The following is a 56,097-nucleotide window of genomic DNA, read 5'->3' as shown; positions in this document are numbered from 1 at the left end:
GTCGTCCAGACGCTGCCCGTCGTCGCGGACCTCCATCGCGCCTTCCCGGGCGTGAAGGTCGACTGGGCCGTGGACGAATCTTGCGCGGAGGTCGTGCGTTGGCATCCGGGCGTGAGCGAGGTGCTCTGCGCGCCGCTGCGGCGGTTCAAGAAGCTGCGCAACGGCGGCGACCTGAAGGCGATCTCCGCGTCGATCGGCGCGCTGCGCACGCATCGCTACGATGCCGTCATCGATTTGCACGGCGTCTACAAGAGCGCGATCATCTCTGCACTCGCGCGCGCCGCACGCCGCGTCGGTTATCAGACGCAGGATCTCGGCGAGACGGGCGCCCGTTTCGCGTACTCGCATCGCTTCGGCCCGCGACCGGACTGCGACGCCTGGCACGGGATGCGCGTGAGCGCCGGCGAGGCGCTGGGCTATGTGCCCGAAGGCATCGCCGCGTACGGGATCGTCCCGCCGCAGGTTGCGAGCCTGCCGCCGGCCGTGACCGACGGCGCGCCGTTCATGCTGCTGTTCCACGCAACGTCCAATCCGGACAAGAAATGGCCGACCGATGACTGGGCCGCGCTGGCCATCCGGATGATGGCGCGCGGCGTGCGCGTGCTGTTGCCCTGGGGATCGCCGGCCGAACACGACGATGCGCAGGACATAGCCGCGCGCGCGCCAGGCGCGATCGTGCTGCCCGCGATGTCGGTGCGCGAACTCGGCGCGGCCATCGGCCGGGCGGCGCTCGTCGTGGGCGTGGACACCGGGTTCGTGCACATGGCGCATGCGCTGCAGCGGCCGACCGTGATGATTTTCGTCGCGACCTCGCGCCACCATTGCGGCATCGGCGGCGCACCGAATGCACTGTCGATCGGCGAGCCCGGCGTGCCACCCTCGGTGGCGCAGGCGCTCGACGCGATCGATGCGGTCGGGCCGGCCTATGGCGCGCAGCGCGCGCGGCTGACGGCCTAGCGCGTGGACAGGCCCGCTATCGACTTGAACGGGCTCCGCCGCGAAGGCGCGGCCGGCAGGTTCAGGCGAGCAGCGCTTCGACGGTGACTACCGCGGCGATGGCGGCCAGGTTGGCGAGCAGCGCCTCGAACAGCAGGCCGCGCCACGTTTTCGGCCGGAAGCGTGCCGCGAGCAGCAGGGCGCTACCCAGCGCGAGCGCCAGGATCATGACGAGGTCGGCGTTGCCGAGGTGGATATTCATCGCGGCGGCTCCTTCGGGGAGGGATCCGGGGGCACGCGAGCGCGCCCCCGGATCGAGTATAGGCAGCGCCGGCCGCCGCACAACCCGGGGCGCCCCGGAGGCTCAGAGGAGCGATGCGTCGCGGGTCTCGCGCATCAGCAGCACGCCGATCAGGCTGATCGCCGCCGCGACCGACACGTATCCGCCGACCCACGACAGGCCGCCGCGCGCGGCGAGCAACTGTGCGATGTACGGTGCGATCGATGCGCCGAGGATCCCTCCGAGGTTGTACGCGACGCCTGCGCCCGTATAACGGACGTTGGTCGGGAACAACTCGGGCAGCAGCGCGCCCATCGGCGCGAACGTCACGCCCATCAGGAACAGCTCGAGCGTCAGGAACAGCGCGACGAGCGGCATCGATCCGCTGCCGAGCAGCGGCTCCATCGCGAAGCCGGAGAGCAGTGCGGCGATCGCGCCGACGACCAGCACCGGCTTGCGGCCGAAGCGATCCGACGCCCACGCCGACAGCGGCGTCGCGAGCCCCATGAACACGACGGCGAAGCACAGCAGGCCGAGGAAGCTCTGGCGCGGAATATGCAGCGTCGACACGCCGTACGACAGCGAGAACACCGTCGAGATGTAGAACAGCGTGTAGCAGACCACCATCGCGAGCGCGCCGAGCAACGTGGGCTGCCAGTGTTGCGAGACGAGCGTCGCGACCGGCACGCGCACACGTTCGTTGCGCTCGAGTGCGGCCTGGAACGCCGGTGTCTCGGTGATCTTCAATCGCACGTACAGGCCGAGCGCGACGAGCACGGCGCTGACGAGGAACGGGATGCGCCAGCCCCAGCTTCGGAACTGCTCGTCGGACAGCGACAGCGCGAGCGCGAAGAACAGCCCGTTCGACATCAGGAAGCCGACCGACGGGCCAAGCTGCGGGAACATCCCGAACCAGCCGCGCTTGCCTTGTGGCGCATGCTCGGTCGCGAGCAGCGCCGCGCCGCCCCATTCGCCGCCGAGGCCGATGCCCTGGCCGAAGCGCAACACGCAGAGCAGCACGGGCGCGAGTGCGCCGATCGTGTCGTAGCCGGGCACGAAGCCGATCGCGGTGGTGGATACGCCCATGACGAGCAGCGACGCGACGAGCGTCGACTTGCGGCCGATGCGGTCGCCGAAGTGGCCGAACAGGAACGAGCCGATCGGCCGCGCGATGAACGCGATGCCGAACGTGACGAAGGCGGACAGCGCCTGTGCGGTCGCGGAGCCGTGCGGGAAGAACACGGGGCCGATGACGAGTGCCGCGGCGGTTGCGTACACATAGAAGTCGTAGAACTCGATCGCGGTGCCGATGAAGCTCGCGAGCACGATGCGTCGGTGGCTGACGGCGCCGGCCGAACCGGTTGCGTGTGCAACGGCCGGGGGAGATGCGGACATGGATGTCTCCGTTTTGTCGTTGGGGCATTCGACCGGGCGTGCGCTCCGGCGGGCAGGTGGACGCCTGCCGAAAGAGAGCAGCCGGCGGATGATGCGGTGGCGGCGTCGACGCATCATGGCACGAACGTCGCTCGCCGGTCGACGAGGCAGCGGACAGGTCGCCGCGGCCCGCTGTCGGCGTGGTCGATTCGCATGCCGGGTGCGGCGCGCGAACGCGCGCGCGGGCGGGTAGCCGCGCGATTGCGGAAAATTATAGCCAGCGCCGCGACATAGCGACAATCGCGGGCGGGCGCGGGCTCAGTCGATCGATTGCGCCTGCGCGGATGCGGTGCTTTGCAGCTGGAAACGGCCGTCGTCGTTGAACAGCCAGCCTTCCATCATTTCGAGCCGGCCATTGCCGTCCAGCAGTTTCGACGGTGGCGGCGGCAGCGGCGCGGAGCGGCGCAGCGACGCGAGCGCGAGTCCTTCCGCTTCGCTGTCGCCGTTGCTGCGATAGACGGAAGCGTTGACGAGGCGGCCGCTGCCATCGACGGTGAATGCGACGACGACGAGCGAGCGCAGCATCGCCTGCGGCGTGCCGTGCGAGACGCCGGACGGGTTGTGCTCGGCGACGCACCGCGCGACTTCCACGCGGTACTGATCGCGATTCGCACTGCGGATGGCGGACGGGATCGTCAGCACCGAGCGCAGCGACGGCGGCGGCGTGATGGTGCAGGCGGCAAGCAACGAGGCGGCGATCAGCGCGGCAACACGCAGCCGGCTCGCGCCCGGGTGGGGAACAGGGGACATGGGGAAGTGCCGGAGGGTGACTATAAAAAAATGATAGGCGTCCGGGCGCGACCTGTTATCGGGAGAAACGCATAGTGCGCGATGCGCGACGTGGCGATTCGCGGATGATGGCGATCGGCGGCCCGCTCGACACGTGTCGCGAAGTGACGTGACATGTGACGGCGCGGCGCGACATGCATACGCGCGCCGTACGCGACGGCGGTCGAGGTGATCCGACCGGCCCGCTCAGTAGCCGTGCGTCACGAGCGACAGAACGGACAGGTCCGGATGCGTGCCGTCGATGATCGTCTTGCCGATGTGCACGGCTTCCCGAACCGCTTCGTCGACGCTCGCGAAGCTTTCCTCCCCGTCGGCGTGGAAGGGCACCGCATGATCGGGCAGCGCGGGATTCACGCCGGGATGGCACACATATCCGGTATAGGTGTAACGCGATTCGCTGCCGGGCGCGAGACCCGGCACCACATGGATCTCGAAGCCTTCGTAATCGACGTGATCCGGCGCTGTCGACAGTTCGGTCATGGCGGTCTCCGTGTGCCGCGCGCAAGGATGGTGCGCGCGGCATCGAGTCGCGGCGGCGGTCGTGTCGCCGTGCTGATCGAATTCTAGGCGATGGCGAGCCCGCTCGTGAGGCTCGCGCGCGCCCTGAGTGTGCCCGGCGGGCGTACCGTATCGAGCGTTACCGCGTGCAGCGCGCATCCTTGCGCTGCACCACGAGGATCACGGGATATTTCTCGCCATGCTCGAGCTCCACCGGCGCGACCACCGTCAGCGTGGCCGGGTCGGAATCGTCGTAGACGCTGACCTGCTCGTTGCGGATGTAGGTCACGCCGGTGCAGTTCGATGCGCGCCCGTCATCCGACACCTTGCACTGGATCTCGTTTTCCTTCAGGTAGTTGTACGGCGTCGGGCTCGCGAGATATTCGCGCAGGCTGCGCGGCGAGCCGCCGACGCCCTTCACGTACGCGATCGCGCACGAAGGCGTTTGCGCGTCGGTGCCGGAGGCGGAATCGGCGGCCGCCGCGTGCGTGCCGACGGCGGCCAGCAGGGCGATGAGCGACGAGGCGATGAAGGGCTTCATGACGTGGTTTCCCGTTTCGCGAATCGGAGCGCCGGATTGTAACGGCATCGCGCGAGATGCGTCGGCCCGTTGGGCGGGCACCGTGCGTGGCGCGCGGCGGACAAACAAAAACCCCGTCATTCGATGAATGGACGGGGTTTGGCGAACTTCCTGGCGGAAGCGGTGAGATTCGAACTCACGGACAGTTTCCCGTCGCCGGTTTTCAAGACCGGTGCCTTAAACCGCTCGGCCACGCTTCCACACGAGGCGGCATTGTAACCGAAATGCCGCCTCGTTCGGCTTCAATCGTCGCGCAGGAACAATTCCTGCAAGTCGTTGAGGAACCGTTGGCCAAGCGGCGTCGGCGCGATCTGCGCAAAATCGCGCGTGATCAGTCCGCGCCGCTCCGCTTCCCTGAGTGCCGGCTCGATCGTGCTGATCGGCAAACCCGTGCGTTCGACAAAGCTGTGCACGGGGAAGCCTTCGACGAGCCGCAGCGTGTTCAGCATGAACTCGAACGGCAGGTCGCGCGCACCGACTTCACGCTCTTCCTGCACCGGCGTGCCGGCCATCGCCTGTTCGATGAAGGTGGCCGGATGCTTGTAGCGTGCCTGGCGCAGGATCCGGTTCGGGAACGACAGCTTCGTGTGCGCACCCGCGCCGATCCCGAGATAGTCGCCGAAGCGCCAGTAGTTCAGGTTGTGCTTGCACTGATGATTCGGCTTCGCGTACGCGGACACTTCGTAGCGGCCGTAACCGGCCTCGGCCGTGCGCGCGTGGATCCATTCCTGCATGTCGGCCGACGCGTCGTCGTCGGGCACTGCGGGCGGAAACTTCGCGAACAGCGTGTTCGGTTCGAGCGTCAGGTGATACAGCGACAGATGTGGCGGTGCGAACGACAGCGCCGTCTCGATGTCGGCCCGGCATTCGTCGAGTGTCTGGTTCGGCAGCGCGAACATCAGGTCGAGGTTGAAGTTGTCGAACGTCTTCGCGGCGATCTCGACGGCCGCGCGTGCCTGCGCGGTGTCGTGAATGCGGCCGAGCGCTTTCAGATGGCCTTCGTTGAAGCTCTGGATGCCGACCGACAGGCGATTCACGCCGCTCGCACGAAACTGCGCGAACTTCGCGGCCTCGAACGTGCCCGGGTTCGCTTCGAGCGTGATCTCGGCGTCGGCATCGAGCGGCAGCAGTGCGCGCACGTCGGACAGCAGCCGGTCGAGACCGGCCGCGGACAGCAGGCTCGGCGTGCCGCCGCCGATGAACACCGTATGCACCTGCCGCCCCCAGACGAGCGGAAGCGCCTGTTCGAGATCGGCGCGCAGCGCGTCGAGGTACTCGGTTTCCGGAAACCGCTCGCCTTTCCACTCGTGCGAGTTGAAATCGCAGTACGGGCACTTGCGCACGCACCACGGAAAATGCACGTACAGCGCGAGAGGCGGCAGCGACGTGAGCTTTACCTGCCCGGGCGACGTGAAGGTCGCGACGACGCGCGCGCCGGTTTCCGCCGCCTGGCTCATGCGGCCTCCGGTTGCGAATGCGTGACGAGGACGATCATGCCGGTTCCTCCGCGAGCCGCGCGAGCAACGCCTTCAATGCGAGCGCGCGATGGCTGTGCGTGTTCTTCATGGCCGGCTCGAGTTCGGCCGCCGTCGCGCCGAGCGACGGCAGGTAAAAATACGGGTCGTAGCCGAATCCGTGCTCGCCGCGCGGCGTGTCGACGATCTCGCCTTCCCAGCGGCCTTCGGCAAACAGCGGCTCGGGATCGTCCGCATGGCGCACCAGCGCGAGCACGCAGCAATAGTATGCGCGCCGGTCGTGGACGCCGCGCAGCTGCTCGACGAGGTACGCGTTGTTCGCCGCGTCGCCCTTGGCGCCGCCCGCGCGCTGGGCGTAGCGCGCCGAATAGACGCCCGGCGCGCCGCGCAGCGCGCGCACGCACAGGCCCGAATCGTCGGCGATCGCCGGCAGCCCGGTGAGCCGCGACGCATGGCGCGCTTTTGTCAGCGCGTTCTCGATGAACGTGCCGAACGGCTCTTCCGCCTCCGGCACGGCCAGCTCGCCCTGCGGCACGATCTCAATGCCGACCGTCGAGAACAGCGCGGTGAACTCGCGCAGCTTGCCCGCGTTGTTCGACGCGAGCACGATGCGCGACAGCGGCGCGACGGTGCGATCGTCAGACATGGCCGGCGCCCAGCACGTCTTTCTGCAGCTGCACGAGCTGGCCGATTCCGCTTTGCGCGAGGTCGAGCAGCGCGTTCATCTCGTCGCGCGAGAACGGCACGCCCTCGGCGGTGCCCTGGACTTCGACGAAGCCGCCGGCACCCGTCATCACGACGTTCATGTCGGTGTCGCAGCGCGAGTCTTCCGCGTAGTCGAGGTCGAGCACCGGCGCGCCTTCGTACACGCCGACCGAGATCGCGGCGACGTGATCGGTGATCGGCGAGCGCGCGAGCTTGCCGGCCGCGATCAGCTTCGACACGGCGTCGTGCGCGGCGACGAACGCGCCGGTGATGCTGGCCGTGCGCGTGCCGCCGTCGGCCTGGATCACGTCGCAGTCGATGTGAATCGTGCGCGGGCCGAGCGCCTCGAGATCGAACACCGCGCGCAGCGCGCGGCCGATCAGGCGCTGAATTTCCTGCGTGCGGCCCGTCTGCTTGCCGCGCGCGGCTTCACGGTCGCTGCGCGTGTGCGTCGCGCGCGGCAGCATCCCGTATTCCGCGGTCAGCCAGCCCTGGCCGCGATCACGCAGGAATTCGGGCACGCGTTCGGCGACGCTCGCGGTGCAGATCACCTTGGTATCGCCGAATTCGACGAGTACCGAGCCTTCGGCATGTTTCGTGTAATGGCGCGTGAGGGCGACCTTGCGCAGTTCGTCGGCGCGGCGGCCGCTCGGGCGGGACAGGGAAGACGTCATGGGGAATCGTGGACGGAAGAGGAAACCCCGATTTTAGCGCCGAACGGCAGCCTTGCCCGGCGGGGTGGCGCGCAAAAATGGGATAATGCGCGCTTCCCGCCCCGCGCCTTGCAATGCGCCGGGCGCCTCGACATTTTCCCGCCCGCCAAGGGCACCCAGACGGCGAGACGAACCATGATCTACAGCATGACGGGCTATGCGAGCGCGACGCGCGAACTCGCCACGGCCACCGGCAACGGCGGCACCAGCGTGTCGGTCGAACTGCGCACCGTGAACTCGCGCTTCCTCGACCTGAATTTCCGCATGCCGGACGACGTGCGCGCGTGCGAGCCCGCGCTGCGCGAAATGCTGATGAACAAGCTCTCGCGCGGCAAGGTCGACGTGCGCATCAACCTGCAGCGCGGCGAGCAGAGCATCGGCGCCGGCGCGCTGAACCAGACGGCCCTCGGCCAGCTCGCGGAGCTCGAGCGCTCGGTGCTCGATTCGTTTCCGGGCGTCGGCCGCCTGCGCGCGGGCGAGATTCTGCGCTGGCCGGGCGTGCTCGCCGAGAGCGGCGTGTCGGCCGACGCGATCCGCGATGCGGTGCTCGCGTGCGGCAAGGAAGCGATCGGCGAGCTCGTCGTCGTGCGTTCGCGCGAAGGCGCGCAACTGGCGACGATGCTGCTGTCGAACGTCACCGAAATGGAGGCGATCGTCGCGCGCATCACGCCGCTCGTGCCGGAGCTGATCGCGAAGCATCAGCAGAAGATCGTCGAGCGGCTGCAGGAAGCGCTCGGCCTCGCGGCGCCCGAAGGCAGCGCGCCGATCGTCACGCGCGAGGAAGCCGCGGAACGCATTCGTCAGGAAGTGACGATGTACGGCATCCGGATCGACATCGCGGAAGAGCTGTCGCGACTCACCGCGCACCTGAACGAAACGCGTCACGTGATCGAGAAGGGCGGCCGCGTCGGCAAGCGTCTCGACTTCATGATGCAGGAACTGAATCGAGAAGCAAACACGCTCGGCTCGAAGGCGGCGGCGAAGGAACTGGCCGACGCATCGATGGCGCTCAAGCTGTTGATCGAGCAGATGCGCGAGCAAGTGCAAAACCTGGAGTAACGCAACATGACCCATCCCACTCACGACGGCCACGCGTCGCATGCGCTGCACGGCGGCGTGTATCCCGGCAACCTGTTCATGGTCATCGCGCCGTCGGGCGCCGGCAAGTCGACGCTCGTGAACGCGCTGCTGTCGAAGGATCGCGACATCTGCCTGTCGATTTCGTACACGACGCGCAAGCCGCGCCCGGGCGAGCAGGACGGCCAGCACTACCACTTCACGACCGTCGAGGATTTCCGCGCGCGCCACGCCGCGCACGAATTCCTCGAAAGCGCGGAAGTGCACGGCAACTATTACGGCACGTCGCGCGTCTGGATCGAAGAGCAGATGATGAGCGGCCACGACGTGCTGCTCGAGATCGACTGGCAGGGCGCGCAGCAGGTGAAGAAGCAGTTCCGCAACGCGGTCGGCATCTTCATTCTGCCGCCGTCGCTCGATGCGCTCGAGGAGCGTCTGAAGAAGCGCGGCCAGGACGAGCCGAACGTGATCACGCGACGCCTGCTCGCCGCGGGCAGCGAGATGGCGCACGCGTCCGAAGCGGAATACGTCGTGATCAACGAGAATTTCGATCGTGCGCTGGCCGAGCTCGAATGCATCGTCGCGGCGACGCGTCTGCGCTTTGCTTCGCAGTACGCGCGACATGCCGAGCTGTTCATCGAGCTCGGCATCCATTTGCCCCACGCGGAATGACGCGGGGGTAGAGGGACATAAGGTAGAATAGGGACTATATTCAGAAGGAATTACCAACATGGCTCGCATTACCGTCGAAGACTGCCTGAAGCAAATCCCCAACCGCTTCGAACTGGCGCTCGCCGCCACTTACCGCGCGCGGCAGCTCGCGCAAGGCCATACGCCGAAGATCGAGAGCCGCGACAAGCCGACCGTCGTCGCGCTGCGCGAGATCGCTGCCGGCCAGGTCGGCGTCGAGATGCTGAAGAAGGTGCCGGTGTAACGCGCATCCGGCCCGTTCCAGCCATGTAGTCCACGCGCGCAACGACTCGACCACCTGGAGGCGAATATGAGCACCACCCCATCGTCCGCCTCCGCGGATTCGACCACCGAAGCCACGGCCCAGTCGCCTGCGCGCCAGTACATCGACGCGGTCCTCGAACAGTCCTTCCGGCATCTGTTCGGGCCGACCGCCACACCGGAGCAGCCGCGCAAGCACGGCGTCGTTTCGATCGCGAATCTGACGGCCGCGCTTGCCGAGTATCTCCCTCCGGAAGAAATCAAAGAGGTCAAGGCGGCGTTCCACTTCAGCGACGAAGCCCACCTCGGTCAATATCGCCAGAGCGGCGAACCCTACATCACCCATCCCGTCGCCGTCGCCGAAATCTGCGCCGGCTGGAAGCTCGACGCGCAAGCCGTGATGGCCGCGCTCCTGCACGACGTGATGGAAGACCAGGGCGTGACCAAGAGCGAGCTGGCCGAACGGTTCGGCCCGAAGGTCGCCGAACTGGTCGACGGCCTGTCGAAGCTCGACAAGATGGAGTTCCGCAGCCGCGAGGAAGCGCAGGCCGAGAACTTCCGCAAGATGCTGCTCGCGATGGCGCGCGACGTGCGGGTCATCCTCGTGAAGCTCGCCGACCGTCTGCACAACATGCGCACGCTGGGCGCGGTGCCGATGGAAAAGCGCCGCCGCGTCGCACGCGAGACGCTCGACATCTACGCGCCGATCGCGCACCGCCTCGGGTTGAACAACACGTATCGCGAGCTGCAGGACATGAGCTTCGCGAACTTCAACCCGCATCGCTACGCGACGCTCGAGAAGGCCGTGAAGGCCGCGCGCGGCAACCGCCGCGAGGTGATCAGCAAGATCCTCGAGGCGGCTCAGCGTGTGATGGCCGACGCGAAGCTCGACGTCGAGATCACCGGCCGCGAAAAGACGATCTACAGCATCTATCGCAAGATGCGCGACAAGCAGCTGTCGTTTTCGCAGGTGCTCGACGTGTACGGCTTTCGCGTCGTCGTCGACAATCCGCTCGACTGCTACACGTGCATCGGCGCGTTGCACTCGCTGTACAAGCCCGTGCCCGGCAAGTTCAAGGACTACATCGCGATCCCGAAGATCAACGGCTATCAGTCGCTGCACACGACGCTCGTCGGCCCGTTCGGCGCGCCGATCGAGTTCCAGGTGCGCACGCGCAAGATGCACGAGATCGCCGAGGCCGGCGTGGCCGCGCACTGGCTGTACAAGAATGGCGGCGCGGATCTGAACGACGTGCAGAAGCGCGCGCACCAGTGGCTGAAGTCGCTGCTCGACATCCAGAGCGAAGCAGGCGATTCGAGCGAATTCCTCGAACACGTGAAGATCGACCTGTTCCCGGATGCGGTCTACGTGTTCACGCCGAAGTCCAAGATCATGGCGCTGCCGCGCGGCGCGACGGCGCTCGATTTCGCGTATTCGATCCACAGCGATCTCGGCAACCAGTGCGTGGCCGTGAAGATCAACAACGAGTTGCTGCCGCTGCGTACCGAGCTGAAGAGCGGCGACATCGTCGAGGTGATCACCGCGCCGTATTCGAAGCCGAACCCCGCTTGGCTCGGTTTCGTGCGCACCGGCAAGGCGCGTTCGGCGATCCGTCACTACCTGAAGACGATGCGCCTGAACGAGTCGGTGCAGCTCGGCGAGCGGCTCGTCGACCAGAGCCTCAAGGGTTACGGCCTCGCGCTCGCCGACGTCGGCCCGGAGGTGTGGGAAAAGCTGGTCCAGTGGACGGGCAACAAGAGCCGCCAGGAAATCTTCGCGGACATCGGCCTCGGCCGCCGCGTCGCCGCGGTGATGGCCAAGCGCATCGAGGTGCTGATGAGCGGCCGCGACGCGGACGACGATCTGCCGAAGTCCGAGCGGCATCCCGCGCACAATGCGCCGCCGGTCGTGATTACCGGCACCGAAGGGATGTCCGTGCAACTGTCGGCGTGCTGCCGGCCGATTCCGGGCGATGCGATCATGGGCTATATCGGCATCGGCCTCGGGATGGCGATTCATACGACCGATTGCCGGGTCGCGCAGCGCATCCATCGGCGCGATCCGGGGCGCTGGATCGACGTCGAGTGGGCGCCGCAGCCCGGTCGCCTGTTCGACGTCGCGGTGAAGGCGCTCGTGAAGAACACGAAGGGCATTTTCGCGCGCGTCGCCGCGGACATCACATCGGCCGACGCGAACATCGTTCACATCGCGATGGACGAGGATTTGACGCACGAATCGACGGTGCTGCGGTTCGTGATCCAGGTCAGCGATCGCGTGCATCTCGCGAACGTGATGCGGCGCGTGCGGACCAATCCGGACGTAATGCGGATCATGCGCGAGCGCTCGACCGACGACAGCGTCCATGCGCGTCACGACGGCGGCATGCGAATCGAGCGCGAGCGACAGGATTACTGACGCCGCACGGGGCGGTTTGCGGCGCGATGCGACGGCGGCCATGGGCCGCCGTTTTCATTTGTGTCGCGGGGCGGGCGGTGTCGTGCAGCGGCGAGCCGATTCGAGCCGAACGAACGCTGGCCGAAGAGAGGGAAGGGCGCGAAAAGAAAAAAGGGCCTTCCCGGAGGAAGGCCCTTCTGAGGTGGCGCGGCTGGCAGGATTCGAACCCACGACCCCTTGGTTCGTAGCCAAGTACTCTATCCAACTGAGCTACAGCCGCACGCAAAGCGGTACTACTTCAACTGTCGGAACCTTCTGCGATGGGAAGGCCCCCAAAAAGGTGGCGCGGCTGGCAGGATTCGAACCCACGACCCCTTGGTTCGTAGCCAAGTACTCTATCCAACTGAGCTACAGCCGCACGCAGAAGCGGAAGTATAGCAGGGTTGTATAAAAAGGGAAGCCTTATTCGCAAAAAATGTCACCCGATCTTGGGTGGCCCGCGTTCGTGTACCCTTGATGCATCAGTCATCCATGTATTGAATCTGCATCATGAACAAGGCGTTTGTCAAAGAGTCGGACAGCGACGACGACGATCTCGACCCGGGTCAACCCGCGATTCCGGCGGGCACGAAGAACTACATCACCCCGGCCGGTCACAAGCGGCTCAGGGACGAACTCCTGAACCTGATCGACGTCGAGCGTCCCGAGGTCGTGCGGTTGGTATCGTGGGCCGCGTCGAACGGCGACCGGTCCGAGAACGGCGATTACATCTACGGCAAGCGGCGGCTGCGGGAGATCGACCGCCGGATCCGCTTCCTGACGAAGCGGCTCGATCTCGCCGAAGTCGTCGACGCGAGCCGGCAGGAGAATGTCGACCAGGTGTTCTTCGGCGCGACCGTCGATTACGCGACGCCGGACGGCGAGGATCACACGGTCACGATCGTCGGGATCGACGAGGTCGATCTCGATCGCGGTTGCGTCAGCTGGATCTCGCCGATCGCGCGGGCGCTCATCAAGGCGAGGATCGGCGACACCGTCACGCTGATGACGCCGGCCGGTCCCCAGCCGATCGACGTGCTCGACGTTCGTTATCCGGCACCGGGCAGCGCGTGAGCAGCAAGCGTTGTCGAGCCGAATACGACGAGCGCCCCGTAGGGCGCTTCGTCATGATGGTCCCGGCCCGGCGGGGGCCGGCCGCATCGCTCAGAATCGGTGGCGCATGCCGGCCGTGACGGCGATCTGCTTGTTCGTCGACGACGCGGTGCCGAGCCCGTTGATGTTCGCGCCGAGCGCCAGGCCGTCCGCGTTGACTCGCTGGTACTCGCCCTGCAGATACACGTCGGTGCGCTTGGACAGCGCATAGTCGGCCTGCAGGTTGAACTGGTGCCAGCTCGGCGTCTGGCCGTCGAGTCGGCCGTCGGTGTACGTGTAGGAGCCGGCGAGCGAGAATGCCGGCGTCAGCGCGTAGCGGCCGTTCACTTCGTAATTGTTGAAGCGCGTGCCGCCGGCGAGCGGGATGCCGCCCGTCACACCGGACTGCCCGGCGCTGATCCGGGCCGAATCGGTCAGGCGCGTCTGCGTGAACACGAAGCCGGCCGTCGCGGGCCCGAACGCGTAATTGAGGCCCGCGCCCCAGGTGCGCTGCCGGCTGGCGGCGAACGTCCAGTCGCCGGCCACCGCGCCCGGATCGCTTGCCGCGAGCGACAGTGCGTTGATGTTGTTGTTCAGCTGCATGTACGCGGCCGCGACGTTGAAACCCATGAAGCTGTACGACGCGCCCACGCTGTATGCGCGGTTGTTCGAGAAATCGCTGGAATTCGAGAAGCCGTACAGCGCGCCGAACTTCAGGCCGCCATAGTTGGCACTCTGATACTTGACCGAGTTGTTGATCCGAAACGAATTGTTCAGGTTATCGTTGTCGAACGGGTGCGCGAACTGCGTACCGCCGTATTGGGTGCCGGTCAGCGACAGCGGGCCGAGGAAATCGACGACGCTGTCGTATTGGCGGCCGAGCGTGAGCGAGCCGTAGCTCTCGTGCGCAAGCCCGACGAAGGCCTGACGACCGAATTCGCGGCCGTTCTGCTTGAGCGTGCCGTTGTTGATCCCGAAACCGTTTTCCAGCGTGAAGATCGCTTTCAGTCCGCCGCCGAGATCCTCGGTACCGCGCAGGCCCCAGCGGCTGCCGTTGATCGAGCCGCTCGTCTCCTGCCACGCGCTGTGACCACCCTGGTTGTTCGTATAGGTAATGCCGGCATCGATCAGGCCGTACAGCGTGACGCTGCTTTGCGCATGGGCGGCAGTGGCACACACGCCGGTCAATGCGGCGACGATCAGGGGCTTTTTCATGATCTGTCTCCAAACAGGATGGTATCGATCGAACCTGCTGCGGGCATCGGCGGCATCGCGGGTTGGCGACGCCGTGCGCGTAGAGCGCGGCACCCTCGTCGGAAATCCATTTGCAGTGTACGGATTCGCGCGGGGGCAGAAGAAAATTGCTTCTGGCAATACAGTATTTTGAATCTCGCAAGAATGGCTGGGTGGGCGGAGAGGCCCGGCCATCAAGGCTTTGCCGCAACGCAGCAGATCAAGAGGGTGCTCAGGACTGCGTAACGGATGTCAGCGACGTTGCGCGATCGCGACAGGCAGTCAGCGGCGGCCGAGAGCGGCCGTAGCGCCATTATTGACACATCGGCAATAGAGGTTTGTGTGGAGCATGGATAATGAAAGGATGTTCTCTCGCTATACTGCGATCTCTGCTTTCCGAAGCAGACTTTTTCGTTGACGGAAAAGATCTCCAAACCTTTGTCGGCGCGACTTCCCAGTCGCGCTTTTTTTTGCCTGCGTTCCTGCCGGATTCCCTATTGCGCGTACGAGCGTCGCTTGCGCTTGCCCGTTGGCGGCGTGTCGCGGGCATCGGCCTGCGGTGGCGTGTACGTCCAGTCTTCCATCACGTAGTGGCGAGCGTCCAGCGGTGACGCCAGCAGGTTCTGCCAATGATCGCCGTGCCAGGTCGGGTCGAACTCGGTGTCGCACGGCTTTTCACGGGACTCGGCCAGCGCGCGGGACTTGCGGCGTACGCGTGCGAGCCGACTCGCGAAGCGTTTGATTCCGTCCAGCCACATGACCTTCTCCTTCCATTGCATTGCCCCAGCATCGCAACGTCCGACGCTCTTAGCAATCCGGAAAAAACCCGAGGATTTTACCGCTCCGATTTGTCCCCGGTAGGTTTTTCATCATTTCGATTATGCGTGATTGACATCCCGGTAATATTGACAGGTTTTTGATGCGGATCAATTAATGAAAGGCGATGGTGTACCGATTCCAGCGGTATTGACGTTTTTTTGATAAAGAAACCGCCAAAAATTTCCTTGACGCACCCGGATTGTCCAATTTATAAAGTCAGCACTCCGTCCCCGGGCGGAGCGCTGGGGGGAGTATCGGCGCGCCGTTGCGGGATGTCGGGAGGCGGCTATAAACAGTAGCTTTTTTGATCTAAACGAGTGGGGAACGAAGGTATGGATACCGGTATCGTAAAATGGTTTAACGATGCTAAAGGTTTCGGTTTTATTACGTCCGACAATGGCGGCGAAGATTTGTTTGCGCACTTTTCCGAAATCCGGATGGAAGGTTTCAAAACGCTGAAGGAGAACCAGCGCGTTTCCTTCGACGTGAAAATCGGGCCGAAAGGCAAGCAGGCAGCGAATATCCAGGCGGTTTGACGCGCCACGCATTGCCGATCACGTCCGGCCCCCGCAGCGCGGGGGCTTTTTGTTTTTCCGGGGCACGAAAACCCGTGACCGGCGAATCGAATCCGTTTCGGACTGTCGCGAACACGCGTGCCGGTGCATACTCACGGAAGCATCGCTTTTCCGTCCTTTCATGTCCGACTTCAGTCCATCCGATCCCGCCTGCGAACAGCCGCTCGTCTTCGTCGACCTCGAAACCACCGGCGGCTCGTCCGCCGAGCACCGCATTACCGAAATCGGCGTGGTCGAAATCAGTCCGCTCGGCGTATCGACATGGACGACGCTGGTCAATCCGGGGCAATCGATTCCGCCATTCATCCAGCAACTGACGGGCATTTCCGATGAGATGGTGCGCGACGCGCCGTCGTTCGCGTCGCTCGCGCCCGGGTTGTTCGAGCGGCTCGACGGCAAGCTGTTCGTCGCGCACAACGCGAGCTTCGACCGCGGCTTCCTGCGTGCCGAATTCGAGCGCGCCGGCTTCGCATTCAATCCGGACGTACTCTGCACGGTGCGGCTGTCGCGCGCGCTGTTTCCGCGGGAGGCGCGACACGGACTCGATGCGCTGATCGAACGCCACGGTCTCGTCCCCGCCGCCCGCCATCGCGCGCTCGCGGATGCCGATCTCCTCTGGCAGTTCTGGCGGCAATTGCACGAGATCGTGCCGCTCGATCGTCTGCGCGACCAGATTGCACGCACCACGCGCCACTTCCGCCTCGCGGGCGGCATGACCGAAGCGTGGCTCGATACGGCGCCGGCCGGATGCGGCGTGTACGCGCTGTTCGGGGAGGGCGACGAAGCGCTGTACGTCGGCCGCAGCGTGCGCGTGCGGCAGCGCTTGCGCGCGCTGCTGACGGGCGAGCGGCGCTCGTCGAAGGAAATGCGCATCGCGCAGCAGGTGCGGCGCGTCGAATGGCGGGAGACCGGCAACGAACTCGGCGCAATGCTTGCGGAAGCGCAGTGGATCGCTCGCCTGCGTCCGTCATACAACCGGCGTCCGGCCGCCGAAAGCGCCCGTGCCGGCCATGCACCCTGGCCGTTCGGCGGCCCGGTCACGTTCGAGGCGAGTGGCGAGCGCCGGCTGTTTCACGTGATCGACGGCTGGCGCTATCTGGGCGTGGCCGAGTCGCTCGATGCGGCGGCCCAGCTTGCGGCTGACGGCGCGGACGGCGCGTTCGAGCCGCATACGCATCGCTTGCTGCAGACGCATCTCGCGCGCGGCCTGCAACTGGTTCCGCTAGCGGCACTCACGCCCGCCGACTGAGCATCCCGGCCGCAGCGTGCAATGGCCGTGCGCCGTCAGCCGATCGCGCTGGCGCCGCCGGCCGAGCAGACGTGCGACAGCGCGACGCCGAGCGCCTGCGTCTGGCTCGGGTCGTAGCGGGTGAGCGTCTTCCAGTTTGCGATGCTGCGTGCAAGCCGCGCCTGGCAGTCGGGCGCGTCGCGCAGCGGGGCGACTTGTGCGAGGCCGGCCAGCATTTTCTGCGTGAGCCGGTCGAGCGCCGGGCGCGTGCTGGTCGCGAGATCGGGCGGTGCGCCTTCCGGCGGCCGCGTCGCGCGCCACGCGGCAAAGAGCGCGTTCTGCACGTCCTTGCTGGCGGCGATCTGATCCTCGAAGAACGTACGCGCGAATGCCGGATCCACGCCGGACTCTCCGGCGCGTTTCTCGACGGACGCAAGCAATGCCGCTTCGCGCGGCCGGTCTTCGATTGCCTTGTGGTTCGCCCATTTCCATCTGGCGACGGGTTCGGCAAGCGCGAGCCGCTGCGATGCGAGCGCGACGAGGTTGGTGAGTGCGGTATCGTCGCCGTCCGCGCGCGCGACGTGCGGCGACGAAAGAAGGGCGACACCGAGCGCGGCGACAGCGGCGCTGGCACGAATGGCTTGTTTCATCGGAACGATCGGGAGAACCGGGCGGGCCGGAAGTGGAAAACCAGAAGAATAGACGAAGACAGTCGCGCGGCGGAACGACGCGACAGAAGAATCAGCGGACGCGCCGATCCGGCACCGTCAGGCCGTTGCAGCCCGGGTGCGAAGCGATCTGCGCCGAAAACGCAGCGATGAACCGCACGATATCGATCGACACGCGGCGGTTACGGAACGGAACGCAGGTTCACTTCGGCGAGTACAGCTTGTGCTGCTCGTCGAAGAATGCCCGCACATGCTCGGGCAATTCGGCGAGGAATTCCACGCCGACAGGTTCCGGATCCGGGCTCATCACTTGCTCGGGCGGGGGCATGCGGGTTGGTCTTTCGTCCATGGTCATTTCTCCAGCAGGTTCAATGATTATCAACCTCGTGCTTGGATTTATGCCAGTGGCGAATCGTTAGATTTTGTCTCTGTTGTATTAACGGCACATGCGCTGCGGCGCGCCGTGCGATGCCGGCTATTGCATCACGCGCATCGCAACAATCGGACCGCTTGTTATACTTGCGCGCACTTTTTCCTGGACCGCAATGAAACGAACGACGCGATGGATCGGCCTCGTATGGTTGGCGCTCGTACTGAACGTACTGTCGCCCGTCATCGGCTATGCGCGTCTCGCATCGACCGGTTCCGGCGAGCTCACGCTCGAATTGTGCAGTGCGGCAGGCGCGCGTCAGATCGTCCTCGCGCAGCCGGACGACGACCGCGGCACGTCATCGTTCGACCATGCCGGCGTGCCGCACTGCGTGTACTGTCCCGGCTTCGCGGCGAACGTGGCGCTCGGTGCGAGCCTGCCTGCGTTGCCGGGCTTCGTGCGCGCGTTCGCGTACCGGGCGGCCACCCCGGCCGTTCCTGTTTTTCCCCGCAAGGGCATCCGTCTCGCGCAGCCGCGCGGCCCGCCTGAAAACGTCCCGACCTGATTGATATCGTTCGCGCGCCCCGGTGGCGTGCGTGCCGCCCGCGGCCCGGTCCGCGCGCCGCGCCGCATGCGCGCGGCGCGTCGACTCGTGCCCGGCGGCGTCCAGTCACGTTTTCAGGAATTCATCCATGTCGTTCACCTTCGCTACGCGGCCGTCGCGTGGCCGGCTCGCACTCGCGTGCGCGGCCGCTTTTGCATGGCCGGCTGCGCAGGCGGCCACGGTCGATGTCGTATCCGCCGACCCGCTGCCGGCAGGCGCCGGCGCCCCGGCCGATCGTGCCGCACCGGTCGCCGCGGTCACGCCCGCGTCGCCGGGGGACACGCTGATGGCCGTTAGCGTCACCGCCCGGCGGCAACCCGTCGATCCCGATACGCCGGCCGTCGTCGAATCGGTCACGCGCGAGCAGATCGACGCGCACACCAACGTCACCACCGAGGACGCGCTGAAATACGCCCCGAACCTGATGGTTCGCAAGCGCTACATCGGCGACCGCAACAGCGTGTTCGCCGGCCGCGACTTCAACGAATTGCAGAGTGCGCGCGGGCTCGTCTACGCCGACGGCCTGTTGCTGTCGAACCTGCTGGGCTCGAGCTATGCGTATCCGCCGCGCTGGTCGCTGATCGCGCCCGACGATATCGCGCGCGTGGACGTGCTGTATGGTCCGTTTTCCGCGCTTTATCCCGGCAATGCGATCGGCTCGACCGTGCTGCTGACGACGCGGCGCCCCGATGCGCTCGAGGCATCGCTGTCGACGCAGTTCTTCACGCAGCGCTATCACGACGGCTACGGGTTCGCGGACAGCTTCGGCGGCAATCACCAGACTGCGCGAATCGCGAACCGCGTCGGCAGGTTCTGGTTTTCGTTGTCGCTCGATCGGCTCGAGAACGACGGCCAGCCGATGCAGTATGCGAGCCCCAATTCCGCCTACAACCCGAAGCTCGGCGCCGCGGTGCCCGTATCGGGGGCGGCTGCCGACATCGGACCGAACGGCAAGCCGCGCACGGTCGTCGGCGCGCAGAACATCGAACGGACCGAGCAGATCAACGAGACGGTCCGGATGGGCTACGCGTTCACGGACCATGTCGACGCGACGCTGACGCTCGGGCATTGGGAAAACCATTACCGGCAGCACGGCGAAACCTTCCTGCGCGATGCGGCCGGCAATCCCGTCTACGGCGGCAACGTGTCGATCGGCGGCCGGAACATGACCGTCGCGCCGAACGCGTTCGCGCCCCAGCGCGGCGACCAGGAGAACTGGCTGTACGCGCTCGGACTGAACGGCCGGCTCGACTCGGGCTGGCGGCTGTCGGGCGTGGCGTCCGCGTACGACGTGTCGCGCGACGTGCTGCGCGCGGCATCGACCGTGCAGGGCGGTGCGGGTACGCTGTTCCAGGGCGACGGCACGGGCTGGCGCACGTTCGACCTGAAGGCCGAGGCGCCGGAAGTGAAGGGCCACGCGTTCACGTTCGGCTATCACTACGACAACTATTTCCTGCGCAACGTCACGTACAACACGGCCGACTGGCTGGCCGGGCCGACGACGTCGCTCGCCAGCGTGTACCAGGGCGACACGCGCACGCAGGCGCTGTTCGCGCAGGACGCGTGGCGCTTCGCGCCCGGCTGGCTCGCGACCCTCGGCGTGCGCTACGAACGCTGGGATGCATACGGCGGCGCGCTCGGCAACGCCACCGGCACGCTCGGCTACGCAGGCCGCAGCGCGAATGCGCTGTCGCCGAAAGTCGCGCTGCAATGGGACGCGACGGACGTCTGGCGCTTGCGCGTATCGTTCGCGACCGGCACGCGCTTCCCGACCGTCGGCGAGCTGTTCCAGGGGACGATCTCGAACAACGCGATCGTCAACAACAACCCGAACCTGCGGTCGGAAAAGGCAATCGACTGGGACTTCACGGCCGAGCGCGACGTGGGCGTCGGCGTCGTGCGCGCGAGCGTGTTCCAGAGCGACCTGCGCGATTCGATCTACAGCCAGACGACAGTGTCGGGCGCGTCGAGCATCACCAACATCTCGAACGTCGATCGCGTGCGCGTACGCGGCGTCGAGCTCGCATTCAGCGGCCAGAACGTCGTGCTGCGCGGGCTCGACATCGACGCGAACGTGTCGGCGAGCAATGCGCAGATCCTGGCCGACACCGCGAATCCGGCATACGTCGGCTCGCGCTTTCCGCGCATCCCGCGCATGCGCGCGAACCTGCTCGCGTCGTATCGCTTCGATGAACACTGGCTCGCGAGCGTCGGCGTCCGCTACTCGGGCCGCCAGTTCAATACGCTCGACAACAGCGACGTGAATCCGGACGTGTACGGCGGCACGAGCATCTTCACGGTCGTCGACCTGAAGGCGCGCTACCGCTTCGACCGTCACTGGACGGCGTCTGTCGGCATCGACAACGTGACCGACCGCCGCTACTACGTGTTCCATCCGTATCCGGGCCGCACTTTCTTCGGAGAACTGAAATGGTCGCTGTGAAATCGTTTGCGGCAGGCTGCGTGTTGTGGGTCGCGGCGTTGTCGACTGCCGCCGCGCACGACGCTCCGGCGGCGGCCGATCCGCATGCCGCGCACATGGGCATGCACGCCGCGCCGGCGCAGCAGAAGCAGCCGCTGGCGAGCGGCGCCGCATTCGACGTGCGGCATCGGCTGTGGGTCGCGTGGGTCGAAGGCGCGCATGTCGTCGTCGCGCACTCGGATGACGCGGGCCGCACGCTGTCCGCACCCGCGACCGTCAACGCGATGCCCGAGCCGATCTACACGAGCGCGGAGAATCGCCCGAAGATCGCGACGAGCCCGGATGGTCGCGCGGTGTACGTATCGTGGTCGATGCCGCTCGATGCGCCGTACACCGGCATGGTGCGCTTCTCGCGTTCGCTCGACGGTGGCGCGACCTGGAGCGTGCCCGTCACCGTGCATCGCGACCGGCAGGCGATCACGCACCGCTTCGACATGATGGCGGTCGATCCGGCCGGCAACGTCGTTATCGCGTGGATCGACAAGCGCGATCTCGTCGCGGCGAAGGCAGCGGGGCAGGCGTACGAAGGTGCAGCCGTCTACTACGCGGTGTCGCGCGACGGCGGTGCGTCCTTCGAGCCCGAGCGCAAGGTGACCGATCACACATGCGAATGCTGCCGGATCGCGATGGCGATCGATCCGGCGGGACACATCGAAGCCGTGTGGCGCAACGTGTTCCCGGGGCAGATCCGCGACCATGCGCTCGCGGCGTTGCCCGTGTCTGCGTCGGAGCCTGTCGTGCCGATGCGCGCGACGTTTTCGAACTGGCATGTCGAAGCATGCCCCGAGCATGGGCCGGCGCTCGCGATCACGCCGGACGGCACGCGGCACATCGCGTGGTTCGGCGTGGTCGACGGGCGAGCGGACGTGTTCTATTCGCGCATCGACCGCGATGGCCGGCCGCTCGGCACGCCCTGGGCGTTCGGCGCGAATCCGGCGGTGCCGGCCGAGCAGGCGTCGCATGCGGCGCTCGTCGCACGCGGCGATGTGGTCTGGCTCGCATGGAAGGCGTTCGACGGCGACACGATGCACATCAAGCTGCGCCGCTCGGACGATCGTGGCGAGCATTGGTCGGCGCCGCGCGAGATCGCGTCGACGTCGGGCGCGAGCGACAACCCGCAGCTGCTCGACGATGCGGGGCGCATCTACCTGTCGTGGCGCACGCGTAACGACGGCTACCGGCTGATTCCCGTGGAGGGCGTGCAATGAAGCGATGGATGATTCTGCTCGGCGCGATGCTCGCGGGCGTGCCGGCGTGGGCCGGCGAACTGCAGCCGCTGCGCGCGGCCGAGGTCCGGCAGTTGTACGCGACGGCGCACGAACGGCCGCTCGCGGTCGAGATCTGGTCGCTCGATTGCGGCTACTGCCGCGAGAACGCCGCGCATCTGGTCGCGTGGCAGCGCCGACATCCGGACGTGCGGCTCGCGATGGTTTCGATGGACGCGTTCGACGACAGCGGCGCTGCCATCGCACAGGCGCTCGCGCACATGAACCTGCCGCCGCAGGTCGCGCAATACGCGAACGCGGAGCCGATGCCCGAGCGTCTGCGCGCGGCTCTCGACGAGAAATGGCGGGGAGAAATGCCGCGTACCGTATGGATCGGCAGCGATGGCGCACGCGACGCGCGCAGCGGATTGCTGACGACCGACGTGCTCGACGGCTGGTTGCAAAGCGGCAAGCGCCGGTAAAACCGGAAGGCGGCACGCTGCGCAATGCCGCATGCCGCTTCGATGCAATTGCGAAACGAAAACGCGCCCGAAGGCGCGTGAGAAGATCGTCAGGCCGCGCGCCTGAACAGCCGGATCACGAACAGCAGGATCACGGCGCCGATGACCGCGACGACCACCGAGCCGATGAAGCCGCTGCCGATGCTGATGCCGAGCAACCCGGCAAGCCAGCCGCCGATCACCGCGCCGACGATACCGACGATGATGTCGACGATCAGGCCGAACCCGCCGCCCTTGACGAGCAGGCCCGCCAGCCAGCCGGCGATCGCGCCGATGATGAGCCACATAATCAAGCCATGAGTCATGGTGATCCTCTCCTTGTGTTGAGTCGAAATGACCGGACGTCGGCTGTTTCACCGCAAGCTGCGTGAAAGCGGCATGCGATCCGCCGCGCCGCCCACGCAATGTAACGCGATAGACGGGTCGGAATCGTTAAGTAATGTTATGCACCCTTAACGGGTTTTTCCAGAGGATTCGTCCGGCTTCGAAATAAATTTGTAAGAAATGGATGATCGCCGCGAGCGGAGCGTCATGTGTCATTGTCCGTGCGTCGGCGCCGGTGCACCCGTGTCGGGCAGGCCGTCGCCGGCGTCGGCGATCAGGCGGGTGACGGTCGCCGCATCGCCGATCGCGTCGATCGCGAGCAGCGCGAAGCGGGCGAGGAAGAGCGACGCATCGGTTTCGCCGATGCGGGTCATCGTGCGGCACAGGTCGGTATAGAGGATGTCGCGTTCGGTGTCGGTCATCATGCGTTTTCCTGAAGATCGGCTGACGGGTGCGGATGGAGCGCGCGCGTGAGTGCTGCGCTCAGGTCGGCGGGGCGTGCATCGTGCCAGCGGCCGAGCACGTGTCCGTCCGGACGCACGAGATAGACGGTGCCGTCGCGCGCGCCGTACATGTCGAACAGCCGGCCGTCGGCATCGTGGCCGCCACATCCCGCGTGTTGCGGCACCGCGTGCCGCGCAAGCGTGACCAGCGCGAACGGTATGCCGGCGTCGTGAAGGCTTTGCTCTAGAGCGGAGAACGCCGGATCGGGCGCACCATCGTGCGTGAAGCGGAACGCGGTGAAGCCCGAGCCGACGAGATCGGTCAGGTGGCCGCGACGCGCGCCGTCGTCGTTGCCGATGTGCAGCATCAGCGGACACTCGGCGAGCACCGAGCCGGGCGGCGGCCCGGCCGAAAACGCATCGCGTTCGTCCGCATTGAGCGGCGACGCCGTATACGCGATGGCCGACGTCTGACGCGGATTGATCAGCGAACGCAACGCCGGATGCCGGACCGCGAGCGTCAGCACGGCCTTGCGCATCAGCTCGAACGCGAAGGACGGCGGCGCCATGAACTCGGTGCTCTTGGTGCCGTAACGCAGATTCTCGTGCGTGGCGAACACACGTTCGTCCGAGTAGCTGTCGAGCAGCGCGTCCGACGCGAGGCCGCGTATCACGTACGCCAGTTTCCACGCGACATTGTCGGCGTCGTCGATGCCCGAGTTCGCGCCGCGCACGCCGAAGATCGGCACGAGGTGCGCTGCGTCGCCGCAGAACAGCACGCGGCCGTGGCGGTAGCGCTCGAGCGTCAGCGCGTTCGCCTTGTAGATCGTGATCCAGATCGGCGACCAGTCGCCGCGCTCGCCCATCATGTCGAGCAGGCTCTGCACGCGCGGAATCACGTTCTCGGGCCGCACGGCCGCTTCGGGATCCTCATCGTCGCGCAACTGGTAGTCGATCCGCCATACGTTGTCGGGTTGCTTGTGGACGAGCACCGTCGAGCCCGGGTTCGATGGCGGGTCGAAGTAGGCGAGCCGTTCGGTCGGCCGATCGCTGTCGAGCGCGATGTCGACGATCACGTAACGGCCTTCATAGCGGGTGCCGTGCAGCGACAGGCCGAGCGCGTCGCGCATCGTGCTTCGGCCGCCGTCGCATGCGACGATCCAGTCGGCATCGAGCGCGTAGCCGCCGAGCGGCGTATCGACGTCGACGCGCACGCCGTCAGTGTGCCGCGTGACGCCCGAGACCTTCGTCTGCCAGCGGATTTCGATGAGTTCGGGGCGGCGCAACGCGGCATCGAGCAGGAACTGCTCGATGTGATACTGCGCGAGGTTCACCATCGGCGGCAGCTTCTGGTTTTCGTCCTGCGGCATCGTGAAATGCAGCACTTCCTCGTGACGATAGAAGCTGCGTCCGCCGCTCCACGGCAGGCCGACGCCGAGAAATCCGTCGAGTGCGCCGAGCCGCTCGATGATCTCGAGACTGCGTCGCGAGATGCAGATCGCGCGGCTGCCGTGACAGACCGAATCATCGGCTTCGAGCAGCACGCTGCGGATGCCGTGATTGGCGAGGCCGAGCGCGACGGCGAGGCCGACCGGCCCGCCGCCGACGATCGCGACGCGGTGCCGCTGCACGTCGACACCGTCGCGGCAGGCCGGCAGCTGCGCGGGATGGCGCGCGGCGACGAACGGATATGGCTTGAATTCGATGCCCATCGTTGGCTTCCAGGTTGCACGGATTGAATGCGCACGCGCGACGGCGCGATGCGTGCGGCAGGCTGGATGCAGTATGGAAGCCGGACCGGGCACCGCTGTCCCCATTCCGGGTACAAGGCGACGCTGGCGGTGGGGCAGGACATACCCTGACGCGGTCAGGGGCGGCGCGCGCGGCTCAGGGTTGCAGGCACAGCGCGAATAGCTGGCGCTGGCTCGAGATGCCGAGGCGCCGATACGCGCGTTTCTGGTAGGTGACGACGCTCGATGCCTTCACGCCGATCGTTTCGCCGATCTCCTGCGCGGTCTGGCCTTCGAGCACGCCGCGCAGCACGTCGAGTTCACGTTTGGAGAGCGCCGGGCACGCGCTGCGCAGCCGCGCGAGCATCAGTTGCGGGATGCCGACCTGTGCCGCGCCGGCGAGCGCGTAGTGATGTTGCGCGGCCTGCGCGATCAGCGGAGCAAGCGTTTCGACCACCGCGATCTCGCGCGGCTGGAACGCGCCGCTGCGCTGCGCGCGATACAGGTTGATCGACAGCCACGTCGAGTCGTTCGGCTGCATCAGCAACGCGAGGCGATCGGACACGTCGGGGTCGCGGTAGCACGCCGCGCGATAGGCGTCGTGGCGGATCTCGTCTCCGGCCTGCTGATGCAGCATCACGCCGCGGTGGTGCGTGCCGCGACCGGCGGTCGAGACGATCTTCTGGTTGCCGTCGAGCGCATAAAAATGTCGCGCATAGGTGTCGGCGACGTCACGCAGGTAGCGGCCGCCGCGATGATCGGCGACCGACAGCGTGCGTGGCCGATTGCCGAACTCGTACGCGAAGATCGTGCACTGCGTGACGGACAGCGCATCGTCGAACAGCTTCAGGATTTCCGCGGCGAACGCATTCGGCTCGCCGCCGCCGATCGCGGTGACGAGACCGGTTGCGCGGGACACGTCCAGGTGTCCGCCGAGGTTCGGTCGTTCGAGGCGCCAGATGCGCATGATGCGGAGAAGGGCCGGGTGGTTCGGCGATTGTAATCGGCGGCGCGCGGGGCGGGAGTCGGGGGATGCCCGCAAGCGGACATGACGGGGAGGGGGGGCGCACGGCCTCGTGTATCGCAATCGTGGCCGGAAAAGAGAAAAGGCCTGACAAGCGATGCTTGTCAGGCCTTTATATCTTGGTGCCGGAGATAGGAGTCGAACCTACGACCTTCGCATTACGAATGCGCTGCTCTACCAACTGAGCTACACCGGCAGCAGAGAAATGAAATTATATGGTGAAATCCGAGATCTTGGCAATAGGTTTTGCGAAATTTTTTCAGCTTGCTGCTGCTGCTGCTTCGCGACACCTTCGATCCGGCGGACTTCCCGCTTTCACTTCACTGCGATGCAGCCTGTCAGGGCCACATCGCGAAGGCGCGATTGTACTGATGTCTCGCACCTCCGTCTAGTGCTGCAGTGCAAATTTATTTGCCTTCGTTGTGATAGGCGGTCACGCGCTCGACTTCGTTCTTCGAACCGAGGAATACCGGCACGCGCTGGTGCAGGCCGGTCGGCTGCACTTCCATGATGCGCTGCGTGCCCGTCGTTGCCGCGCCGCCCGCCTGTTCGACGATGAACGACATCGGGTTCGCTTCGTACATCAGGCGCAGCTTGCCCGGACGATCGGGCGTGCGCTTGTCGGCCGGGTACATGAAGATGCCGCCGCGGTTCAGGATCCGATGCACGTCGGCGACCATCGACGCGATCCAGCGCATGTTGAAGTTGTCGCCGCGCGGGCCTTCCTTGCCGGCGTTCAGTTCGTTGACGTAGCGCTGGACCGGTTCGTACCAGTGGCGTGCGTTCGAGGCGTTGATCGCGTATTCGCGCGTATCCGCCGGAATCTGCATGTTGCTTTGCGTGAGCACCCACGAACCGACTTCGCGATCGAGCGTGAAGCAGTTCACGCCGTTGCCGGTCGTCAGCACGAACACGGTTTGCGGGCCATACACCGCGTAGCCCGCCGCGACCTGCTCGGTGCCCGGCTGCAGGAACGATTCCTCGGTGGCCTGCTTGCCGTCCGGGCAGCGCAGCACCGAGAAGATCGTGCCGATCGACACGTTCACGTCGATGTTCGACGAGCCGTCGAGCGGGTCGAACACGAGCAGGTATTCGCCGCGCGGGTAGTTCGCCGGGATCGGGAAGAACGTTTCCATTTCCTCCGACGCCATCGCGGCGAGGTTGCCGCCCCATTCGTTCGCGTCGAGCAGGATCTCGTTCGACAGGATGTCGAGCTTCTTCTGCACTTCGCCCTGGACGTTTTCGCTGCCGGCGGTGCCGAGCGCATCGCCGAGCGCGCCCTTCGACACGTTGTAGCTGATCGCCTTGCATGCGCGGGCGACGACTTCGATCAGCAGGCGGAGGTCGGCGGGGAGGTTGTTGGTCTCACGCTGCTGCTCGATCAGGAACTTGGACAGCGTGGTGCGGCGGGCAATGGACATGACAGACTCCGAAAGGCCAAAGAATCCTTGAATTGCCGCAATTTTACCCGGCGCGCCTTGCAGCCCGCCGCCTTTTTTCGTCCGGTTACATGACCGCGCGACCGCGCCCGGCCGGATTGCGGCGCGCGCCGTGCGCCGGGGCGAGCGCCGGCGACGGGAAGCGAGGTGCGCCAACGCGCGATCCGGCTCCGACCCCGCCAACCTTCAGGCGACAAAAAAGCCGGCGCCGCCATGGGGCGGTGCCGGCTTCGTCGCACGGGCGCGGGGCAAATCGCGTGCGCGAGGTTACACGAGCGGTTACGCGAGCGCCTTCTCGACGATCTCGCGCACGTCGCGCGATTTCGCGCCGGCGGCGACCCGTTCGAGCGCTTCGCGCATCCGGTCGCGCAGCGCCGGCGTGAAGCGGCGCCACAGTTCAAGCGAGCGGGCGAGGCGCGCGGCGACCTGCGGATTGATCGCATCGAGCGCAAGCACCTGTTCGGCCCAGAACGCATAGCCCGAGCCGTCCGCGGCGTGGAATTGCGCGGGGTTCGCCGCGCAGAAGCTGAAGATCAGCGAGCGTGCGCGGTTCGGGTTCTTCAGGTTGAACGCGGGATGCGCCATCAGCTTGCGGACCTTCGCGAGCGTCGGCTGCTCTGGCGTGCCGCGTTGCGCGGCCTGCATCGCGAACCACTTGTCGATCACGAGCGCTTCCTTCTCGAAGCGACGGTAGAAGTCGTCGAGTGCGCGCGCGGCCGCGTCGTTCGCGCCCGACGCCGCGGCGGACAACAGGGCGCCGAGTGCGGCGGCACGATCGGTCATGTTGTTCGCCGCGTCGTACTGCGCGGTCGCGATGCGCACGGCGTCGGCCGGATCCTCGAGTTCGGCGAGATACGCGAGCGCGAGATTCTTCAGCGCACGTCGGCCGGATGCGTCCGGCGTCGGCTCGTACGCGCCCGGCGTCTGTTGCTGCTCGTACGCGGCGAGCCACTCCGCGCGCAGCGCGGTCGCGAGCTGGCGGCGCACGAACTGGCGCGCGCGATGCACGGCGGCCGGATCGGCTTCGGCCATCTGGTCGGCCAGATAGGTTTCCGACGGCAGCGTCAACGCGAGCTCGCGGAACGCGGGCGACAGGTTTTCATCCGTCAGCACGCGGCGGAACGCAGCGACGAAGTTCTCGCCGAGCGTGAGCGGCTCGTTCGCGGCGGCGCGTGCGGCGAGCGTCAGCAGCGCGCGCGTCGCGAGCCGCTGGCCGGCTTCCCAGCGGTTGAACGGATCGCTGTCGTGCGCGAGCAGGAACGCGAGGTCGTCGTCGCTGTAGTCGTACTCGACGATCACCGGTGCCGAGAAATTGCGCAGCAGCGACGGCAGCGGTTGTTCGGGCACGTCGACGAACGTGAAGGTCTGCTCGGTGTCGGTGAACTCGAGCACGCGCGTCGTGCCCGACGCGGCGGCTTCGCCGTCGACGCGCAACGGCAGGTCGCGGCCGTCGCGGCCGATCAGGCCGATCGCGAACGGAATCAGCAGCGGCCCCTGCTGCGTCTCGCGCGCGGCCGGCGACGCATCGCCGTAGCCTTGCGCGAGCGTGACCGTGTAGCGGCGCGCGGCTGCGTCGTACGCGGTGCGCACCGACACGCGCGGCGTGCCGGCCTGGCTGTACCAGCGCTCGAATTGCGCGAGATCGCGTCCGTTCGCGTCGGCCATTGCGTGACGGAAGTCGTCGCACGTCACGGCGTGACCGTCGTGGCGCTTGAAGTACAGGTCCATCCCCTTGCGGAAGCCGTCGCGGCCGAACAGCGTCTGGTACATCCGCACGACTTCCGAGCCCTTCTCGTAGACGGTCATCGTGTAGAAGTTGTTGATCTCGACGTAGCTTTCCGGACGCACCGGATGGGCCATCGGGCCCGCGTCCTCGGCGAACTGCAGCTGGCGCAGCACGCGCACGTCCTCGATGCGCTTGACCGCGCGGGCCGCGGATTCGACGTCGTCGCCCGCCGCCATGTCGGCCGAGAATTCCTGGTCGCGGAACACCGTCAGCCCTTCCTTCAGGCTCAGCTGAAACCAGTCGCGGCAGGTCACGCGGTTGCCGGTCCAGTTGTGGAAGTACTCGTGGCCGACCACGGATTCGATGTTCGCGAAGTCGGTGTCGGTCGCGGTCTCGGGGTTCGCCAGCACGTACTTCGTGTTGAAGATGTTGAGCCCCTTGTTCTCCATCGCGCCCATGTTGAAGTCGCCCACGGCGACGATCATGAAGCGGTCGAGGTCGAGCTCGAGGCCGAAGCGCTTCTCGTCCCAGCGGATCGAGTGGATCAGCGAATCCATCGCGTGGCGGGTCTTGTCGAGATCGGCCGGTTCCACCCACACCTGCAGCAGCTTTTCCTTGCCGGAGGCGGATGTGATCTTCTCCTCGATCGCGACGAGCTTGCCCGCGACCAGCGCGAACAGGTAGCTCGGCTTGCGGAACGGGTCTTCCCATTTCGCGAAGTGGCGGCCATCGGGCAGCTCGCCCGAGTCGACGAGGTTGCCGTTCGACAGCAGCACCGGATACGCGGCCTTGTCCGCGCGCAGCGTGACCGTATACGACGCCATCACGTCGGGGCGGTCGAGGAAGTAGGTGATGCGGCGAAAGCCTTCGGCCTCGCACTGCGTGAAGAAATTGCCGCTCGACACGTACAGGCCGGACAGCGTCGTGTTCTGGTCCGGCGCGCACGCGCTTTCGAGCGTGAGCTCGAATGCGTCGGGCACGTTTTCCACGGTCAGCCCGTGTTCGTGCGCACGCACCGCGCCGTACGGCGCGCCGTCGAGCGCCGCACCGAGGAATTCGAGCGCTTCGCCCATCAGCTCCAGGTGCGGCGTCGGTGCCGCGTCCGGATTGCGGCGCACGCGCATCGTATTCCTGACGATCGTGCGGGCCGGCGCGAGATCGAATTCGAGCGCGACGGTATCGATGAGGAAGGCCGGCGGCGTGTAGTCGGCGCGGCGGATCACGGTGGAAGAGGCGTTGTCGGACATGGTCGTCGAGATCGGTGGAGTGGGGATCGGGCCCGCGGCGCGAGCCGGGCGAACCGGGCCATTGTACAAAGGCTTGCGGCTGTGTGCCGGGCGAACTTTTTACCGGTTCCGGCAGTCCGCGTATTATCGGCATCCCGTGCAGTTCGCGCGGTGCGACGAACGGGTGACGGATCGACGAGGATCAACATGAAACGCGAATGGATTCAACGCGGTGCGGGCTGGGCGGCGGTGCTGTGCGTGGCGCTGCTGACGGGCTGCACCAGCTACGTGACGACGCAGGTCACGGCCTTCTCCGACTGGAGCGGCAGCGACGCGACACGCACTTACGCCTTCACGCGCACCGATGCGCAGAAGCACAGCATCGAGCAGTCGACCTACGAGCCGATCGTCGCGAACGAACTGTCTGCGTACGCATTCCGGCAGGTGCCGGCCGCGCAGGCGCGCTATCTGGTCGGGCTGGCCTACGGGGTCGGCAGCGACCTGGTGACGGTGCCGCAGCCGGTGTACTACGACCCGTGGTTCATCGGGCCGGGGCCTTACTGGCGGGGCGGGCCGTGGGGACCGTGGGGGCCCTGGGGGCCGATGCCGGCGGGCTACGTCGCGCAGACTTATCAGGTCTTCGACTACACGCTCGGCATCCGGATCACCGAGCGCGCGACCGGCAAGGAAGTCTATAACGTGACCGCGCGCACCACCGGCGACAACGGTGCGCTGCTGTATGCGATGCCATTTCTCGCGCGCAGCGCGCTCGCGGATTTCCCGTTGGCGAACGGTGCGATCCGCACCGTGCGGCTGCCCGTCGACAAGCGCGGCGGGCCGGCCGCGCCGGCCGCCAACGAGCGTGCGGTACCGGCGGTGCCCGCATCGGGCGCGGCCGTCGCGAAGTAACGCGGTAGCGACACCGGCGCGGCAGCCTTGCCGCGCCGTCTGCCTGCGTGCATCAGGCCCCGACGCCCAGCAGCGCCAGCGCGCCGAGCACGACGAACAGCACGGCCGCGATGCCGTGCACCAGCTTCGTCGGCAGGCGGTGCGCGAAACGATCGCCCAGCAGGATCGCGGGCACGTTCGCCAGCATCATTCCGAAGGTCGTGCCGGCCACCACGCCGATGTAATCCTGGAAGCGCGCGGCGAGCGCGACGGTCGCGATCTGCGTCTTGTCGCCCATTTCAGCGAGGAAGAACGCGACGAGCGTCGCGCCGAACACACCGAGCCGCGAGCGGTTCGCATTGGCTTCGTCCGCATCGAGCTTGTCCGGCACCAGGATCCACAACCCCATCGCGATGAACGAGAACGCGAGCGCCCAGCGCATGATCGACGGCGTGACGAGCGCGCCGAGCCATTCGCCGAGCGCACCGGCGAAGCCGTGGTTCACGAGCGTCGCGACGAGCACGCCGAGAATGATCGGCACGGGCTTGCGATAGCGCGCGGCCAGCACGAGGGACAGCAGTTGGGTCTTGTCGCCGATTTCAGCGAGGGCGACGGCGCCGGTGGAGATCAGGAAGGCTTGAGACACGTACGGGGTTCCACGGGCCGATGTTGTGCGTGCGAGCGACGATCCGCCGCGCGCCGGGCCCTGATGCGGCGCGCAGTGAACCATCGGTCTCGCCAGGCCTCGGTGGCTGCGCCCGCCATGGCCGAACGGCCAAGTCTGTTGACGGACGCCTCCGTCACGATGCGCGCCGGGGGCGGGACATCGAGCGGAGCGGCTACTCCCCAATGAGCGGCGAATTCTAGCACGGCGCGTGGCGCGCGCGGCGCGAATCCGGTTGCGCCGGCATGCGCCGTGGCGCACGCCGGAGCGGACATGGGCGAGTGCGAGTGAGTTACGCGGCGGCGCGGCGTGCGGCACCGCGCTCGTGCACGAGCCGGCCGGCCGCATACGTGCGGTAGACGGCGCGGTCGTCGCCGAGCAGCGCGAACGCGAACAGTAGCTCCTCGAGCGACTCCGCGCGTTTCGTGCGGCGCGCGAGCAGCGGCGTGGCCTGCGGGTCGAGCACGACGAAATCGGCTTCGGTGCGCGGCGCGAGCGTGCCGACCGTGTCGGCAAGATCGAGCGCCTGCGCGGCGCCGGCCGTCGCGAGCCAGAACATCCGCGTCGCGGTGAGGTGATGGCCCGACAGCCGCGCGACCTTGTGCGCCTCGTTCATCGTCTGCAGCATCGAGAACGACGTGCCGCCGCCGACGTCGGTGGCGAGCGTCACGGGCACGTCGAATTCGCCGGCCTTGTCGAAGTCGAACAAGCCGCTGCCGAGGAAGAAGTTCGACGTCGGGCAGTGCGCGACGACGGTGCGCGTCTCCGCCATCCGGCGGCGGTCCTCGTCGTCGAGATGAATGCAGTGGCCGTACACCGCGCGCGGGCGCAGCAGTCCGTAGCGATCGTAGATGTCGAGATAGCTGCGGTGCCCGGGGAACAGCTCGGCCACCCATTTCACTTCGTCGACGTTTTCCGCGACGTGACTCTGCACGAACACGTCCGGATGGCGCCGCGCGAGTTCGCCGCACGCCTCGAGCTGCGCCTCGGTGGACGTCGGCGCGAAGCGCGGCGTGAGCGCATACATCTGGCGGCCCTTGCCGTGCCAGCGGTCGATCAGCTCCGCGCTGTCGTCGTAGCCCGATTGCGCGGTGTCGCGCAGGAACTCGGGGCAGTTGCGGTCCATCAGCACCTTGCCCGCGATCATCCGCACGTCGCGGGCGTCGCTGGCCGCGAACAGCGCTTCTGCCGACTGCTTGTGCACGGTGCAATAGACGAGCGCGCTCGTCGTGCCGCACGCGAGCAGCTCGTCGACGAAGAAGTCGGCGACCTCGCGCGCATGTTCCGGATCGCCGAACTGGCGCTCCGTCGGGAACGTGTATTTGTCGAGCCACGGCAGCAGGCCGGGCGCCGGCGACGCGATCATGTCCGTCTGCGGATAGTGAATGTGCGTGTCGATGAAGCCGGGCACGATCAGCTTGTCGCGCAGGTCATGGACGACCGCGTCGCGCGCGAGCGTCGGGGCGAGCCGCGCATGCGGGCCGGCCGCGACGACCTTGCCGTCGTCGACGATCAGCAGGCCGTCGGTCTCGTAATTCGCGGCCTGGCTCGATTGCGCCGGGTCGCCGTTGAAGGTCAGCAGTTGGGAACGGAAAGCGGTTTGCGTCATGACGAATGGTCCTGCATCAAGGTAAGGCGAACAGAAGAAATCGGTCGGCGCCGCGCGGGCGGCGGCATGGCGGTCGCGGCCCTGACGTGCGCGATGCAGCGAAGCACGAAGGCCTGGCGCCGCGGATGGCGATCGCGCCCGCGAGCAGGGCGTCCGTCATCGCCGGGTTGCCGGTTGACGGCATCGCGGTCGCGGCGGCGATCGTGGCCGCATCCGCATCCGCATCCGCGACCGGCGGGCTGCATCACGTGCCGCCACGACAGGTTTCGGTGCGCGACTTCGCCCGGTGCCGCCGCCACGCGGGCGACGGGCGCGACGCCCGCGTGCGTGCGCGGTGCATGTACGCGGCCGGTGTGGCGCAGGGCCGAACCGATCGCCACCAAGCGGACGTCGTCGATGTGTTTCATCTGTCCGGGAGCCTCGATGCCGGCCGTCACGCGGCGTGCCAGTACGAATCGAGACGCGCGATCAGCGCATCACGCTGCGCGGCGTCGACGAACGACGCCTCGAAGCCGTTGCGGATCACCGTATGCACTTCGGCGTCCGTCAGTTGCAGCCCGTCGACCGTCGCGAAGTAGTTGTCGTTCACGTAGCCGCCGAAATAGGCCGGATCGTCCGAGTTGATCGTCACCGCGACGCCGCGGTCGAGCAGCGCCTTCAGCGTGTGCTTCGCCATGTCGTCGAACACGCACAGCTTGAGGTTCGACAGCGGGCAGACGGTGAGCGCCGTGCGCGTGCGCGCGAGGCGCTCGACGAGCGCCGCGTCCTCGATGCTGCGCACGCCATGATCGATCCGGTCGACCTTCAGCACGTCGAGCGCTTCGTAGATGTAGGCGGGCGGGCCTTCCTCGCCCGCGTGTGCGACCAGCTTCAGCCCGAGCGCGCGCGCCTTCTCGAACACGCGCGCGAACTTCGTCGGCGGATGGCCGAGCTCGGAAGAATCGAGACCGACGCCGATCAGCCGGTGGCGGTAGCGTTCGAACAGCGGCAACGCGGATTCGAACGTCGCGAGCGCATCGTCCTCGGACAGATGGCGCAGGAAGCACAGGATGAGCTTGCTCGACAGCCCGCGCGGTTCGGCATCGGCGAGCGCGCGATCGATGCCGGCAACGACCGTCTCGATCGGCACGCCGCGTTCGGTGTGCGTCTGCGGGTCGAAGAACAGCTCCGTGTGGACGACGTTGTCGGCGAGTGCGCGTTCGCAGTACGCGGCCGTCATGTCGTAGAAATCCTGCTCGGTCAGCAATACGCTCGCGCCGGCGTAATAGATGTCGAGGAACGACTGCAGGTCGGTGAACGCATACGCGGCGCGCAGTGCGTCGATCGATTCGTACGCGAGTTTCACGCCGTTGCGCTGCGCGAGCGCGAAGATCAGTTCGGGCTCGAGCGAGCCTTCGATATGGATGTGCAGCTCGGCTTTCGGAGCGCGGGCAATCTTTTCCTTGAATGTCGGGGTCATGGCGTTGTTCTTGGTCGGTCAGAATGTAGGGGAAGCCTGCGTGTGCGCGTTTGCCTCGACGGCCTGCAGCAACTGCGCGGCCACCGAGATCGCGATGACTTCGGGTGCCTTGTCGACGATGCCTTCGACGCCGATCGGGCATCGCATCCGCGCGAGCTGGGCAGGATCGATGCCGATCGCCGCCAGCCGATGATCGAACTGCGCGCGCTTGGTCTGCGAGCCCGTCATCCCGAAGTACGCATAGTCGCCGCGGCGCAGGATGCGCTCGGCCAGCATGAAATCGAGTGCGTGGTCGTGCGTCATCACGACGAAGTACGCGTGCGGCGGCGCCGTATCGACGGCATCGGCCGGGCTGGGTACTGCGTCGATCGCGAGATTGCCGATCCCGGCCAGTGCGTCGGCAGGCGGGAACACCGCGTCGGGCCCGTCGATCCAGTGCACGTGGCACGGCAATGTCGCCAGCACCTTCACGAGCGCGGTGCCGATGTGTCCCGCGCCGAACAGCACGACGGGGAACGCATGCGGCGCGATCGTTTCGGTCATCAGCGACACGCCGCCGGTTTCCCACAGCAGGCAGTCGGCGCGCGCCGCGGCCGATTCGGGCTCGCTCAGCAGCGGCGCACCCGGCGAGGGGCCGAATGATACGCTACGCACGGTCGCGGCGCCCGCCGCGACGCGCTTCGCGAGCGACATGATCCAGCCGAGGTCGCCGACGTCGAGCCGCTCGAACGCGAGCACGACCGCGCCGCCACAGCACTGGCCGAGGCTCGGGCCGAGCGCGAGCCGTTCGAGCCTGCGCGCGTGGGGCACGTGCGCGCCGTCCTTCAGCAGGTGCCGCGCGATCTCGATCGCCTTCCATTCCAGATGACCGCCGCCGATCGTATGGCGGGCCATGTCGCGTGTGACGAGCATCTTCGTGCCGGCCTCGCGCGGCGCGGAACCGTCGGTATGCGCGACCGTCACGAGGACGGCCGCTTCGCCGTGCGCGAGCAGTTGCTGCAGATCGCCGAGCCAGGCTTCCATCAGCACGCTCCGGTCGGGACGACGCGGCACGACGCGCGGCGCGGGCTGGCGGGCGCGGCGGCAACGAAGATGGGCGAGAGGAACGCGGGCCGGCTGCGCGGCCGATTCGATGCGGGTGCGGTGCGCCGAGGACGCGCGCGGACACCGCCGCGCGACATGCGGACGCCATGAGGGTGACGGATGCGGATGGTTTGCGTTGTCATGATGAATCCAGTCGACATTGCGGATCGGGCGCGCGTTACGCAGGAGGTGAGACCGCTGGCCTCGCGCACGTAGATCGCCATCCAGTCGCGAAGATAGCACCGCAACGCGGCGGAAACATTGCCGGGCGGTGATCCGGGCTATCAGACGGCGATCATGTCGATCATAGGCCCGCCGCGCGGAATCGGGGCGCCGATGCGCGGGCATCGCGCCGGAACGCATGCGGGGCGGGCGTGCGCGCGAATGTCGTGCGCGGCGCGTTCGCCCGGAAAGGCGGGTTGCGGCCGGGGTAGGTGTTTACGAGCGGCCGGCAGGACGCGGCCGCGCTGGAGCCGCGCCGGTGCAGCCGGGCGAGCCGCGCGCAGCGCCGCGCGCGGCCTCGGCCGAACGGCCGGCGCGTGGCGCGTGCTGTCAGCCAGCCAGCTTGCGACGATGGCGCCAGAGGCTCGCGGCGACGGCGATCAGGATCGCGGCGAAGCCGATCAGTGCCCAGCCCGGCAGCAGGATGCCGAAGATCGGCGGGTAGACGGTCTCGCACAGGCCGGCGACCTTGAACATGCCGGGGAACCACTGAGCGGGCGGCAGGCTGTCGACGATCGGCTGCAACGTGTCGAAGCCGCAGCTGAAGCCCGGATTCATCTGGATCGACAGGTGCCGCGCGGCCGTGCCGACACCGCCGGCCGCCGCGATCGCGATCAGCAGTTCGAGCACCCAGATGCCGCGCCAGTTGCGCATCCCGGCCGCCAGGAACGCGAAGATCCCGATCGCCGCGAAGAAGTAGCGCTGGATGATGCACAGCGGGCACGGATCTTCGTTCTTCACGTACTGCAGGTACAGCGCGCCGGCCAGCAGGGCGATGCACACCCATCCGAGCAGCATCAGCAGGCGGCGTTCACGGCGGAGTGCGAGCGTGGAGTCGTTCATGTCGGCGGGATTCCTGTCGTTGGTCGGTCCGATAAACAATCGCGCGATTTTAGCGCGAACGATCTGGCACGAAACTGACGGCGCGCGTGCGGCAACCTGCCGCAGGCGCTTCGCGCGGGATCTCCCGCCGCCATTGCACCCGGGCGCTCACCGGATCGTGTTCAGCACGGCTTCGACCGCCTGGCCGATCGCGAGCAGCGCGTCGTCGCGATGCGGCGCGGCCGCGAGCATCAGACCGACCGGTGCCGCGTCGCGCGGATGGCACGGCAGCGACAGCGCGCACGCGTCGAGGAAATTGAACGCGCTCGGGTTGCGAAGGATCAGCGCGTTGGTGCGCGTGAAGGCGGCGTCGTCCGCCTCGAGTTCGGCGATGCGCGGCGGCACGATCGGCACCGTCGGCGCGACGAGCGCGTCGAAGCGCGACCAGACCGTGTGCGCCGCTTCGTCCAGCATCGCCTGGCGGGCGGCGAGCAGGTCGAGATAGTCGGCCGCGCTGGCCGGCTCGCCCTTCAGGATGCGCGAAAGTACGCGCGGGTCGTATTGGTCGCGGTGCTGCGCGAGCAGCGGGCGATGCCACGCATATGCCTCGATCGGCGAGAAGCCGAAGCGGTTGATGTCCGGCAACCGGTCGAGCGCGGAAAAGCGTACTTCCGTGACGATCGCGCCGGCGGCCTCGAGGTGTTTCAGCGATGCGTCGAGCGCGGCGGCGACGTCGGCATCGACGCCGTCCGTCACATAGTTGGTCAGCACGCCGAGCCGCACGCCTTCGAGCGGCCGCGCGGCCGGCACGTGCGGTTCGAGCCCCGCCAGCATCCGGTCGACGAGTGCGCAGCAGGCCACCGTCAAGCCGATCGGGCCGAACGAGTCGAGCGTGGTCGACAGCGGCACGCCGCCTTGCGTCGGGATCCGGCTCGCGGTCGGCTTGAAGCCCGTGAGCCCGCACAGCGCGGCCGGAATGCGGATCGAGCCGCCGGTGTCGGTGCCGAGCGCGACGGCCGCCATCCCGTCGGCGACGGACGCCGCCGCGCCCGACGACGAGCCGCCGGCAATGCGCGCGTCGCCCGGCACGTCGCGGCGGTACGGCGAGCGCGGCGTGCCGAAGTGCGGATTCAGGCCGAGCCCCGAGAACGCGAACTCGCTCATGTTGGTGCGGCCGACCAGCACCGCGCCCGCACGCTTGAGCCGCGCGATGGCGACCGCATCGGCCTTGGCGGGCGGCGCACCGTCGAGCACGCGCGAGCCGGCGCGCGTCACCTGACCCGCGACGTCGAACAGATCCTTCACCGACACGGGAATGCCGGCGAGCGGCGACAGCACGGTGCCCGCGGCACGCAGGCGGTCGTGGGCATCGGCGGCCGCGCGCGCGTTGTCGGCGTCGACTTCGGTGAAGACGGCCGCACCTTGGCCGGACGGATCGGCGATCCGTTCGAGCGCGACGTCGACGAGCGCGCGGCTCGTGGTCCTGCCCGCGGCGAGGTCGGCGGCGAGCTGGGCGAGCGGGGGGAAGGGCGTGAAGGCGGTCATGGGCGGCTCAGGGACGAAGATGTTGGACAAGGGTGGCGCGAAACGAATCGATATGGCGTTCGACGGCCGTGCGCGCGCCGGCTGCATCGCGCGCGGACAGCCGCTCGAACAGTTCACGGTGCTCGCGCTGGACGTCGGACAAGTGGTGCGGCTCGGACAGCGTGACGAACCAGAAGCGCAGCGAGCGTTCGTGCAGCGCGCGCAGGATTTCCGCGAGCACGGTATTGCGTGCCGCCGCGGCCACGGCCTGATGAAACGCGCGGTCCAGCGCCATCATGCCCTCGACGTCGTGCGTGTCGACGCACGCCTGCCCGTCGTCGAGCAGCGCGGCCATGCGCGCGAGATCGTCGGGCGTCGCATGGCGGGCGGCGAGTTCGACGCAATGCGCTTCGTTGATGCGGCGCACGTCGGTCACCGCGACGATGTCGTCGAGCGACAGCGGCTGCACCATGAGGCCCTTGCGCGGCATCACGGACAGCAGCCCTTCGAGCACCAGCCGGTGAACGGCCTGATGCACGGGCGTGCGGCCGATGCCGGTGCGTGCGACGAGGTCGGCTTCATTGAGCGCGGCGCCGGGCTTCAGGCGCATCGTGATGATGTCGCGCTGGATCAGCGCATACGCGCGATCGGCGAGGCTGACCGCCGATGCGGCAGGCGGGTCGCGCGGGGCGTCGGTCAGGGCGTTCATCCAGGCGGCGGCGCGGTGGCCGGACAGGGCGCGATCATGGTGCGGGCGAGCGGGGAGCATGGGCAATGCATGAATATTATTGTGATATATCACTGCTGTCCAGTTTGCCCGGGCGACTATCGAATCCATGAAATGGGTCCGGCGACATGCCATGCGATCGATGCGACGAGTTGCAACAATATCGACAGGATGTTGCTCGTTTACCGCGCGATCGAGCACTGAAGCATAATGAATCCTCGTCAATCCACACGCGCGAGCGACGTACCAGCCCATCGTCATGAGCGAAAACACGCCTTCCCCGGCCGGTCTGCCCGGCACCTCGTCCGCTTCCACCGATTCCCCCCGTTCCGGTCCCGCGCATACGCCGGAGACGCCCGCCGCTCAGGCCGCCGCCGCGCAGGTCGTCGCGGCGGACGGCGCATCGCCCGTCACGGCGGCGTCCGAACCGGGCGCTGCCGGCACGACAGGCGCCGCTGCCGACGGCAGTGCAGTGCCGCCGAAGCCCGGTGCCGCACCGCCCGGTTTCGGCGCGCAGCCCGATTTCGACACGCCGCGCCCGCCGCCCGCGAGCGCGCAGAACGCGCCGCCCGCATACCTGAAGCAAAGCGACACGCCGTGGTCGGTGTTCGGCCGGATCGTCGCGGCACGCGCGCGCCGGATCTTCGATCGCGCCGGCCAGCGGATCACGCAGCGTACGCTGCGCATCGGCGTGTCGGCGCGGATCTTCCATCCCGAGCCGGGCGCGAAGGGGCTGCGCGGCAAGACGCTGCAGTATCTCGAGGAATCGATCGCGCATTGGGTGATGTCGCGCGACGTGCTCGTGTTCATGATTCCGACTGTCGGTCACCAGGGCATGCTGCATCCGAGCAACATCCGTTTGCGCGACTACGCGAAGCATCTCGACGGCCTGCTGCTGCAAGGCGGCGCCGATGTGTCGCCGCAAACTTACGCGGCGTCGGATGCGCGTCCCGAATGGCCGGGCGACCGCGTGCGCGACATGTACGAGCTCGAGCTGTTTCACGAGTTCGTCGAGTCCGGCAAGCCGGTGCTCGGCGTGTGCCGCGGCTGCCAGTTGATCAACGTCGCGTTCGGCGGATCGCTGTACCAGGACATCGCGACGGATGTGCCGACCGCGAATCCGCACGTGAGCGAGCATTACGACCAGCATCGCCACGCGATCCGCTTCCCCGACTCGTCCACACTCGCCAGCATGTTCCCGGGGCGCAGCGAAGCGATCGTCAACTCGATCCACCATCAGGCGATTCGCGATCTCGGCCGCGATCTGAACATCGAAGCCGTGTCGGCCGGCGACGGAATCATCGAAGGCATTCGCTACCGGCGTGCGCCGTTCGTCGTCGGCGTGCAATGGCACCCGGAGTTTCATCGTGCCGGCGGCGCCGAGCTGCTCGACTGCACGCCGCTGCTCGATGCATTCCTGCGCGCGGCACGCGAAACCCGCCTTTGATCCGCTTTTCCATTGCCGCGCAGGAGGGCCGGCCGCATCGCGATATTTTCGAGATGCGGTCGTTCCGTTTTGAACGATAATCGCGACTCCCGATTCGTTCGCCGGAGTCTGACGTTGGCCTTCCGAGATTTTTCCCCTGCACGATGCGCAACGTGGATCGTTGCGCTGGCCGCCTGCGCGCACGCTGGCGCCGCGTGGTCCGAGGCGACCGCGCCGGTCGCTGGCACGCGTCCCGCGATGACGAGCCTGAGCGGCGATGCGGCGGCTGCGGCGGCGGCCTCCGCCGCCTCCGCTCCGGAGGCCGGCGCACAAGGCAACGTCGCCGAACTCACGCAGATGCTGCACGACGGACGCATCGTCGAGATGCGCACGACCTACAACGGCAGCTATGGCGCGAGCTTGATGTTCGATCCACGCGAGATGACGTATTACGTCGCGCTGTTTCAGGACAAGCATCTGTGGCGCGTGATCAGATCGCAGGAGAAGAGCCGCGCGGAGATGGTGTACGCGAATTTCGTCCAGCAGACGGTGCAGCTCGCGGACGTCGAAATTCGTCGCACCGAACTCGAGGCGCAGAAGGCTTTCCTCGAACGCGTGATTGCGCTGCAGGCGAATCGTGCGCAGCAGTTGCAGGCTGATCTGAATGTCGCGCGCGGTCAGCAGGCCGAGGTTGCGCAGCGGCAGAAGGCGGCGCAGGAGCAGGCGCGGGCGCTGCAGATCGAAAAGCGGGCGGCACAGGTGCAGTTGCGCGATCTGCAGGAGCAGGTGCGGCAACTCGAGCGGCAGTCCGAATCGGGGCTGCCCGTGCACAAGTGACGATTTGGTCCGATGGATCGTCGCACGAACGAAAACCCGGCGAAGACTGCTTCGCCGGGTTTTTTATCGGGTGCGTCAGCGGGTGAGCGTGCCCGGTGCGTCGGTGAGGCGGCGGTGGGACAGTTGCGCCGTCCAGTCGAAACCGGCGCCGGGCGCTTCGGCCGCGGGTGCGGGGCGATCGGCGTGCAGCGCGTTCGCCATCGCGATGAGCGTGAGCGGATCGTCGAGCGAGTCGAGCGGGGCGCCGGGATGCACGGGCGAACCGACGCGATCCGACGTCGGCGTGCGCGACGCGTGCTGCGTGACAGCCGGGCGGGCGGCGAATCGCGGCGCGGAAGGTGCGTGCACGCGTGCCGTAGTCGTGCGCCTGTCGTCCGGCCGATGCGGCGCTGCGGCAGCGACGCGCTGAGCCTGCGATGCCGTGTCGACGTGTCGCGATGCTGGATGAACCGTCGCAACGCGTGCGACGGGCGACGCTGCGGAAGGCGTCGCAACCGGTCGCGCCGCGATGGTCGACGTCGGCGCGATGTTCGACGGGGCGGGGGCCACCGCGGCGGTTTGCACGGCACGTTCCGGCGCGACGTCGGCGATCTGCACCGCCGGCGCGAAACCCGGGAACGGCTCGTGCGCGGCGATCAGCCAGCCGATGATGCCGAGTGCGCCGATGCTCCAGCAGGCGGCGTGCCGCGCACGCCGGTCCTGCGTGCGACCGGCGGCGCGCTCGAAGGGCTGGCCGACCGCGCGGGCCGCAACGGCCGGTGCGCGGGCGGGCACCGGCCGCGTTGCGGGCGGCGATTGCCAGTGGCACGTGCGATGCGGCGCTTCGACGTCGATGCATGAGGTCTTCAGGACGGCAACGCAGCGCGGGCCGCGCCGCGTACCGGGCGCGCCGCGGAATGTCCATTCGCGGCCGAACGGCGGCACGCCGTCGAGCGGCGCGACACGAGGGCGGGCAAGCCGGCCTTCGACGGAAACGAGGGGCGTCGGGATCATGAGGGCGGTACGCGGTGCGACACGGGCAACGATGCCGGCCGCGGCGCGAATAGCGTGGCAAGTCTTGACATTGTGGTCAGTCGACGGCGACCGGTCGATCAGATCAATCTGATTTTGATGCGTTTTTTGAGGCGATTCGTACGAGACACGCGTGGCGGCGGCGATCGCGGCCCCGGCCCAAGGCAATTGTCGGCTCCGCGTGGCATCATTGGCCGACCATGCCGGTGCGCGCATCGTCGCGCGGTGTGCCGCCGGCTGGCAGCGACGTTCGTGCGCGCCGGTCCGGTGCCGCGCGCATCGTCCGATCCACGCGGCGCCGATGTCGCGCCACCCGCACCGGGAGAACGACATGTCAACAGCAGCACACGCCGTCACGCAGGAATCGAAGGTTCGAACCGTGTTCCGGGTCGTCAGCGGCAACTTCCTCGAAATGTACGATTTCATGGTCTACGGGTATTATGCGTCGGCCATCGCGAAGACCTATTTTCCGAGCGGCAACGCGTTCGCGTCGCTGATGCTGTCGCTCTCGGTGTTTGGCGCGGGCTTCCTGATGCGCCCGGTCGGCGCGATCGTGCTCGGCGCGTACATCGACCACCACGGCCGCCGCAAAGGATTGATCCTCACGCTCGGACTGATGGCGCTCGGCACGCTCGCGGTGGCCGCGATACCCGGCTATGCGACGATCGGCGTGCTCGCGCCGGTGCTCGTGCTGCTCGGCCGGTTGCTGCAGGGCTTTTCAGCGGGCGTCGAGCTGGGCGGCGTCTCGGTCTACCTGTCGGAGATCGCGACGAAGGGCCACAAGGGTTTCTATACGTCGTGGCAATCGGGCAGCCAGCAGGTGGCGGTCGTGTTCGCGGCGTTCGTCGGCGTGCTGCTGAACCGCGCGCTGCCGGTCGAGGACATGACCGCGTGGGGTTGGCGCATTCCGTTTCTGATCGGCTGTCTGATCGTCCCGTTCCTGTTCCTGATTCGTCGTTCGCTGAAGGAGACCGACGAATTCCTCGCGAAGCGCCACCGTCCGACGATGGGCGAGATCATGCGTTCGATGCTCGCGAACTGGGGCGTCGTGATCGCCGGCATGGGGATGGTGATCATGACGACGGTGTCGTTCTACATGATCACCGCGTACACGCCGACGTTCGGCAAGGAAGTGCTGCACCTGTCGTCGCTCGACGCACTCGTGGTGACCGTCTGCGTCGGCCTGTCCAATCTCGTCTGGTTGCCGCTGTCGGGCGCGCTGTCGGATCGCATCGGCCGCCGCCCGGTGCTGATCGCATTCACGGTGCTCACGCTGCTGTCGGCCTACCCGGCCGTGCTGTGGCTCGTGGCCGATCCGTCGTTCCTGCGCCTGCTGGCGGTCGAGCTTTGGCTGTCGTTCCTGTATGGCTCGTACAACGGCGCGATGGTCGTCGCGCTGACCGAAGTCATGCCGGCCGACGTGCGCACGGCCGGCTTCTCGCTCGCTTACAGCCTCGCGACGACGATCGGCGGTTTCACGCCGGCGATCTCGACGTTGCTGATCCACCAGACGGGCAACAAGGCGGCGCCGGGGCTGTGGCTCAGCGTCGCCGCGATCTGCGGATTGATCGCGACGCTCGTGCTGTATCGCACGCCCGAGTCACGCAACCAGTACAAGGCGACCTGACGCCGCCCGTGTTGCATCGCGTCGAATGAACAACGGGAGCGCATTGCGCTCCCGTTGTTCATCTGCGTGCGGCCGCGCTCAGGCGTCGTGTAGCGCGGCGGCGACCGCTGCCGCCACGTCGAGCCATTGCCCGGTGGCGGACTGGCGGACGAGCCTCGCGTGCGGATACCACGGGCAATCGTCGCCGGTGAACCAGCGCCAGTCGGCCGCGAACGGCAGCATGATCCACAGCGGCTTGCCGAGCGCGCCCGCGAGGTGCGCGACCGCGGTGTCGATCGTGACGACGCCGTCGAGCCGTTCGATCAATGCGGCCGTTTCGGCGAAGTCGCGCAGTCGCCCGTCGAGGCGATGCACGCGCGGATGCGCGTCGACGCGCGCGCGTTCGTCTTCGTCGAGCGCCGGTTGCAGCACGATCCAGTCGATGTCGGACAGTGCGAGCAGCGGCGCGAGCGCGTCGAACGGCATCGAGCGGTTCTCCTGCGCCTGCCGGCGCCCTGACCACGCGAGCCCGAACTTGCGCTTCGACTGGCCGCCGAGTGAGCCGCGAAAGCGCCGGCGTGCGCTGTCCGGCACGTCGAGGTAGCGCCTGCCCGCGACGATGTCGGCCGGCTGCAGGCCGAGCAGGAACGGCAGGCTCATCAGCGTGCATGCGATGTCCGCCGCGGGCGGCTTCGCGGCGCCCTGTGCGACGAGCGCCACGCGCCAGCGTGCCGCGGCCGGCGTGAGCAGCGTGACGAGTTCCGGCTGCACTTCGAGCACGACGCGCGCGCAGCGCTCGCGCACGAGCGGCACGAAGCGGACGAACTGCAGCGTGTCGCCGAAGCCCTGTTCCGCGCGGATCAGCAGCGTGCGCGACGTGATCGGCTCGCCTTGCCAGCGCGGCAGCGTGCCGAGCGGCGTTGCGCCCGGCGTGTCGTGACGCGCTTCGTACGCGGGCAGGCCGCGGGTGAAGTCGCCCAGCGTCAGCAGTGTGACGGCGCGATGCAGGTGCGCGAGTTTGAGGTCGGGCGCGACGCGCAGCGCCTGGTCGAACGCGCGCAGTGCCATCTCGTGCGCGCCGAGTGCGTGATGCGCGTTGCCGAGGTTCAGCCACGCGAGACCGAACGACGGATCGAGGCCGACCGCGCGTTCGTAGTACGGCAGCGCTTCGCGATGCCGTGCCTGTGCGCACAGCGCGTTCGCGAGCCCGAACAGGGCGAGCGGGAACGGCGGGTGCAGCGCCAGCGCGGCTTCGAATGCGGCGGCGGCTTCGCCGTGACGGCCGAGCGCCTCGAACGTGTTGCCGAGATTGAAATGCGCGGCGACGAAACGCGGCTGCGCGGCGATCGCGGCCTGGAAGTGCGCGATCGCGTCGTCGGCCCGGCCGATCGCGTTCAGGGCCATCGCGAGATTGTTGTGCGCACCGGCATGCCCGGGCCGCAGTTCCAGGGCGCGACGGAATGCGGCGATCGCGTCGTCGTGGCGGCCGAGCGCATTCAGCGCGTTGCCGAGATTGTTGTGGATCGATGCGTCGTCGGGCGTGAGCTCAAGTGCGCGGCCGAACGCGTCGAGCGCATCCTCGTGGCGCTGCAGCGCCGCATACGCGTTGCCGAGGTTGTAGTGTGCAAGCGGAAATTCGGGCGCGAGCGTCAACGCGTTGCGAAAGCGATCGATTGCTTCGTCGAGTCGGCCGAGCGCTTTCAGTGCGTTGCCGAGATTGAGCTGCAGCGCCGCATCGTTCGGGCGCAGCTCGACCGCGCGCCCCACGAGGTCGGCCGCCTCGGCGTGCTGGCCCTGCTGATGCCGCAGCACGCCGAACAGATGCAGTGCGTCGGCGTCGGCCGGATTGGTGGCGAGTGCGGCGCGATAGCCGTGCTCGGCCTCGGCGAGGTGGCCCGCGCGATGCGCGGCATACGCTCGGTCGAATGCGGAATCCATGACGCGAAAACTGACGGAAAACACGTATTTTCCCACACTGCGCGCGGGCGGCCCGGATCGGCCGATCGGCATATGGCCCCGTCACGCGGAGCGGCGTAGACTTGCACAATCGCGTGTCATCGAGGTTCTCATGGCTGACACACTGCTCGATATCCCGCCCGTGCTGATCGTCGGCGCGGGCCCGACCGGCCTTGCCGCCGCAATGGCGCTCGCGCGTGCCCGCGTTCCGGTGCGCATCATCGACCGGCTTGCCACGCCCGCGCCGTATTCGCGCGCGATCGGCATCCAGGCGCGCACGCTCGAACTGCTGGAGCAGCATCGCGCGGTCGAACCGTTTCTCGCGTTGGGTCATCGCGCGCATGCCGCCGCACTGCATGCCGACGGCCGCGTGATCGCACGGCTCGATTTCGATCCGCTGCAAACGCGTTATCCGTATCTGCTGTTTCTCGACCAGAGCATCACCGAACGGCTGCTCGCCGAGCACCTGGCCGGATTCGGCGTGACGGTCGAACGCGGTGTCACGCTGACCGCGTGCGACGCCGGCGCTACGTCGCTCGACGTGACGCTTCGCGGTGCCGACGGCCGCGAACAGGCGTTCGCGCCGTCGTACCTGATCGCTGCCGACGGCGCGCACAGCACGGTGCGTCACCTGCTTGGGCTGGGCTTCGCCGGTCATGCGTTCGAACAGACCTTCCTGCTCGCCGATTTTGCCGCGATACCCGGCTGGCCGGACGAGGAGATTCACCTGTTCACGACGCCCGACGGCATCGCGGGGCTGTTTCCGATGGGCGGCGGCCGCTACCGGCTCGTCGCCGACCGGCCGCCTGGCGACAGCGCATCGCCCGATGCGCCGCCCCCGACGCTCGAGGAATGCGATGCGATCGTGCGCGCTCGCGTCGGTGCGTCGATCGCGCCGAGCGATCTCGCGTGGTCGGCGTATTTCCGCCTGCACAGCCGGATGGTCGACCGGCTGCGTCACGGGCGCGTGTTCTTCGCGGGCGACGCCGCGCACGTGCACAGTCCGGCGGGCGCGCAGGGCATGAATACGGGCATCCAGGAAGCGTTCAATCTCGGCTGGAAGCTCGCGCGCGTGCTTGGCGCGGGCACGCCGGAGCGGCTGCTCGACACGTATCACGCGGAGCGCCACCCGATCGAGCGTGACGTATTGCGGCAGACGGGCTTCATCACGCAGATCGTCGAAGCCGACCACGGCGCGATGAAGCTGCTGCGCGATCACGTCGTGCCGCTGCTGGCGTCGTTCGGGCCGGTGCGCGATGCGGTGCGCCGCACCGTCAGCGAGCTCGGCGTGCAATACCGGAAAAGTCCGCTCACGCTCGAACGCGTGCTCGATGGCGGGCCGCGCGCAGGCGAGCGTGCGCCCGACGCGCTCGTGCACGTGATCGACGGGCCGCTCGGACGGGCACCCGGGACGGCGCGACTATACGACTTGCACGACCCGGCGAGCTTCACGCTGCTGCTGCTCGAGGAGCCGCCCGATGCCGACGCGGGCGATACGGGCGACGTTCCGCCAATGCCCGCGGACGCGCGTGCGCTCGCCGAAGGCCTGGAGCGGATCATGCCGGGAGCCGTGCGAACCTGGCGCGTCGCCGATGCCGAAAGCGACGGCGCCGACGGGCTCGCGCAGGTATATGGCCGTTCGAGGCCGTCGTTCTACCTGCTGCGTCCCGATGGCTACATCGCGGTGCGCGGCCGCACCGCTACCGACGCGAACGCGCTGCTGCGCCATTGCGAAAGCTGGTTCGCGGGCATGCCGGTGCCCGCGTAGCGGGGCACTCAGGCGGGGGCCGCAGCCGGCGTGAGCGACGCGCGGTGCGCGGCGATCGCGTCGCGCACGATCGGCGCGGCGCGTTGCGCGGCTTCGTTCGACGGATCGTCGAGCGCGGCAAGTAACGCGCGCCGCATCCGCGGCTCCCAGAAGCGCCGGATGTGTTCGGCGATTCCGGCCAGCGCTTCTTCGCGATCGGGCATCGATTCGAAGAACGCGCCGATCTGGTTGGCCATGTCGATCAGGTGTCCGATGTCCATCGCGTCCTCACTTGCCCGTCGTCGCGGCGGCCGTCGTCGCGGCGCGGCGCTCGAGCAGGTCGAGCTGCTCCGAGTTGAAGCGTGCATACGCGCGCTGCCAGTCCGACGGCTGCGCAACCGGCATCACCTGCACGGCCGTGACCTTGTATTCCGGGCAGTTCGTGGCCCAGTCGGAGCTGTCCGTCGTGATCACGTTCGCCCCCGACTCGGGGAAGTGGAACGTCGTGTACACGACACCGGGCTGCATGCGGTCGGACACGAGCGCACGCAGCACCGTCTGGCCGGCCCGCGATTCGATGCCGACCCAGTCGCCGGTCCGGATCCCCCGATCCTGCGCATCGTGCGGATGAATCTCGAGGCGGTCTTCTTCGTGCCACCGCACGTTCTCGGTCCGGCGCGTCTGCGCGCCGACGTTGTATTGCGACAGGATGCGGCCCGTGGTCAGGATCAGCGGATAGCGCTGCGTGACCTTTTCCGGCGTCGGAATGAACTGCGTGATCACGAACCGGCCCTTGCCGCGCACGAACGCGTCGATGTGCATCGTCGGCGTGCCGTCCGGTGCCTGTTCATTGCACGGCCACTGGATGCTGCCGAGCGCATCGAGCTTCTCGTACGACACGCCCGAGAAGGTCGGCGTGAGCCGCGCGATCTCGTCCATGATTTCCGACGGATGCGTGTAGTGCATGTCGTATCCGAGCGCTTGCGACAGCAGCAGCGTGACTTCCCAGTCGGCGTAACCCGCAAGCGGCGGCATCACCTTGCGCACCCGCGAGATGCGGCGTTCCGCGTTCGTGAACGTGCCGTCCTTCTCGAGGAACGTCGAACCCGGCAGCAGCACATGCGCGTACTTCGCGGTTTCGTTCAGGAAGATGTCCTGCACGACGATGCATTCCATCGACGATAGTGCGGCCGCCACGTGTTGCGTGTTCGGGTCCGACTGGACGATGTCCTCGCCTTGGCAGTAAAGCCCCTTGAAGCTGCCGTCGAGCGCCGCGTCGAACATGTTCGGGATGCGCAGCCCCGGTTCCGGTTGCAGCGTGGCCGACCACGCCGCCTCGAACTGGCTGCGCACGGTTGCATCGCTGATGTGCCGGTAGCCCGGCAGCTCGTGCGGGAATGAACCCATGTCGCACGAGCCTTGCACGTTGTTCTGTCCGCGCAGCGGATTGACGCCCACGCCTTCGCGGCCGATGTTGCCCGTCGCCATCGCGAGGTTCGCGATGCCCATCACCGTCGTCGAGCCTTGCGCGTGTTCGGTCACGCCGAGGCCGTAGTAGATCGCGGCGTTGCCGCCCGTCGCGTAAAGGCGCGCGGCTTCGCGCACCAGCGCGGCCGGCACGCCCGTCACGTCCGCCGTCGCTTCCGGCGAATTTTCGGCACGCGACACGAAATCGCGCCATTGCTCGAACGCACGCGTGTCGCAACGCTCGGCGACGAACGCATCGGCGACCAGCCCTTCCGTGACGATCACGTGCGCGAGCGCGTTGACCATCGCGACGTTGGTGCCGGGGCGCAACTGCAGGTGGTACGTGGCCTTCACGTGCGGGCCGTCGACCACATCGATACGGCGCGGGTCGATCACGATCAGCTTCGCGCCTTCGCGGATGCGCCGCTTCATGCGCGAGCCGAACACCGGGTGGCCGTCGGTCGGGTTCGCGCCCATCACGACGATCACGTCGGCCTGGCCGACCGACGCGAAAGTCTGCGTGCCGGCCGATTCGCCGAGCGTCGTCTTCAGGCCGTAGCCGGTCGGCGAGTGGCACACGCGCGCGCAGGTGTCGACGTTGTTGTTGCCGAACGCGGCGCGCACGAGCTTCTGCACGAGGTAGGTTTCCTCGTTCGTGCAGCGCGACGACGTGATGCCGCCGATCGAATCGCGGCCGTACTTCTGCTGAAGCTTGCGGAACTGCGTCGCCGCGTACGTGAGTGCCTCTTCCCAGCTGACTTCGCGCCAAGGGTCGGTGATCTTCTCGCGGATCATCGGCTTCGTGATGCGGTCCTTGTGCGTCGCGTAGCCCCACGCGAAGCGGCCCTTCACGCACGCATGGCCTTCGTTCGCGAGGCCGTTCTTGTGCGGTGTCATGCGCACGACCTGCGTGCCCTTCATTTCGGCCTTGAACGAGCAGCCGACGCCGCAGTACGCGCAGGTCGTGACGACCGAGTGCTCGGCCTGGCCGAGCTCGACGACGGACTTTTCCTGCAGCGTCGCGGTCGGGCACGCGGCGACGCAGGCGCCGCACGATACGCATTCCGATGCCATGAACGATTCGCTTTCGCCGGCGGCGACGCGCGATTCGAAACCGCGCGCGGCGATCGTCAGCGCGAACGTGCCCTGCGTTTCCTCGCACGCGCGCACACAGCGGTTGCAGACGATGCACTTCGACGGATCGTACGTGAAGTACGGATTCGATTCGTCCTTCTGCTCGCGCAGGTGATTCGCGCCGTCGAAACCGTAGCGCACTTCGCGCAGCCCGACCACGCCCGCCATGTCCTGCAACTCGCAGTCGCCGTTGGCGGGGCAGGTGAGGCAGTCGAGCGGGTGATCGGAGATGTACAGCTCCATCACGTTGCGGCGCAGGGACTGCAGCCGGTCCGACTGCGTGCGAACCTTCATCCCGGCTTCGGCGGGCGTCGTGCACGATGCCGGATAGCCGCGCCGGCCTTCGATCTCGACCAGGCACAGACGGCACGAGCCGAACGGTTCGAGCGAATCGGTCGCGCAGAGCTTGGGCACGTTGATGCCGGCTTCGATCGCGGCGCGCATCACCGACGTGCCGGCCGGCACCGTCACCGGCTGGCCGTCGATTTCGAGCGTGACGTCGGTATCGGCATGCCGTTGCGGCGTGCCGTAGTCGGTTTCGTCGAACGGATCGCGCACGCGCGCCTGGGCGGCGCTCTTGCACGCGCATTGGCCCGAGCCGCAGCCGCCTTGGCGGACGTTGTTCGTGTCGAGGGACATTCAGGGCTCCTTCTGGGTCAGGCCGCGGCCTTGACCGGACCCGACGCGGCTTGCTTGCCGGCGGCGAGCCCGAAATCTTCGGGGAAATGGTCGAGCGCGGACAGCACCGGGTACGGCGTCATCCCGCCCATCGCGCACAGCGAGCCGGCGAGCATCGTGTCGCACAGATCGCGCAGCAGCGTGACCTGTCGTTCCGACGTATCGCCCTGGCGAATGCGCGCGATCGTCTCGACGCCGCGCGTCGAGCCGATCCGGCACGGCGTGCACTTGCCGCACGATTCGATCGCGCAGAACTTCATCGCATATTCGGCGAGCTCGGCGAGATTCGACGTGTCGTCGTGCAGCACGATGCCGCCGTGACCGACGACCGCGCCGATCGCCGTGTATGCCTCGTAGTCGAGCGGCACGTCCCACTGGTGTTCGGGCAAATAGGTGCCGAGCGGGCCGCCGACCTGCGCGGCGCGCGCCGGCCGGCCGCTCGCCGTGCCGCCGCCGTAGTCGAACAGCAGCTCGCGCAGCGTGACGCCGAACGCGAGCTCGACGAGGCCGCCATGGCGGATGTTGCCCGCGAGCTGGAACGGCAGCGTGCCGCGCGAGCGGCCCATCCCGTAGTCGCGATAGAACGCGGCGCCGCGCGCGAAGATCACCGGCGCGGTCGCGAGCGTGATCACGTTGTTGATCACGGTCGGTTGGCCGAACAAACCGGCGAGCGCGGGCAGCGGCGGCTTCGCGCGCACGACGCCGCGCTTGCCCTCGAGCGATTCGAGCAGCGCCGTTTCCTCGCCGCACACGTACGAGCCGGCCCCCTTTGCGACGTGCAGGTCGAATGCGTGCGCGGAGCCGAGCACGTGTTCGCCGAGCCAGCCGGCTTCACGGGCGCGCTCGATCGCGGTTTCGAGTGCCGCGATCGCGTGCGGGTACTCGCTGCGCACGTAGATGTAGCCGAGCGTCGCGCCCGTCGCGATGCCCGCGATGATCATTCCTTCGATCAGGCAGTACGGATCGCTTTCCATGATGAGGCGATCGGAGAACGTACCCGAATCGCCTTCGTCCGCGTTGCACACGATGTACTTCTGCGTCGCGCTGGCCTGGCGGACGGTGCGCCACTTGATGCCGGCCGGGAAGGCCGCGCCGCCGCGGCCGCGCAGCCCCGATTCGATCAGCAATTCGCATGCGGTGCCGCCGTCGAGCGAGAGCGCGTTCTTCAGGCCGGCGAGGCCGTCATGCTTCAGGTAATCGTCGATCGACAGCGGATCGGTCAGGCCGATGCGCGCGAACGTGAGGCGCTGCTGGCGCGCGAGATAGGGCAGGGCGTCGACGAGTCCGATGCCGCTGGGATGCGCGCCGCCGTCGAGCCAGTTCGCGTCGAACAGGGCGGGCACGTCCGCGGCCGACAGGTTCGCATAGCCGACGCGCCCGGCGGCCGTGCCGACCTCGACGAGCGGCTCGAGCCAGAGCAGCCCGCGCGAGCCGTTGCGGATCAGTTCGATCGCGACGCCGCGCCGCTCGGCCTCGGCCACGATCGCGGCGGCCAGGGCGTCGGCGCCGAGCGCCAGCGCGGAAGAATCGCGCGGAACGTAGATGCGGGTCGTCATGCGGCCTCCGGGGCGTGGGCGGTCGCGTCGGCCAGCAGGCGGTCGAACTTTTCCGGCGTGACCTTTGCGTGCAGCACGCCGTTGATCGTCATCGACGGCGATTGCGCGCACAACCCGAGGCAGTAGACCGATTCGAGCGCGACGTCGGCCGGCGCATGCGCGTCGGCGCCATCGCCGTGCGCCGCGTCGAACCGGCAACCCGTGCGCGCTTGCGCATGCTCGGCCAGCGCTTCGCAGCCCATGCTGCGGCACGCCTCGGCGCGGCACATCTGGATCGTCACGCGCGCGGGCGGCGCGGTACGGAAGTGGTGATAGTAGGTGAGCACGCCGTGCACTTCCGCGCGCGACAGATTCAACGCCTTCGCGAGCGGCGCGACGCAGCCTGCCGGCACGTAGCCTGCATCGTCCTGGATCGCGTGGAGAATCGCGACGAGCGAGCGGCCGGCACGCGCGTGGCGCTCGACGAGCGCGTCGGGCGCGGGGGAATTCGGGGACATCGGTTATGCTCCTCCAAAGCCTCATATGTGCTTCTGATTCATATAGTGCACATCGGGACTTCGTCCTGATTGATTTTGAGCAACGATAAGCGGAAGATTTCGCAGTCGCAATAGGAAATCGGAGTACATAATTGGTTCGAATCGAATGCGACGCGTATCTGACCGTGCGCGACACGGAGGGTCGGACGGCGAGCCTGTCCGACGTCGCACCGTTGCTGGAGCTCGTGGCCGACACGGGCAGCATCGCGCAGGCCGCGCAGGCGAAGGGCCTGTCGTATCGGCACGCGTGGGGCATGCTGCGGGCGCTGGAGGCGTGCATCGGCGGCGAATTGATCGAGACGGCGCGCGGCAAGGGATCGACGTTGTCGGAGCTTGGACAGGCCGTCGTCGACGCGCAGCGGCTCGCGCGCAGCCGTCTCGACGGAAATCTGCGCGCGCTGGCAGCCGAGGTGGCGAGCGACCTGAACCGGCGGCTCGCACAGCGCGACGGCGCCGTGCGCATCCATGCATCGCACGGCTACGCCGTCGCGACGCTGGTTTCCGCGCTCGTCGATGCGCAGTCAGCCGTCGACATCAGGTATCGCGGGAGCGTCGAAGCCGTGCAGGCACTCGCGCGCGGCGAATGCGAACTGGCCGGTTTCCATCTGCCGCGCGGCGCGTTCCGCGAACAGTGCGCGCAGATCTATCGACCGTGGCTCGACGACACGCGCCACGTGCTGATTCACCTGACGCGTCGCCAGCAGGGCTTGTTCGTGCCGCGCGGCAACCCGAAGCAGGTCGGCGGGCTCGCCGATCTTGCCCGCCACGACATCCGCTTCGTCAACCGGCAGCCGGGCTCGGGCACGCGAGTGCTGCTCGATCTTGCATTGCGCGCGATCGGCATCGATCCCGAGCGTATCGACGGTTATGCGTCGGCCGAACTTACGCACCGGGCGATCGCCGCGTTCGTCGCGAGCGGGATGGCGGATCTCGGCTTCGGCGTCGAGCCGGCCGCCCATCACTTCGGGCTCGACTTCATCCCCGTCGTCGACGAAGACTATTACTTTGCGTGCGAACGCGCGCAGCTCGACTCGCGACCGCTCGCTGGCGTGCTCGCGTTGCTGCGCGATGCGCGCTTCGTCGAGCGCGTCGCGCATCTCGACGGCTACGATCCGGCCGCGTGCGGGACGCTCGCCAGCGTCGCGGAAGGATTCGCCGGCACCGCCGCGCACGGCATGCCGGACGGCAACGCACGGTAACGAGGGCGCGTGCGAACCGCGCTGCAGCAGTGAGGGATTTGCGCTACGCTTGCCGTTTGATCAACGTTCCAACAAGCACGCCGTTCAGGCGTCATCCCGCCATGAAACTTTCCGTTCCCTTCGCCACGGCAGCGTTGACCGCAGGGCTTCTCGTCGCCGTTTCGCCGTTGGCGCTCGCGCAGAATTCACCCGGCGTGCCCGGCGGGATCCTGAGCGAGCAGTTCCGCCTGAACGAGCATCCGCAGATGCCGTTCGCGGCGTCGGCGCCGTCGCAGAAATACCAGAGCGGCAAGAAGTCGGCATTGCGCCGCAAGGGCGACATGGGGGACCCGAACGGCTGCAATCTGAAGTGCCCGATGGACACTCAATGAGCGAGCGCTGACGTGCCGCGTTGTCGCGGCCGCGATCGTTTGTCCGGGCCGCGCCGATGCCGCGCGGTTCGTTTCGAGCCCCGCAGGGCGAGCTGCCCTGCGGGGCTCATGCTTTGTGGCTGTGCATCGCGTGATGCGAGCGCGCAGTGCCGGAGCGGGGTGCATACACCATGCTAGGGTTAACCCTTGTTTCAGGAAGGATGCCTTCCTGAAACCTGCCTTATTCTTAAGCATGCGCCTACATAAACTTCGGTTTGTCAGCGATGAACGGGTGTTCACCGCGAAATCAGACAAATCTGGAGGTAGGTCATCATGAAGTCGCTCGTTCAAGCCGTTGTCGTTGCTGCCGCTCTCGTCGCCCCGGTCGTGTCCTTCGCGCAGTCCGGCTCGGCACTCACCCGCGCACAGGTTCGCGCTGAACTGGTTCAGCTCCAGCAGGCCGGTTACAACACCGCCCGCGGCGAAGATCCGCACTATCCGGAAGCGATCCAGGCCGCCACGGCGCGTGTCGCGGAGCAACAGCGCAGCGCGCTCGCCCAGGCGCAGCGCACCGACGCCAGCGGTTACGGCGCGCAAGGGCAGGGCGCGTCGGCATCGGGTTCGCGCGCGATCGGCGTGCGCCCGGCCAGTGAAGAAGAAATGAAGTCGCTGTATCGCGGCAGCTGAGCAACATATCGCCCGGTGACGCGTGTTGCGGGCGCAATGACGCGTCGCGACGCGCGACACGAGGCCGCCCGCCGCGTTTGAGCGCCGTGCGGGCGGCGCCGTCCGTCCGATACCTCCTGCCGCTCGAATACCGGCGGCATTCCGTCCGGCCCGTTCAGGGCTGGGCGCTTTTTCGGAAGGCGCGGGACGTTCGGCTTCTTGTGCAACAAAATCTATGGTCAGCCCGATTTTTGCAAGCGAGGCAGTGTTGACCTAAAGTGGACTTGCTCGAATCTATCCGGGGTCGTGGATGGGAAAGATCCCGCCCCATGATGGGAGCCGCACCGGA

At 67.4% G+C, this 56,097-nt stretch carries 52 protein-coding genes, 4 tRNA genes and 1 riboswitch (1 of these 57 only partly in view); of the genes, 20 read left to right on the top strand and 36 right to left on the bottom strand.

The genetic code is table 11. From position 1 onward, the window contains the following. Positions 1-957 carry the 3' portion of a lipopolysaccharide heptosyltransferase I gene (gene waaC / locus HW466_RS23365; protein ID WP_151004163.1) on the top strand. The gene continues 42 nt to the left of window position 1, outside the view, so 957 of the gene's 999 nt are visible here — the last part of the coding sequence; its start codon lies beyond the left edge, outside the window; the stop codon is at positions 955-957. 61 nt (positions 958-1,018) lie between these two features. Here the strand turns inward: waaC and HW466_RS23360 are convergent, their stop codons facing one another. From HW466_RS23360 to rph, 9 genes are all read right to left on the bottom strand, one after another. Beyond that, on the bottom strand, positions 1,019-1,198 hold the full coding sequence (locus tag HW466_RS23360) for a hypothetical protein (protein ID WP_059448171.1): 180 nt from the start codon (positions 1,196-1,198) through the stop codon (positions 1,019-1,021). Between the two features lie 102 nt (positions 1,199-1,300). Continuing rightward, complete coding sequence (locus tag HW466_RS23355; protein ID WP_151004165.1) at positions 1,301-2,611, bottom strand: MFS transporter; 1,311 nt, start codon at positions 2,609-2,611, stop codon at positions 1,301-1,303. Between the two features lie 297 nt (positions 2,612-2,908). Then, on the bottom strand, positions 2,909-3,400 hold the full coding sequence (locus HW466_RS23350) for an energy transducer TonB family protein (protein WP_059507117.1): 492 nt from the start codon (positions 3,398-3,400) through the stop codon (positions 2,909-2,911). Positions 3,401-3,625: 225 nt separating this feature from the next. Beyond that, a complete protein-coding gene (locus tag HW466_RS23345; protein ID WP_151004169.1) occupies positions 3,626-3,919 on the bottom strand; it encodes a hypothetical protein in 294 nt (97 codons plus the stop codon). A 157-nt stretch (positions 3,920-4,076) separates the two neighbouring features. Then, on the bottom strand, positions 4,077-4,478 hold the full coding sequence (locus HW466_RS23340) for a hypothetical protein (protein ID WP_060258268.1): 402 nt from the start codon (positions 4,476-4,478) through the stop codon (positions 4,077-4,079). Positions 4,479-4,629: 151 nt separating this feature from the next. Next, positions 4,630-4,717 (bottom strand) — tRNA-Ser (locus HW466_RS23335). A 42-nt stretch (positions 4,718-4,759) separates the two neighbouring features. Beyond that, a complete protein-coding gene (gene hemW / locus HW466_RS23330) occupies positions 4,760-5,974 on the bottom strand; it encodes a radical SAM family heme chaperone HemW (RefSeq protein WP_059448176.1) in 1,215 nt (404 codons plus the stop codon). 34 nt (positions 5,975-6,008) lie between these two features. Then, entirely contained in the window at positions 6,009-6,638 is a 630-nt protein-coding gene (rdgB, locus tag HW466_RS23325; protein WP_151004171.1) for an RdgB/HAM1 family non-canonical purine NTP pyrophosphatase, read from the bottom strand. Next, positions 6,631-7,371, bottom strand: coding sequence for a ribonuclease PH (rph, locus tag HW466_RS23320; protein WP_059448178.1), 741 nt, complete (start codon positions 7,369-7,371; stop codon positions 6,631-6,633). The genes rdgB and rph overlap by 8 nt, the downstream gene beginning before the upstream one ends. Positions 7,372-7,545: 174 nt before the next feature. Between rph and HW466_RS23315 the strand changes: the two genes are divergently transcribed. From HW466_RS23315 to HW466_RS23300, 4 genes are all read left to right on the top strand, one after another. Then, entirely contained in the window at positions 7,546-8,469 is a 924-nt protein-coding gene (locus tag HW466_RS23315; RefSeq protein WP_059448179.1) for a YicC/YloC family endoribonuclease, read from the top strand. A 6-nt stretch (positions 8,470-8,475) separates the two neighbouring features. Next, positions 8,476-9,159: a guanylate kinase gene (gmk, locus tag HW466_RS23310; RefSeq protein WP_059448180.1), complete on the top strand. Its 684-nt coding sequence runs from the start codon at positions 8,476-8,478 to the stop codon at positions 9,157-9,159. A gap of 58 nt (positions 9,160-9,217) precedes the next feature. Next, a complete protein-coding gene (gene rpoZ / locus HW466_RS23305) occupies positions 9,218-9,421 on the top strand; it encodes a DNA-directed RNA polymerase subunit omega (RefSeq protein WP_006025620.1) in 204 nt (67 codons plus the stop codon). Positions 9,422-9,487: 66 nt separating this feature from the next. Continuing rightward, a complete protein-coding gene (locus HW466_RS23300) occupies positions 9,488-11,854 on the top strand; it encodes a RelA/SpoT family protein (RefSeq protein WP_059448181.1) in 2,367 nt (788 codons plus the stop codon). A gap of 182 nt (positions 11,855-12,036) precedes the next feature. Here the strand turns inward: HW466_RS23300 and HW466_RS23295 are convergent. Together HW466_RS23295 and HW466_RS23290 are read right to left on the bottom strand one after the other, a co-directional pair. Further along, a tRNA-Arg gene (locus tag HW466_RS23295) sits at positions 12,037-12,113 on the bottom strand. A 61-nt stretch (positions 12,114-12,174) separates the two neighbouring features. Further along, positions 12,175-12,251 (bottom strand) — tRNA-Arg (locus HW466_RS23290). A gap of 131 nt (positions 12,252-12,382) precedes the next feature. On the opposite strand from HW466_RS23290, the gene greB reads away from it, so the two are divergent. Next, on the top strand, positions 12,383-12,946 hold the full coding sequence (greB, locus tag HW466_RS23285; RefSeq protein ID WP_059448182.1) for a transcription elongation factor GreB: 564 nt from the start codon (positions 12,383-12,385) through the stop codon (positions 12,944-12,946). 90 nt (positions 12,947-13,036) lie between these two features. On the opposite strand, the gene HW466_RS23280 is transcribed toward greB, so the two are convergent. Together HW466_RS23280 and HW466_RS23275 are read right to left on the bottom strand one after the other, a co-directional pair. Beyond that, the gene (locus HW466_RS23280) at positions 13,037-14,179 is read right to left on the bottom strand and encodes a porin (protein ID WP_059448183.1); all 1,143 of its coding nucleotides are present in this window, start codon (positions 14,177-14,179) and stop codon (positions 13,037-13,039) included. A gap of 512 nt (positions 14,180-14,691) precedes the next feature. Beyond that, positions 14,692-14,955, bottom strand: a complete 264-nt coding sequence (locus HW466_RS23275; RefSeq protein ID WP_151004172.1) for a hypothetical protein — start codon at positions 14,953-14,955, stop codon at positions 14,692-14,694. 393 nt (positions 14,956-15,348) lie between these two features. On the opposite strand from HW466_RS23275, the gene HW466_RS23270 reads away from it, so the two are divergent. Together HW466_RS23270 and HW466_RS23265 are read left to right on the top strand one after the other, a co-directional pair. Beyond that, positions 15,349-15,552, top strand: coding sequence for a cold-shock protein (locus HW466_RS23270; RefSeq protein WP_059448185.1), 204 nt, complete (start codon positions 15,349-15,351; stop codon positions 15,550-15,552). Between the two features lie 160 nt (positions 15,553-15,712). Beyond that, the gene (locus tag HW466_RS23265; protein ID WP_060273807.1) at positions 15,713-16,840 is read left to right on the top strand and encodes an exonuclease domain-containing protein; all 1,128 of its coding nucleotides are present in this window, start codon (positions 15,713-15,715) and stop codon (positions 16,838-16,840) included. A gap of 35 nt (positions 16,841-16,875) precedes the next feature. On the opposite strand, the gene HW466_RS23260 is transcribed toward HW466_RS23265, so the two are convergent. Together HW466_RS23260 and HW466_RS23255 are read right to left on the bottom strand one after the other, a co-directional pair. Continuing rightward, positions 16,876-17,469, bottom strand: a complete 594-nt coding sequence (locus tag HW466_RS23260) for a chorismate mutase (RefSeq protein ID WP_151004174.1) — start codon at positions 17,467-17,469, stop codon at positions 16,876-16,878. 220 nt (positions 17,470-17,689) lie between these two features. Beyond that, positions 17,690-17,836 carry a hypothetical protein gene (locus HW466_RS23255; protein WP_009690993.1) on the bottom strand — a complete coding sequence of 49 codons (147 nt, stop codon included), beginning with the start codon at positions 17,834-17,836 and terminating at the stop codon, positions 17,690-17,692. A 196-nt stretch (positions 17,837-18,032) separates the two neighbouring features. Between HW466_RS23255 and HW466_RS23250 the strand changes: the two genes are divergently transcribed. The 4 genes from HW466_RS23250 (at position 18,033) to HW466_RS23235 (ending at position 22,630) form a co-directional block, all read left to right on the top strand. Further along, the gene (locus tag HW466_RS23250; RefSeq protein WP_059772236.1) at positions 18,033-18,422 is read left to right on the top strand and encodes a DUF2946 domain-containing protein; all 390 of its coding nucleotides are present in this window, start codon (positions 18,033-18,035) and stop codon (positions 18,420-18,422) included. A gap of 127 nt (positions 18,423-18,549) precedes the next feature. Next, positions 18,550-20,904 (top strand): TonB-dependent receptor, encoded by a 2,355-nt coding sequence (locus HW466_RS23245; RefSeq protein WP_174906055.1) that lies wholly within the window; start codon positions 18,550-18,552, stop codon positions 20,902-20,904. Then, positions 20,892-22,151 (top strand): sialidase family protein, encoded by a 1,260-nt coding sequence (locus HW466_RS23240; RefSeq protein ID WP_151005986.1) that lies wholly within the window; start codon positions 20,892-20,894, stop codon positions 22,149-22,151. Before HW466_RS23245 ends, HW466_RS23240 begins: the two co-directional genes overlap by 13 nt. After that, a complete protein-coding gene (locus tag HW466_RS23235; RefSeq protein WP_059448191.1) occupies positions 22,148-22,630 on the top strand; it encodes a thioredoxin domain-containing protein in 483 nt (160 codons plus the stop codon). The genes HW466_RS23240 and HW466_RS23235 overlap by 4 nt, the downstream gene beginning before the upstream one ends. A gap of 89 nt (positions 22,631-22,719) precedes the next feature. On the opposite strand, the gene HW466_RS23230 is transcribed toward HW466_RS23235, so the two are convergent. From HW466_RS23230 to pepN, 7 genes are all read right to left on the bottom strand, one after another. Continuing rightward, entirely contained in the window at positions 22,720-22,974 is a 255-nt protein-coding gene (locus HW466_RS23230) for a GlsB/YeaQ/YmgE family stress response membrane protein (RefSeq protein WP_059448192.1), read from the bottom strand. Positions 22,975-23,205: 231 nt separating this feature from the next. Beyond that, on the bottom strand, positions 23,206-23,418 hold the full coding sequence (locus HW466_RS23225) for a hypothetical protein (protein WP_151005985.1): 213 nt from the start codon (positions 23,416-23,418) through the stop codon (positions 23,206-23,208). Continuing rightward, positions 23,415-25,148: an FAD-dependent oxidoreductase gene (locus tag HW466_RS23220; protein WP_174906056.1), complete on the bottom strand. Its 1,734-nt coding sequence runs from the start codon at positions 25,146-25,148 to the stop codon at positions 23,415-23,417. The genes HW466_RS23225 and HW466_RS23220 overlap by 4 nt, the downstream gene beginning before the upstream one ends. 175 nt (positions 25,149-25,323) lie before the next feature. Further along, the gene (locus HW466_RS23215; RefSeq protein ID WP_151006700.1) at positions 25,324-26,133 is read right to left on the bottom strand and encodes a helix-turn-helix transcriptional regulator; all 810 of its coding nucleotides are present in this window, start codon (positions 26,131-26,133) and stop codon (positions 25,324-25,326) included. Between the two features lie 177 nt (positions 26,134-26,310). Beyond that, positions 26,311-26,386, bottom strand: a tRNA-Thr gene (locus HW466_RS23210). Positions 26,387-26,597: 211 nt separating this feature from the next. After that, positions 26,598-27,611 (bottom strand): class 1 fructose-bisphosphatase, encoded by a 1,014-nt coding sequence (locus HW466_RS23205; protein WP_059448196.1) that lies wholly within the window; start codon positions 27,609-27,611, stop codon positions 26,598-26,600. Between the two features lie 297 nt (positions 27,612-27,908). Then, positions 27,909-30,602, bottom strand: coding sequence for an aminopeptidase N (pepN, locus tag HW466_RS23200; RefSeq protein WP_151006269.1), 2,694 nt, complete (start codon positions 30,600-30,602; stop codon positions 27,909-27,911). A gap of 186 nt (positions 30,603-30,788) precedes the next feature. On the opposite strand from pepN, the gene HW466_RS23195 reads away from it, so the two are divergent. Beyond that, positions 30,789-31,490, top strand: a complete 702-nt coding sequence (locus HW466_RS23195) for a DUF4136 domain-containing protein (protein ID WP_059448198.1) — start codon at positions 30,789-30,791, stop codon at positions 31,488-31,490. Positions 31,491-31,542: 52 nt separating this feature from the next. On the opposite strand, the gene HW466_RS23190 is transcribed toward HW466_RS23195, so the two are convergent. The 8 genes from HW466_RS23190 to HW466_RS23155 form a co-directional block, all read right to left on the bottom strand. Continuing rightward, positions 31,543-32,115, bottom strand: coding sequence for a TMEM165/GDT1 family protein (locus tag HW466_RS23190; RefSeq protein ID WP_059448199.1), 573 nt, complete (start codon positions 32,113-32,115; stop codon positions 31,543-31,545). A gap of 78 nt (positions 32,116-32,193) precedes the next feature. Then, positions 32,194-32,329: riboswitch (yybP-ykoY riboswitch) on the bottom strand. A 96-nt stretch (positions 32,330-32,425) separates the two neighbouring features. After that, positions 32,426-33,742 carry a guanine deaminase gene (gene guaD / locus HW466_RS23185; protein ID WP_151006377.1) on the bottom strand — a complete coding sequence of 439 codons (1,317 nt, stop codon included), beginning with the start codon at positions 33,740-33,742 and terminating at the stop codon, positions 32,426-32,428. Then, positions 33,739-34,149 (bottom strand): hypothetical protein, encoded by a 411-nt coding sequence (locus HW466_RS23180; RefSeq protein WP_239006022.1) that lies wholly within the window; start codon positions 34,147-34,149, stop codon positions 33,739-33,741. The genes guaD and HW466_RS23180 overlap by 4 nt, the downstream gene beginning before the upstream one ends. Positions 34,150-34,175: 26 nt before the next feature. Further along, positions 34,176-35,201 carry an adenosine deaminase gene (locus tag HW466_RS23175; protein WP_059448201.1) on the bottom strand — a complete coding sequence of 342 codons (1,026 nt, stop codon included), beginning with the start codon at positions 35,199-35,201 and terminating at the stop codon, positions 34,176-34,178. A gap of 18 nt (positions 35,202-35,219) precedes the next feature. Continuing rightward, a complete protein-coding gene (gene xdhC, locus HW466_RS23170) occupies positions 35,220-36,224 on the bottom strand; it encodes a xanthine dehydrogenase accessory protein XdhC (RefSeq protein ID WP_059772207.1) in 1,005 nt (334 codons plus the stop codon). 612 nt (positions 36,225-36,836) lie between these two features. Then, positions 36,837-37,349 (bottom strand): disulfide bond formation protein B, encoded by a 513-nt coding sequence (locus tag HW466_RS23165; RefSeq protein WP_059448203.1) that lies wholly within the window; start codon positions 37,347-37,349, stop codon positions 36,837-36,839. 147 nt (positions 37,350-37,496) lie between these two features. Next, the gene (locus tag HW466_RS23160; protein WP_174906069.1) at positions 37,497-38,873 is read right to left on the bottom strand and encodes an amidase; all 1,377 of its coding nucleotides are present in this window, start codon (positions 38,871-38,873) and stop codon (positions 37,497-37,499) included. 7 nt (positions 38,874-38,880) lie between these two features. Then, the gene (locus HW466_RS23155; RefSeq protein ID WP_059543694.1) at positions 38,881-39,561 is read right to left on the bottom strand and encodes a GntR family transcriptional regulator; all 681 of its coding nucleotides are present in this window, start codon (positions 39,559-39,561) and stop codon (positions 38,881-38,883) included. 277 nt (positions 39,562-39,838) lie between these two features. On the opposite strand from HW466_RS23155, the gene HW466_RS23150 reads away from it, so the two are divergent. Further along, entirely contained in the window at positions 39,839-41,026 is a 1,188-nt protein-coding gene (locus HW466_RS23150) for a gamma-glutamyl-gamma-aminobutyrate hydrolase family protein (protein WP_059448206.1), read from the top strand. A gap of 114 nt (positions 41,027-41,140) precedes the next feature. Next, positions 41,141-41,842, top strand: coding sequence for a DUF2968 domain-containing protein (locus tag HW466_RS23145; RefSeq protein ID WP_174906070.1), 702 nt, complete (start codon positions 41,141-41,143; stop codon positions 41,840-41,842). Between the two features lie 75 nt (positions 41,843-41,917). Here the strand turns inward: HW466_RS23145 and HW466_RS23140 are convergent, their stop codons facing one another. Beyond that, positions 41,918-42,835 carry a hypothetical protein gene (locus HW466_RS23140; protein ID WP_174906071.1) on the bottom strand — a complete coding sequence of 306 codons (918 nt, stop codon included), beginning with the start codon at positions 42,833-42,835 and terminating at the stop codon, positions 41,918-41,920. A gap of 349 nt (positions 42,836-43,184) precedes the next feature. Between HW466_RS23140 and tcuC the strand changes: the two genes are divergently transcribed. Continuing rightward, positions 43,185-44,480 carry an MFS transporter gene (gene tcuC, locus HW466_RS23135; protein ID WP_063550777.1) on the top strand — a complete coding sequence of 432 codons (1,296 nt, stop codon included), beginning with the start codon at positions 43,185-43,187 and terminating at the stop codon, positions 44,478-44,480. Positions 44,481-44,558: 78 nt separating this feature from the next. Here tcuC and HW466_RS23130 read toward each other — a convergent pair whose 3' ends face one another. Then, positions 44,559-46,397, bottom strand: a complete 1,839-nt coding sequence (locus tag HW466_RS23130; protein WP_420908222.1) for a tetratricopeptide repeat protein — start codon at positions 46,395-46,397, stop codon at positions 44,559-44,561. A 130-nt stretch (positions 46,398-46,527) separates the two neighbouring features. Here HW466_RS23130 and HW466_RS23125 point away from each other — a divergent pair, with 130 nt between their 5' ends. Continuing rightward, a complete protein-coding gene (locus tag HW466_RS23125) occupies positions 46,528-48,183 on the top strand; it encodes an FAD-dependent monooxygenase (RefSeq protein WP_059507139.1) in 1,656 nt (551 codons plus the stop codon). Between the two features lie 8 nt (positions 48,184-48,191). Here the strand turns inward: HW466_RS23125 and HW466_RS23120 are convergent, their stop codons facing one another. From HW466_RS23120 to HW466_RS23105, 4 genes are read right to left on the bottom strand one after another with little or no spacing between them, the layout of a single operon-like run. After that, a complete protein-coding gene (locus HW466_RS23120; protein ID WP_059868964.1) occupies positions 48,192-48,443 on the bottom strand; it encodes a formate dehydrogenase subunit delta in 252 nt (83 codons plus the stop codon). Positions 48,444-48,450: 7 nt separating this feature from the next. Beyond that, entirely contained in the window at positions 48,451-51,402 is a 2,952-nt protein-coding gene (gene fdhF / locus HW466_RS23115) for a formate dehydrogenase subunit alpha (protein WP_151006455.1), read from the bottom strand. Positions 51,403-51,419: 17 nt separating this feature from the next. Further along, positions 51,420-52,997, bottom strand: coding sequence for a formate dehydrogenase beta subunit (locus HW466_RS23110; RefSeq protein ID WP_174906073.1), 1,578 nt, complete (start codon positions 52,995-52,997; stop codon positions 51,420-51,422). After that, positions 52,994-53,494, bottom strand: coding sequence for an NAD(P)H-dependent oxidoreductase subunit E (locus HW466_RS23105; RefSeq protein ID WP_059448214.1), 501 nt, complete (start codon positions 53,492-53,494; stop codon positions 52,994-52,996). The genes HW466_RS23110 and HW466_RS23105 overlap by 4 nt, the downstream gene beginning before the upstream one ends. A gap of 131 nt (positions 53,495-53,625) precedes the next feature. Here HW466_RS23105 and HW466_RS23100 point away from each other — a divergent pair, with 131 nt between their 5' ends. The 3 genes from HW466_RS23100 to HW466_RS23090 all read left to right on the top strand — a co-directional run bounded on the left by HW466_RS23100 (position 53,626) and on the right by HW466_RS23090 (position 55,769). Then, positions 53,626-54,732: a substrate-binding domain-containing protein gene (locus tag HW466_RS23100; protein WP_151006634.1), complete on the top strand. Its 1,107-nt coding sequence runs from the start codon at positions 53,626-53,628 to the stop codon at positions 54,730-54,732. Between the two features lie 101 nt (positions 54,733-54,833). Beyond that, a complete protein-coding gene (locus HW466_RS23095) occupies positions 54,834-55,103 on the top strand; it encodes a hypothetical protein (RefSeq protein ID WP_060118172.1) in 270 nt (89 codons plus the stop codon). 312 nt (positions 55,104-55,415) lie between these two features. Continuing rightward, positions 55,416-55,769, top strand: coding sequence for a DUF4148 domain-containing protein (locus tag HW466_RS23090; protein WP_059507146.1), 354 nt, complete (start codon positions 55,416-55,418; stop codon positions 55,767-55,769). Positions 55,770-56,097 lie beyond the last annotated feature (328 nt).

The organism is Burkholderia territorii, from assembly GCF_902833055.1.
Lineage (GTDB): Bacteria > Pseudomonadota > Gammaproteobacteria > Burkholderiales > Burkholderiaceae > Burkholderia > Burkholderia territorii.
The sequence above is the reverse complement of the archived record's forward strand: the minus strand, read 5'-3'. Positions and strand labels throughout refer to the sequence as shown.

Bases quoted from the DNA above. Each gene is read 5' to 3' on its own strand.
- HW466_RS23360 (WP_059448171.1), bottom strand. From the start codon at position 1,198: ATGAATATCCACCTCGGCAACGCCGACCTCGTCATGATCCTGGCGCTC.
- HW466_RS23355 (WP_151004165.1), bottom strand. From the start codon at position 2,611: ATGTCCGCATCTCCCCCGGCCGTTGCACACGCAACCGGTTCGGCCGGC.
- HW466_RS23350 (WP_059507117.1), bottom strand. From the start codon at position 3,400: ATGTCCCCTGTTCCCCACCCGGGCGCGAGCCGGCTGCGTGTTGCCGCG.
- HW466_RS23345 (WP_151004169.1), bottom strand. From the start codon at position 3,919: ATGACCGAACTGTCGACAGCGCCGGATCACGTCGATTACGAAGGCTTC.
- HW466_RS23340 (WP_060258268.1), bottom strand. From the start codon at position 4,478: ATGAAGCCCTTCATCGCCTCGTCGCTCATCGCCCTGCTGGCCGCCGTC.
- hemW (WP_059448176.1), bottom strand. From the start codon at position 5,974: ATGAGCCAGGCGGCGGAAACCGGCGCGCGCGTCGTCGCGACCTTCACG.
- rdgB (WP_151004171.1), bottom strand. From the start codon at position 6,638: ATGTCTGACGATCGCACCGTCGCGCCGCTGTCGCGCATCGTGCTCGCG.
- rph (WP_059448178.1), bottom strand. From the start codon at position 7,371: ATGACGTCTTCCCTGTCCCGCCCGAGCGGCCGCCGCGCCGACGAACTG.
- HW466_RS23315 (WP_059448179.1), top strand. From the start codon at position 7,546: ATGATCTACAGCATGACGGGCTATGCGAGCGCGACGCGCGAACTCGCC.
- gmk (WP_059448180.1), top strand. From the start codon at position 8,476: ATGACCCATCCCACTCACGACGGCCACGCGTCGCATGCGCTGCACGGC.
- rpoZ (WP_006025620.1), top strand. From the start codon at position 9,218: ATGGCTCGCATTACCGTCGAAGACTGCCTGAAGCAAATCCCCAACCGC.
- HW466_RS23300 (WP_059448181.1), top strand. From the start codon at position 9,488: ATGAGCACCACCCCATCGTCCGCCTCCGCGGATTCGACCACCGAAGCC.
- greB (WP_059448182.1), top strand. From the start codon at position 12,383: ATGAACAAGGCGTTTGTCAAAGAGTCGGACAGCGACGACGACGATCTC.
- HW466_RS23280 (WP_059448183.1), bottom strand. From the start codon at position 14,179: ATGAAAAAGCCCCTGATCGTCGCCGCATTGACCGGCGTGTGTGCCACT.
- HW466_RS23275 (WP_151004172.1), bottom strand. From the start codon at position 14,955: ATGTGGCTGGACGGAATCAAACGCTTCGCGAGTCGGCTCGCACGCGTA.
- HW466_RS23270 (WP_059448185.1), top strand. From the start codon at position 15,349: ATGGATACCGGTATCGTAAAATGGTTTAACGATGCTAAAGGTTTCGGT.
- HW466_RS23265 (WP_060273807.1), top strand. From the start codon at position 15,713: ATGTCCGACTTCAGTCCATCCGATCCCGCCTGCGAACAGCCGCTCGTC.
- HW466_RS23260 (WP_151004174.1), bottom strand. From the start codon at position 17,469: ATGAAACAAGCCATTCGTGCCAGCGCCGCTGTCGCCGCGCTCGGTGTC.
- HW466_RS23255 (WP_009690993.1), bottom strand. From the start codon at position 17,836: ATGGACGAAAGACCAACCCGCATGCCCCCGCCCGAGCAAGTGATGAGC.
- HW466_RS23250 (WP_059772236.1), top strand. From the start codon at position 18,033: ATGAAACGAACGACGCGATGGATCGGCCTCGTATGGTTGGCGCTCGTA.
- HW466_RS23245 (WP_174906055.1), top strand. From the start codon at position 18,550: ATGTCGTTCACCTTCGCTACGCGGCCGTCGCGTGGCCGGCTCGCACTC.
- HW466_RS23240 (WP_151005986.1), top strand. From the start codon at position 20,892: ATGGTCGCTGTGAAATCGTTTGCGGCAGGCTGCGTGTTGTGGGTCGCG.
- HW466_RS23235 (WP_059448191.1), top strand. From the start codon at position 22,148: ATGAAGCGATGGATGATTCTGCTCGGCGCGATGCTCGCGGGCGTGCCG.
- HW466_RS23230 (WP_059448192.1), bottom strand. From the start codon at position 22,974: ATGACTCATGGCTTGATTATGTGGCTCATCATCGGCGCGATCGCCGGC.
- HW466_RS23225 (WP_151005985.1), bottom strand. From the start codon at position 23,418: ATGATGACCGACACCGAACGCGACATCCTCTATACCGACCTGTGCCGC.
- HW466_RS23220 (WP_174906056.1), bottom strand. From the start codon at position 25,148: ATGGGCATCGAATTCAAGCCATATCCGTTCGTCGCCGCGCGCCATCCC.
- HW466_RS23215 (WP_151006700.1), bottom strand. From the start codon at position 26,133: ATGCGCATCTGGCGCCTCGAACGACCGAACCTCGGCGGACACCTGGAC.
- HW466_RS23205 (WP_059448196.1), bottom strand. From the start codon at position 27,611: ATGTCCATTGCCCGCCGCACCACGCTGTCCAAGTTCCTGATCGAGCAG.
- pepN (WP_151006269.1), bottom strand. From the start codon at position 30,602: ATGTCCGACAACGCCTCTTCCACCGTGATCCGCCGCGCCGACTACACG.
- HW466_RS23195 (WP_059448198.1), top strand. From the start codon at position 30,789: ATGAAACGCGAATGGATTCAACGCGGTGCGGGCTGGGCGGCGGTGCTG.
- guaD (WP_151006377.1), bottom strand. From the start codon at position 33,742: ATGACGCAAACCGCTTTCCGTTCCCAACTGCTGACCTTCAACGGCGAC.
- HW466_RS23180 (WP_239006022.1), bottom strand. From the start codon at position 34,149: ATGAAACACATCGACGACGTCCGCTTGGTGGCGATCGGTTCGGCCCTG.
- HW466_RS23175 (WP_059448201.1), bottom strand. From the start codon at position 35,201: ATGACCCCGACATTCAAGGAAAAGATTGCCCGCGCTCCGAAAGCCGAG.
- xdhC (WP_059772207.1), bottom strand. From the start codon at position 36,224: ATGGAAGCCTGGCTCGGCGATCTGCAGCAACTGCTCGCGCACGGCGAA.
- HW466_RS23165 (WP_059448203.1), bottom strand. From the start codon at position 37,349: ATGAACGACTCCACGCTCGCACTCCGCCGTGAACGCCGCCTGCTGATG.
- HW466_RS23160 (WP_174906069.1), bottom strand. From the start codon at position 38,873: ATGACCGCCTTCACGCCCTTCCCCCCGCTCGCCCAGCTCGCCGCCGAC.
- HW466_RS23155 (WP_059543694.1), bottom strand. From the start codon at position 39,561: ATGAACGCCCTGACCGACGCCCCGCGCGACCCGCCTGCCGCATCGGCG.
- HW466_RS23150 (WP_059448206.1), top strand. From the start codon at position 39,839: ATGAGCGAAAACACGCCTTCCCCGGCCGGTCTGCCCGGCACCTCGTCC.
- HW466_RS23140 (WP_174906071.1), bottom strand. From the start codon at position 42,835: ATGATCCCGACGCCCCTCGTTTCCGTCGAAGGCCGGCTTGCCCGCCCT.
- tcuC (WP_063550777.1), top strand. From the start codon at position 43,185: ATGTCAACAGCAGCACACGCCGTCACGCAGGAATCGAAGGTTCGAACC.
- HW466_RS23130 (WP_420908222.1), bottom strand. From the start codon at position 46,397: ATGGATTCCGCATTCGACCGAGCGTATGCCGCGCATCGCGCGGGCCAC.
- HW466_RS23125 (WP_059507139.1), top strand. From the start codon at position 46,528: ATGGCTGACACACTGCTCGATATCCCGCCCGTGCTGATCGTCGGCGCG.
- HW466_RS23120 (WP_059868964.1), bottom strand. From the start codon at position 48,443: ATGGACATCGGACACCTGATCGACATGGCCAACCAGATCGGCGCGTTC.
- fdhF (WP_151006455.1), bottom strand. From the start codon at position 51,402: ATGTCCCTCGACACGAACAACGTCCGCCAAGGCGGCTGCGGCTCGGGC.
- HW466_RS23110 (WP_174906073.1), bottom strand. From the start codon at position 52,997: ATGACGACCCGCATCTACGTTCCGCGCGATTCTTCCGCGCTGGCGCTC.
- HW466_RS23105 (WP_059448214.1), bottom strand. From the start codon at position 53,494: ATGTCCCCGAATTCCCCCGCGCCCGACGCGCTCGTCGAGCGCCACGCG.
- HW466_RS23095 (WP_060118172.1), top strand. From the start codon at position 54,834: ATGAAACTTTCCGTTCCCTTCGCCACGGCAGCGTTGACCGCAGGGCTT.
- HW466_RS23090 (WP_059507146.1), top strand. From the start codon at position 55,416: ATGAAGTCGCTCGTTCAAGCCGTTGTCGTTGCTGCCGCTCTCGTCGCC.